The organism is Nocardia arthritidis NBRC 100137, from assembly GCF_001612765.1.
GTDB lineage: Bacteria > Actinomycetota > Actinomycetes > Mycobacteriales > Mycobacteriaceae > Nocardia > Nocardia arthritidis.
Window position 1 is genome coordinate 55,997 of record NZ_BDBB01000021.1, and the last position, 54,379, is coordinate 110,375.

Genomic DNA, 54,379 nt, shown 5'->3' on the forward strand with positions numbered 1-54,379 from the left:
ACGGCGACGGATTCTTCGCCAACAACATCTTCTGGCCGAAAGAGCACTTCCAGCGGCTGATCGCGCTCTACCGGCAGCGCTACGAGCACTACGGCCACGGCTCCGCCGACCAGGCGATCGTCGGCCTGGGCGGACAGGTGTTCATGCGGAAGAACTCCCAGGACGCGGTGCGCGAGTTCCGGCCCTACTTCGACAACGCGCCGGTGTACGGGCACGGCCCGTCGCTGGAGAAGTTCACCGAGCAGACGCCGCTCACGGTGGGCAGCCCGCAGGAGGTCATCGACAAGACGCTCACCTTCCGTGCGGCGTTCGGCGACTACCAGCGCCAGCTGTTCTTGATGGATCACGCGGGCCTTCCGCTGAAAACCGTACTGGAGCAACTGGACCTGCTCGGCGAAGAAGTGGTTCCGGTGCTGCGCAAGGAATTCGAGGCTCTGCGCCCGGCGCACGTGCCGGACGCGCCGACACACGCCGGCCTGGTCGCCGCGCGTGACGCCGCCCTGGAGGCGACCCGATGACCCGCATCGCCGTCGTCGCCGCGGGCCTGTCGCAGCCGTCGTCGACCCGGCTGCTCGCCGATCGGCTCGCCGCCGCCACCGGCGCGGCGCTGACCGCGTCGGGCGCGGACGTGGCGTTCGACGTGGTCGAAGTACGCGAGCACGCCCGCGATCTGGCCGACAACCTGCTGACCGGGTTCGCGCCGGGCGGGCTGCGCGCGACGATCGACACCGTGACCGGCGCCGACGGTTTGATCGCCGTCACGCCGATCTTCAACGCCTCCTACAGCGGCCTGTTCAAGACGTTCTTCGACGTCCTCGAACCGGACGCGCTGGCCGGGATGCCGGTGCTGCTGGGGGCGACCGGCGGCTCGGCGCGCCATTCGCTGACGTTGGAGCACGCACTGCGGCCGATGTTCAGCTACCTGCGCGCGGTGGTCGCGCCCACCGCCGTCTACGCGGCATCCGAGGACTGGGCGTCCGCGGCGGCGGGCGGATTGAGCGCCCGGATCGACCGTGCCGCAGCGGAATTCGCCGCACTGCTGAGCGGCGCACCGCGCGAGCGCGCCGCCGATCCGTACGACGACCCGGTACCGTTCGCGCAGCTACTCGGCGCCCACTGAACCCTTCCCACCGACCGAGCCCGACCCACGCCAACTAATTCAATTCTCAATCACCAAGGAGAACATCATGTCCACCGGAACCACCAACGCTCTGACCGCGGGCACCTGGGCCATCGACCCCGCCCACTCCACGCTCGGCTTCTCGGTGCGCCACTTGATGGTCAGCAAGGTACGCGGACGCTTCACCGACTTCTCGGGCAAGCTGGTCATCGGCGAGGACGGCAGCGCCTCGGCCACGGCCGAGATCCGGGTCGACTCGGTCACCACCGACAACGAACAGCGCGACGCGCACCTGCGCACCGCGGACTTCTTCCAGGCCGAGGAGTTTCCGGTGGCCACGTTCGAGTCCACCGGCTTCCGGGTGAACGGCGACGACTTCATCGTGGACGGCGAATTCACCATCCGCGGCGTCACCAAGCCGGTCACCCTGGACGTGGAGTTCCTCGGCGTCAACCCCGGCATGGGCCACGGACCGGTCGCGGGCTTCGAGGCCAAGACCGTGATCAACCGCCGCGACTTCGGCATCACCATCGACATGCCCCTGCCCGACGGCGGCGCGGTGATCGGCGACAAGATCACGCTCACCCTCGAGATCGAGGTGGGTTTGCAGTCCTGAGTGATCCGGACGGTCCCGCGGGAGTTGCCTGCGGGACCGTTCTTTCGTCAGAAGAGGGTCATCGGCTCGGCAGGCGTTGGCTCGGGCAACGGATCCAGCTGTGGCAGCCGGGCGCGGACCTCGTCGTGGAAGCGGCGGGCCAGCTCCAGCGAGCCCGCGTTGTCCGGGGTGTGCACGAACACCGTCGGCGACCGGCCTTCGCGCAGCCACTCGGCGACCGTGCCGACCCACGGCTGCCAGCCGCCGACGGTGCGCTCGACATCGTCACGGCCGTGGTACCGCACGATCGGGTACTCGGTCAGGGCGCGCATCCTGCGCCGCACCCGCGGCTTCTTCGACGCCGCCTCCTGTTCCGCCGCACTGGTGGGCGGACCGTCGAAGAGCACGGTGGTGTCGAACGGAACCCATTCGGCGCCCACCCTGGACAAGACGTATTCCAGCCTGCGCGCCGCCTGCTCGTCGGCGAAGAACGCGGGATGCCGGACCTCGACGGCGGCCCGGTAGGTGCGCGGCAATTGCCGCAGGAATCCGGCCAGCGCACCGAGATCGGTGGGGCCGAACGAGCCGGGCAACTGCACCCACAGGGCGTGAATGCGTTCACCGAGCGGCTCCATCGCGGCGAGGAACGAGCGCAGGTCCTCCTCGACGCCGGACAGCCTGCGTTCATGGGTGATCGGCTTGGGCAGCTTGAGGACGAATCGGAACGCGGGATCACATTGACCCGCCCACGATTCCACCGTGCGCCGCGACGGCGTCGCGTAGAAGGTCGTGTTGCCTTCGACCGCATTGCACCACGTGGCGTACCAGCGCAGCCGCTCCCCCGGCGCGAGCTGCCTTTCCTGCCAGGCCGCGTGCGTCCACATCGCACATCCCACGTGAAGCCGCATGCCTTCGACGCTAACCCACCCTCCCGACACGCTCGTCCCGGCGGCACGCGACCACGGCCGGGACTCACCGCCGCGCCCGCTTGGCCGACCGGACCCAGCCGAAGGTCAGCTCCACGGCGCGCTTCCAGTTGTCGTACTCCTCCACTCGCAGCTCGGGGTCCATCCGTGGAACCCATTGCGCGGCAAGGCGCCAGTTGTTCCGCAGACCTTCCAGGTCCGGCCAGTAACCGACGGCCAGGCCCGCGGCGTACGCGGCGCCGAGCGAGACCGTCTCGGCGACGAACGGACGCGACACCGGAACGTCGAGGACGTCGGCCACGATCTGCATGAGCAGGTTGTTGGAGGTCATGCCGCCGTCCACGCGCAGTGCCTCGGCCCGCAGGCCCGAGTCGGCGTTCATCGCCTCTACCACGTCGCGGGTCTGCCAGGCGGTGGCCTCCAGTACGGCGCGGGCGATGTGGCCCTTGGTGATGTAGGAGGTCAGTCCGGCGATGAGACCGCGGGCGTCGCTGCGCCAATGCGGTGCGTAGAGCCCGGAGAACGCGGGCACGACGTAGCAGCCGCCGTTGTCTTCGACGGTGCGCGCGAGGGTTTCGATCTCCGGTGCACTCGTGACTAGCCCGATGTTGTCGCGCACCCACTGCACGAGCGAACCGGTGACCGCGATCGGACCCTCCAGCGCGTAGACCGGCTCCGGACCGATCTGGTAGCCGATCGTGGTGAGCAGGCCGTGCCCGGAGCGCACCAGCTCACCTCCGGTGTTCATCATGAGGAAACCGCCCGTTCCGTAGGTGCACTTGGTTTCCCCACGCGCGAAACAGGTCTGGCCGAACAACGCGGCGTGCTGGTCGCCGAGCGCGGCGGCGATCGGGATGTCCGGCACCACCCGGCGCGTGCTGCCGTAGGACGCGGTCGATGGTTGGATGCGCGGCAGCATCCCCGCCGGGATGCCGAAGAACTCCAGCAGTTCGTCGTCCCAGGCGAGGGTGCCGATGTTCATCAGAAGGGTACGGCCGGCGTTGGTGACGTCGGTGCGGTGCAGGCCGCCGTCCGAACCGCCGGTGAGGTTCCAGATCAGCCAGGTCTCCATGGTGCCGAACAGCACCTCGCCCCGCTCGGCGCGCTCGCGCAGACCGGGCGTCGTGTCCAGCATCCAGCGCAGCCGCGGCGCGGCGAAATAGCTCGCGAGCGGCAGACCGCACAGTTCGCGGATCCGGCCTGCGCCCGGTTTGCCCTCCAGTTCCCGGACCAGTTCTTCGGTCCGTACGTCCTGCCAGACGATGGCGCGACCGACCGGCGTGCCGGTGCGGCGGTCCCACACCACGGTGGTCTCGCGCTGGTTGGCGATGCCGAGCGCGACGATCTGATCGGCGGACACTCCGGAATCGCGCAGCGCCTGCGGCACGATCCGCTCGACGTTGCGCCAGATCTCCACGGCGTCCTGTTCGGCCCATCCCGGCCGCGGGTAGTGCTGCCGGTGCGGACGCTGGGCGACACCGACGAGCCGGGCCCGCTGGTCGAACAGGATGCACCGCGTGGAGGTGGTGCCCTGGTCGATCGCAAGCACGTAACGCTGCTTCATGCTGCTCCTGGATGAAATCCGCTGGTCACCGGCGCGACGGTGGTCGGTCGCCCGCACCGAGATCGCGCGACACCGCCCGTGCGGCGTCGAGCACCCGGCCGACCAGCGAGGATCGGTGCCGCGACTTCGCGTCGCAGAGCCGGTCCATCGCGCCGGTGATGCCGATGGCGCCGACCACGAGCCCACCTGGCGCCCGGATCGGCGCCGCGATACCCGCCTCGCCGGGGCGGAACTCCTCGATGTCGCCCGCCCATCCGGCCCGCCGCACACCGGTCAGTTCCCTGGTGAGCGCGGCGCGGTCGACGAGGGTGCGGTGCGTGAGCGCGGCCGGTTCGGCGCGGCGCACCGTCGCGGCCAGGTCTGCGTCGTAGGCGAGCAGCACCTTGCCCAGCGCGGTGGCGTGCGGCGGCAGGAGTTCGCCGAGTTCGAGCGCCTGTTCGGAGTTGTCCGGCCGGAACACGTGGTGGACCACGACCACCGCGCCGTCCAGCGGCGCGCCGATCCGCACCGACTCGCCCGTGCGCGCCGCCAGCGCGTCGGCCCAGTTGATCGCGCGCGAGCGCAACTCGTTCGCGTCGAGGTAGCCGCCGCCCAGGTGCGGCAACGCCGCGCCGAGCTGGTACTTGCCCGTCGTGGGGTCCTGGTCGACGAAGCCGACGCCCTGGAGGGTGCGCAGGATGCCGTGCGCGGTCGGCTTGGGTAAGTCGAGCGCGCCCGCGATGTCGCCGACGCCGAGACGACCGGAGCCGCGGGCCAGCAGTCGCAGCACGGCCGCCGCCCGCTCGATCGACTGGATCGGACCCGGCATGTCCGGAAACCTATCCCCTGTGTCGTGATTCGACAATGCCGAACGATTGGTGTGCGACGCCTGGCGGAACCCCGTATGAGCTGCGCCATACCTTCGCCTCGCCGGTCGCGCAATGGCCATTGCGTTCTTCGCGACCGATCCGTGCGTTCGACATTGTCGAATGACAGCGCTATCCGGGTCCGGCATTCCGCCGTAGTTTCCGTTTCGAGCACGGTCGCGCCCGCGGCCTGCGCGGCGAACGGAGGCTCAGCGATGACTCGGGGCGATAGCCAGTACGTCGGCGCGATCGACCAGGGCACCACGAGCACCCGCTTCATGGTGTTCGACCACGGAGGCAACGAGGTCGCCCGCCACCAGCTCGAGCACGAGCAGATCCTGCCGCGTCCCGGGTGGGTGGAGCACAATCCGACCGAGATCTGGGAACGCACCCGCGCGGTCGTGCAGACCACGCTGACCAAGGCCGATCTCGTCGCGAGCGACCTCGCCGCGGTCGGCGTCACCAACCAGCGTGAGACCACGGTGGTGTGGAACCGCAGGACCGGGCGGCCGTACTGCAACGCGATCGTCTGGCAGGACACCCGTACCGATCGCATCGCCGCCGAATTGGAGCGGGTCGGGCACGGCGACACCATCCGGCGCAAGGCAGGCCTGCCGCCCGCGACCTACTTCTCCGGCGGCAAGCTGCGCTGGATCCTCGACAACGTCCCCGGGGTGGCCCGGGACGCCGAACGCGGCGACGCGCTCTTCGGTACCACCGACAGCTGGCTGCTGTGGCAGCTGACCGGCGGGGTGGACGGCGGCGTGCACGTCACCGACCCGACCAACGCCAGTCGCACCATGCTGATGGACCTGGAAACGTTGGACTGGGACGACGAACTGCTGGCGTTGTTCGGGGTGCCGCGCGCGATGCTGCCCAGGATCGCGCCGTCGGCGAATCCGGACCTGTTCGGCCGCACCCGGCCCGACGGCCCGTTCGGCGGCGCGGTCCCGCTCGCCGGTGTGCTCGGCGACCAGCAGGCCGCCACCGTCGGGCAGGTCTGCTTCCGTCCCGGCGAGGCGAAGAACACCTACGGCACCGGGAACTTCCTGTTGCTCAACACCGGGACCGAGATCGTGCGATCGCAGCACGGACTACTCACCACGGTGGCCTACCGATTCGGCTCGGAGAAGCCGGTGTACGCGCTGGAAGGCTCGATCGCGGTGACGGGCTCGGCGGTGCAGTGGCTGCGCGACCAGTTGGGCATCATCTCCGGTGCGGCGCAGAGCGAATCGCTGGCCCGGCAGGCCGAGGACAACGGCGGGGTGTACTTCGTGCCCGCGTTCTCCGGATTGTTCGCGCCCTACTGGCGGTCGGACGCGCGCGGCGCGATCGTCGGCCTGTCCCGCTACAGCACCAACGCCCATCTCGCGCGGGCGACGCTGGAATCGATCTGCTACCAGACCCGCGACGTGGTCGAGGCGATGCAGGCCGACTCCGGCGTCCGGCTGGACGTGCTGCGGGTGGACGGCGGCGTCACCGCCAACGAACTGTGCATGCAATTGCAGGCCGACTTCCTCGGCGTGCCGGTGTCGCGCCCCGTGGTCGCCGAGACCACCGCCCTCGGCGCCGCCTACGCGGCCGGGCTGGCGGTCGGCTTCTGGAGCGACACCGACGAACTCACACAGAACTGGAACGAAGCGAAGCGCTGGCACCCGTCCTGGTCGCCACCGCAGCGTGAGCGCGGCTACGCGCGCTGGAAGAAAGCGGTCGCCCGCACCCTCGACTGGATCGACGTCGAGGACTGAGCCGATGACCCCGTCGTACCCGAATATCCCCGAAACAAGGAGAGACAGCGCTGTGTCCGCACGATTGGACGCCCGATACCGCGACCGCGCGGTGAACTCGCTCGGTGACACCGAGATCGACGTGCTCGTCATCGGCGGCGGCGTGGTCGGCGCGGGCGCCGCACTCGACGCCGCCTCCCGCGGCCTGACCGTGACGCTGGTGGAGGCCAGGGACTTCGCCGCGGGCACCTCGAGCCGCTCCAGCAAGCTCATCCACGGCGGGCTGCGCTACCTGGAACAGCTGGACTTCTGGCTGGTGCGGGAGGCGCTGAAGGAACGCGGCCTGCTGCTGCACCGGCTGGCCCCGCACCTGGTACGGCCGGTGTCGTTCCTGCTGCCGTTGCGGCATCGGGTGTGGGAGCGCGCCTACATCGGCGCGGGCGTCGCGCTGTACGACACCATCGGCGGCGCCCGCGCCCTGCCGATGCACCGGCACCTGTCCCGCACGCGCGCGCTGGAACTCGCGCCCGCCCTGCGCGCGGACGCGTTGACCGGAGCCATCCGGTACTTCGACGCGCAGGTCGACGACGCCCGGCACACGATGATGATCGCGCGCACGGCGGCCGGGCACGGCGCGACCGTGCTCACCCGCACCAAGGTGACGGCGCTGCTGCGCGACGGCGAGCGTGTCGTCGGCGCGGAGGTCACCGACCTGGAGACCGGGCGGGTGCACGCGGTCCGGGCGCGCCGGGTGATCAGCGCCACCGGAGTGTGGACCGACGAGATGAACCGGATGACCGGCGTCGAGTTCCCCTTCCACGTCCGGATGTCCAAGGGCGTGCACATCCTGGTGCCACGCCATCGCCTGCGGTTGGACACCGGCCTGATCATGCGCACCGAGAAGAGCGTGCTGTTCGTCATCCCGTGGCACGGGCACTGGATCATCGGCACCACCGACACGGACTGGTCGCTGGACAAGGACCACCCGGCCGCCAGCGACGCCGACGTGCGGTACCTGCTCGACCACGTCAACCGGGTGTTGCGGGAGCCGCTCACCCGCGACGACATCGTCGGCACCTACGCGGGTCTGCGCCCGCTGCTGTCCGGCGCGTCGGCCGACACCGCGACGCTCTCCCGGGAGCACGCGGTCGCCGAACCTGCCCCCGGCCTGTTCGTCATCGCGGGTGGCAAGTACACCACCTACCGGGTGATGGCCGCCGACGTCGTGGACGCGGCGGTGGCGGGACTCGGCCGCTCGGCCGCGCCGTCGGTGACCGAGCACCTGCCGATCCTCGGCGCGGTGGGCTACCAGGAACTCGCCGCCGACCTCGACAGCCTGGCGCGGCGCACGGGCCTGCCGCGAGCGATGGTGCGGCGGCTGCTCGGCCGTTACGGCTCGACGATCACCGACCTGTTCGACCTGATCGCCCGCGAGCCCGAGTTGGGTGAGCCGCTCACCGGCGCCCCCGAGTACTCGGGCGCGGAGGTGGTGTACGCGGTGACGCACGAGGGCGCACTACACCTGGACGACGTACTCACCCGCCGCACCCGAGTGTCCATCGAAACGGCCGACCGCGGCCTGTCCGCCGCTCCCGAGGTGGCTCGGCTGATCGGCGCGCACCTGGGCTGGGACGCCGCGGCCACCGAGCGGGAGATCACCCGCTATCGCGATCGGGTGCACGCCGAACTCGCCGCCAACCAGGCGGCCGACGACGAATCCGCCAACGCCGCCCGGCTGATCGCCGTTGCCTGAGCCCCTGGCACAGTTCCCGAACGCAACCGTGCCGGACTCACTGATCCATACCGCTGTGCCCGCTCGGCGTCGACTCGTCGGTCTCGAGTTCGGCGCCGGCCGGGTGCTCGTCGGCGTGCGTCGGCTTGGTGTGCTCGTCGGCGAAATCCGCGTCCTGCTGCATCGACTCCGCCGTGGTCGGATCGACATTCGGTGTGCTCATAACCTGCGCGTACCCAGCCGTGCGGCCCTGACGCACGCACCTCGGCCTCGGCGGGAAAGCGGGCTCGACACCTCGGCGGGAGTGGAGGGTTGACCTCGAGCACGGTTGAGGATGGAGCATGGTGGCATGACTCGTCCAGCTGATTTCTGGAACACCGTCTATGACAACGACACCGCCCCTTGGGTGATCGGCGAGCCGCAACCGGCCATCGTCGCGCTCGAGCGGGAGGGCGGCATCACCGGACGCGTGCTCGACCCGGGCTGCGGCGCCGGTGAGCACACGATCCTGCTGACCAGGCTCGGGTACGACGTGCGTGGAATCGACATGTCGCCGAGCGCGGTGGCGTACGCGCGCGCCAACGCCGCCGAGCAGGGGGTGCCGTCCGCCGCTTTCGAGGTGGCCGACGCCCTCGCGCTCGGCGACCGGCCGGAGTTCGCCGGTGATCCGCCCGGCTCCGCGCCCGCGTTCGACACCGTCGTCGACAGCGCGCTGTTCCACGTCTTCGGGACCGAGGACGAGCCGCGCGCCGCCTATGTCCGCAGCCTGCACGCGATCTGCAAACCGGGCGGCACCGTCCATGTTCTCGCGCTCTCCGATGTCGAGCCGGGGTTCGGCCCGCGGATCAGCGACACCTTGATCCGGGAGTCGTTCCACGACGGCTGGACGGTGGAAGACGTGCGGCCGGCGCGGTACCGGGGGCGGGTGACCGACCCGGTGGCCCAGGACGCGGCGCACCTGGAGGTCTCCGCGTCCGGCCACGTCGACCTCGCCGCGTGGCTGGCCCGGATCCGCCGCCGCTGAGCCGCCCGCGTCACACGCCCTTCGGCGCTCTGCTTCCCATGAAGCCGAACAGGTAGCCCGCCACTCGCCGCATCTGGATCTCCTCGGCGCCTTCGGTGATCCGGTAGCGCCGGTGGTGGCGGTAGATGTGCTCGAACGGCTTGTGCCGGGAGTAGCCGAGGCCGCCGTGCACCTGCATGGCGCGGTCGGCGGCCTCGCAGCACAACCGGTTGGCCCAGTAGTTGCACATCGAGACCTGCTCGGAGACGGCGAACGTGCCGTAGGTGTCCATCGACCACGCGGTCTTGTGAATGAGGGCGCGCAACATCTCGCATTGGGTGTGCAGCTCCACCAAGGGGAACTGGATCGCCTGGTTGGCGGCCAGCGGTTTGCCGAAGGGCTTGCGCTGTTTGGCGTAGGCCACCGACTCGTCGATGCAATACTGCGCCGCACCCAGACTGGACGCGGCCTGGCGGATCCGGTTCTCGTTGAAGAAGTGCTGCACCACCGCCAGGCCGCGCCCCTCGCCGCCGAAGACGGCGCTGTCGGGGACCCGGACGCCGTTCAGGGAGACACGGGCGTGGTCGGTGGGCATGTTGAAAGTCCAGAGGTACTCCTCGACGACGAATCCCGGGGCGTCGGTGGGCACCAGGAAGGCGGTGATGCCCGCCGCGTCGCCGGGGCCGCCCGAGGTGCGCGCGAAGATCAGGTCGGCGTCGGCGATGTGCACGCCGGTGTTCCAGGTCTTCTGCCCGGTGATCACCCAGTCGTCGCCGTCGCGGACCGCCGCGGTCTCCATGTGGGTGGCGTCGGAGCCGTGCTCGGGCTCGGTGATGCCGAAGGCGAAGAACTTCGTCCCCGAGGCCAAACCGTCCACCCACTCCGCCCGCTGCGCGGGTGTGCCGTGTTCGAGCATGAGCAGCAGGCCGACGTTATTGGCGACGATGGCGTGCTCGTTCTGCAGATCGCAGTGCAGGCCGAGGCCGCGCCGAGCCAGGTGCTCGCGGATCACGGCCATGCCCAGGTTGGTGCCGTCCCGGCCGCCGTACTGCGCGGGGAACGCATACCGCAGGTGCCCGGCGGCGTCGGCGCGCCTGCGTACCTCGGCCAGCAGGTCCTCCCATTGCGCGTTCGGCAGGCCGCCGCGCTCCCAATCGGTGCGGGCGTCCTCGCGGCGGTGGTCGAAGAAGCGGATGTTGTCGTCGGCCTGCTCGAGCGGCGTGATCTCCCGCTCGATGAACACGTCGAGTTCGGCCAGGTATTCGACCAGTTCCGCGGGTAGTTCGAAATCCATCGGGCATCTAGCCTTTCGCAGTGGGCCGGATCTGCATCAGCAGGTCCCATTCGATTTCCGACACGCGGCGCCCGCTGGCCGCCATCACGATGTCTCGCACGCTGCCGTCCGAGTGGGCCGCGGCCTGCCCGGCCAGTCCGACGCCCCAGGCGAGCGTGCACATCACCTTCCACCAGCGGAACCGGTCCCCGTCGAAACCGCCGCCCGCGCGCCGGTAGCCGCGCACGAACGCGGCGCGGCCCGCGAGCCCGCCGAATTCCCGGTCGTCCGCGCGGAAGCGCCACATGCGCAGCGCGGGCCAGGCCACGTCACGCATCGGATCGCCATGACGCTGCGCGCCTTCCCAGTCCAGTACGGCTCGCAGGCCGTCGGGCCCGACGACGATGTTGCCGTTGCGCATGTCGGTGTGCAGCAGCGCGGTACGGGGCGGCGCGGGCGGGCAGTGGCGCTCCAGCCAGCGCAGTGCGAGCGCGAACACCGGCCGGTCCGGCAAGAGCGCGCGCACGTGCTCGCCCGCCTCGGTCAGCTGGCGTTCCGGATCGGCCGCCGCTTCGGGCAGGCGAGCGGGCGCGGTCGCCGGGTCGATGGCATGCAGACGGCCCATGGCCTCGCCGAGCTGCTCGGCGACTCGTTCGCCGAGACCCGCCGCCTCCGCCAGCCGTAATACCTTGCGGGGCACGGTTTCCCCGTCCACCCGTTCGGAGACCACGAACGGCCCGCCGACATAGGCGCTGTCGGTACAGATCGCCACCACGGGGGGCACCGGCACACCGTGCGTCCGCGCCAGTTCGCGGACCGCGGCCTCCACGTCGACCGGAACCAGCTCGATCGCGCTCGGCACGATGGTCGCGACCAAGCGTCGCGTCCCGCCCTCCAGGTCGGTTTCGAAGGCGACGTTACGGCGACGGGCGCCCGCGGAGAGGTATTCGACGTTCGACACCGTCACCGCGCGGCCGCTCCCCGACTCGAGGAACCGGGCCAGACCGCGTGCCAGGTCGGAGCTCACTCGCCCGCCCAGGTGTCGTACCCGGGTTTGGCGATCGCCAGATCGGCCCGCACGATCGAAACCAGCGCTTCCCAGAGGTGCTCGTCATCCCCCTCGGCCACCGTGTCGAGCAACTCGCGCTCATGCTCGGCCGCGGCGGGGCCCGATTCGATCTCCCTGCGCACGATCCTGGCGAGATTGGCGCCCACCCGCGCCTTGTGCTGCAACCCCGCGGGCAGGGCGGGCAGCAGCGTCTGCTCGAGCAACTCGGCGATCGATTCCAGCAGCTCCGCTGCCGATGGGCGATTCTGCATGCGTTCCCCTCGGTCGGTTCCGGCCCCCAGCATGGCACGCACCGGTACCGTCCCGATCGGCACTTTCGGCCGTCACCCCTGGCCGACGCAGCCGCAACAATCCCACCGGCGAGTCGCTTCCTGTGTGCCGGCTGGGAATCTGCCACGGGTCCTCCTTCGCATGGGGTTGCCCATGGTGGCGGTCGGTAAAATGCGAGGGGCAGTAGGCGCGGGGTGCGCCATTCGTTGCGCTGGGCTGAAACAGGAGAAATGCATTGGCGACCAGTCGCGTCCGATCCGGAGTCGTCGCGGGGATCGCCCTGGTCATGGCGGTGATCGTGGCGGCGTGCTCGTCGTCGTCCGAGCCGGGCGGTACGCCGGGAGCGGCAGGGCCTGCGCCCTCGCCCCTCACCATCACGCCCGCGTCGGGGGCCCGCAACGTCGATCCGCTCGCACCGATCCAGGTCAGCGCCTCCGAAGGGCAGCTGACCTCGGTCACCATGACCAACGAGCAGGGCAACGCCGTCGAGGGGATCATGACGCCGGACAAGACGGCCTGGAAGCCCACCGAGCCGCTCGGCTACGGCCGCACCTACACGGTGACCGCGGAAGGGCTCACCGTCACCGGAAGGACCGGGCCGACCACCGCGACCTTCTCCACGCTGACCCCGAACAATCAGACGAAGGTGTCGCTGACCACCACGGGCGGCACTCCGCTGTCCGACGGCGGCACGTTCGGGGTGGGCACCGTGGTGGTGGCCCACTTCGACGAGGACGTCCCCGACCGCGCCGTCGCCGAGAAACATTTGTCGGTCACCACCGACCCGCCGGTGGAGGGCTCCTGGTACTGGCTGGACGATCGCAACGTGCATTGGCGGCCACGGGAGTACTACACCCCGGGCACCAAGGTCAGTGTGGCGGCGAACATCTACGGCCAGGAACTCGGCCGCGGGCTCTACGGCCAGGAGGACACCGAGACCACGTTCACCATCGGCGCGTCGCACGTCTCGATCGCCGACGACAACACCAAGCAGATCCAGGTCTTCGAGAACGGCAAGCTGATCCGCACCATGCCGACCTCGATGGGCATGGGCGGCAGCGAGGTCATCGGCGGCAAGACGCTCACGTTCTGGACCCAGCCCGGCATCTACACGGTGATGGACAAGGCCAATCCGGTGATCATGGATTCCTCCACCTACGGCCTGCCGATCAACTCTCGCCTGGGCTACAAGGAGTCCATCGGCTGGGCGACCCGGATCAGCACCGACGGCATCTACCTGCACCAGCTCGACTCCACCGTCTGGGCCCAGGGCAACACCGACGTCTCGCACGGCTGCCTCAATCTCAGCGGCGAGAACGCCCGGTGGTTCTTCAATTTCGCCGTCCCCGGTGACGTCGTGGAGATCCGCAACACCGGAGGCGCCCCGCTGGAGGTCTGGCAGAACGGCGACTGGGGGCTGCCGTGGGATCAGTGGGTGCGGGGCAGCGCCCTTCGATAGGGTCCGTCCCGCCGACACGCTGGCCGCCCTTGCCGATGCCGGGAAGCTGCACTACATTCCTGCACTCGCGAGACCACTCGGTCTCCAATCCCTGCGCGGCGTACCCGCGGCGGCACCGCGCGGGACCCGCGTTGACGATCGGAGCCGGCTCGATGGCGATGCTGCTGTACTACCTACTCCTACCGCTCTATCTCGCCGAGGCATTCGTCAACCAGCTGGACTGAGGACCGCTCAGCCGCAACACACTTCAGGGGCCGCTCCCGCGATCGACGCGCTGCGCTCGGCCTACCCGCTCTCCCACCGCTCGGACCAGGTGGTGCCCACCGCGAGTTCGATGCGACGTCAGCGCCGATGCCCGGGTGCTCGGCCCGAGCGATTTTCTCAACCGGCCTGTTCGGCGCCCGGTGGCTGGTGGAAGCCGGGACCCGCCTTCGGTTCGACCTCGCGCGGGTCGATCGGCTCGCGGCAGTGGTCGCAGACCAGCATGGGTGAGGTCTCCTCCCCGCAGGTGCGATGTTCCAGGACGACCGGCCTGCCCTCCGGCCCGACCAGGTGGTGATCACCCCAGACCATCATCGCTGTGACGATCGGATACAACTCGCGGCCCGCGGCGGTGAGGTGGTAGTCGACGCGCCCGCCGCCGTGGTCGGTGCGAGTGAAGATGCCCGCGTCGATCAGCATGCGCAGGCGGCTGGTGAGCAGGTTGCGGTTGGTGATGCCGATATTGCGGGCGAAATCGCTGAAACGATGCACCCCGAAGAACGCCTCGGCGATGAGCAGGATGGTCCACCGGTCGCCGAGCAGCTCGACGACGCGGGTGACCGAATCGTCGACCGGGCGCCGCAGTGTCATGGCGCTATCTTCGCATCCCGTCATGGTATTGCTTTCCTACTGACGGTATCTGAATAATACCGATAACACCGGTGCCCGTTCCGGGCCGGACAGCTGGGAGCGTCGATGACGACCACGAACCACCCGACCGACGATTACGTGCGCCTGCTCGACCCCGCGGTGCGACCGGACCCGTACCCGCTGTTCGCGCGGCTACGCGACTGCGGCGCGTTCCGGATCGGCACGGCGCCGGTGGTCGTGCTGACCCGCTACGCCGACTGCGCCGCGGTATTGCGCGATCCGCGCGCGAGCGTCGACCGGTCACTGGCCCGGTTACAGCTCGGCTCGATGCCGATCTACGACGGGACCCGCGAAGACGGTGCGGCACAGGCGAAGCCGTCGTTCCTGTTCCTCGACCCGCCCGATCACACTCGCCTGCGCCGCCTGGTGTCCAAGGCGTTCACCCCGCGCGTCGTGCGGCAGCTGGAGCCCCGGATCACCGAGATCGTCGACGACTTGCTCGACCAGCGCGCTCGTACGGGACGATTCGACGCCGTCGACCACTTGGCCTATCCGCTGCCGGTGACCGTCATCTGCGAACTGCTCGGCGTGCCGCTGGCGGACGAGGCGCGGTTGAGCGCCTGGTCGGCGCTGCTGTCCCGCACGCTCGACCCGACGTCCCGCGCGGCCGCTCAATTCCGCGCCGACCCCGCCGAGATCCGGCGCGCCGGGACCGAATTGCACGCCTACTTCGAAGAACTCATCGACCGCCGCAGGCGCACCCCGGGCCCGGATCTGCTGTCCGAACTCATCGCCGCCGAAGACGCAGGGGACGTGCTCACCCACGCGGAACTGATCTCGACCTGCGCGCTGTTGCTGGTCGCCGGGCACGAGACCACCGTCAACCTGATCGCCAACGCGATCCTCGCCCTGCTGCGCAGGCCGGAGGAACTCGCCGCCCTCCGGGCGGATCCGGACCGCGCGGCGGGCGTCGTCGAGGAGACGCTGCGCTTCGACCCGCCGGTCCAGCTGATCCCGCGCGTCGCCGCCGACGGGCTCAGCATCGGCGGCATGGACATCGAGCGCGGCGATCTGGTGGTACTGCTGATCGCCGCCGCGCACCGCGACCCGTCGGTGTTCGGCGACCCCGACCGATTCGATCCGGCGCGCGATAACCGCCACCTGGCCTTCGGCCTCGGGGCGCACTTCTGCCTCGGCGCTCCCCTGGCTCGCTTGGAGGCGCGAGTGGCGTTGACCCGGTTCGCGCAACGAGTCGAAGACCCCTCGCTGCCGGGGGACCCGCCGCCGTACCGGGAACACGTGAATCTACGCGGGCCCGCGCACCTGCCCATCGAGTTCGCGGAGATCCGGCCCAGGTAGTCAGCCGTCGTAGGAGACGTGCGGCGTCCACCCCTCGACGGGGCGGGTGGCCGCCGCGTGCAGCGCCGCGGCGACCCGGTCCCGCGTGAACGCTCCCTCGCCCAGCACTCCGTTGACCTGCACCGCGACGGCCCGTACGCCGACGGGGGCGAGGGTGGCGTCCAAGCTGGTGACCAGGTTGCGCACCGCCGCCTTCTGGACGCCGAGCGAGGCGGCCCGGTGCCACGGCTTGTCCGCGGCCGCACTGCCGGTGACCAGCACGCGGGCGCCCTCGGCCAGGAACGGACGCGCTGTCTGGACCGCGGGCAGCAAAGCCGCGGCGCCCACGGTGAAGTCTTCGATCAATGCGGCGACCGAGAGCTGCAACGGATCGGCCTCACGGAAGATGCTGGGATTGAAGTGCAACACGTCGATGCGGCCGTAGCGCTCGCCCACCTCAGTGACGACCCGGCCCACGTCGGCGGGATCGCGCAGATCCACCCCGGCGCCCTCCGCGTGGAACCCCTGCTCACGCAACTGCGCCGCCAGCGGTTCGGCCTCCTCGGGTAACCGGCAGGCCAGCACGGTGGTGAAGCCGTCGGCGGCGAACAGGCCGGCGACCGACAGCCCGACACCGGGACCTGCGCCGAGCACGAGCAGCACGGGAGCAGCCGAGGTCTCCGGTGCCGGGCGGCTGTCGGACGGGATCATTCGACGACGGCCTTGATCCGGTTCAGCGTCTCGCGCATGCCCTCGACGTTGGTCTTGCCGCGCGTCCACCCGGCGAGCAACCAGTACAGCCGCAGCACAGGGTTGCTGTGCAGCTGGAACGACTCGGTGACATCGGTGCCGCCGTCGACCGGTTCGAAGACGTAGCGCCACGTGTTGATCGGCATGCCTTTCGGTCCGAGCACGGTGAACGCGAACTCGCGACCGGGCTCGCAGGCGACGATGCGGCACACGGTCGCGTACTTCAGCCCCCAGCCGTTGCGGTTGACGTGACCGCGGAACTTCACGCCCACCGCGGGTCCGGTGGCGCCGCCGAGCCACTCCGCGGCGAACGTCTCCGGACTGAACCGCCCGGTGTTCTCGATGTCACTGACCAGTTCCCAGATCTTGTCGGCGGGGGCGGCCATCCGGACGGTCACGCTGTCATGCATGCGCCGAACGCTAGCAGGCGGTCCCGCCGTCGCTTCCGGGTCGAACCGCGCTGCCGTCAGGCGGGACGCCCAGCCGTCCACGTCCGACAGCCACTGTCCGGGTTGCAGCACCCAGCAAGCGGCGAGCAGATCGTGGCCGAAGTGCGCGAGGGCCGCGTGCTCCGGCCAGTACTCGCGGGTCCACTCGGGGTCGTCGGTCGCCGAGTCGATGCCGCTGCGGACCACGCCGACCAGTTCGAATTGCAGATGCTGGACCAGCACCCACGCTTCGGCGTCCATCGGCTTGCGGCGCAGGTGGTCGAGCAGGGCGCGGGCGGCGGAGCGCACGCGGTGTTCCATCCAGTGGAAGGTGCGCCGGTGCCCGTGGGGCGCGACGCCGTACAGCGCCAGCACGGCGACGGCGACGCCGATCATGGTCTCCCACAGCCGATCGCGGATCACCGGCCCGATCGGGCCGCCCGTGGTGGCGACCCCGCCCGCGATCAGCGCGACCGGCGTGATGAAGACGACGGCCAGCGCGTAATTCCGCGGCACGAACAGCTCGATGCCGAATTGCAGCGCGGCCACCAGTGCGATCAGCGCGTACCCGGTCGGCCCGAGCTGGAAGATGAGCGCGAACAGCCCGAGGCCCGCGATCGTTCCGACGAACCGGTGAATGGCCCGCACTTGCCCGCGCACGCGATCGGGCCCGGCTTGCAGGACGATGAGGGCGCTGAGCACCGCCCAGTGCGGCCGGTCCAGACCGAGCAGCGCGCTCAGCGCACCCGCGCCCACACAGCCCGCGGCGACGCGCATCGCGCTGATCGCCGCGTGCGAGGAGAACGACAGGGAGCCGCAGCCGGAAGCCGACGCCCGGCCGGGCGAACGAGACCAAAGGATCGACCAGCAGATCGTCGGTGTCGTCGTCGGGAACGTGCCCGGCGAGGCCGCGCCGCGCGCCCTGCAGGGTGGCCAGCAGTTCGGCTTCCCCAGGGTCCGAGGGCAGGCCCGCGTCGTAGACCGCCGCCCACGCGTCCGCCATCGCCGCGCCCGCCCGGTGGCGCAGGTCGATGGCGGGCGCCCCCGCCTCCCGGGCCTCGATGTAGGCGTCGACCGCGCGGACCGCCGCGTCGACCGCGATCCGTTCGGGCTTGCGGCGATCACGCAGCACCCCGGCCATCGAGACGACGATCGACGCGACCACACCGCAGGCCGTGCAGAGCAACAGCGTCTCCACAGCCGCCCCGGCCTCGGCGGCTTTCATCGCTCCGGCGCAGACCAGCGCGAAGAACAGCGCCCCCGGCGGACCGAGCCGCAGGGCGTCGATGACGAACACGGCCACGACCGCTATCGCCGACACCACGAGCACCATGAGCAGCGACGAACCGAGCCCCGCGTCCAGCACTCCGCCGATCAGCGCGCCTGTGCCACAGGCGGCGAGCAGCGCCGATCCGGCCGTCAGCACGACCCGGCCGCGCACCCGAAACGGCCGCCCTTCGCCGTAGAGCACCGCGAAGGCCCCGAACATGACGAACAGGGCCGCGTCCGGATGCCCGAGACCGGTGACGATCGCGGCGGGGACGGCGAACGCCAGCGCGGCACGCACCGCCACACTCCACCGCCTGCCCGCGGGCGGCAGGGCGAACAACAGCGAGCCGACCCGGCCCTGCGGCGGCACCGGATCCGGATATGTCGCCGCCACCTGCTGTCCTTTCTGCTCTGGAGAGCTGCCTGTAGCACACATTAGATTCGGGGGATGACCGCCGACGCTCATATTCCACTACCCACGCGCGTCCACGCCTTCGGTGACGACGCGCTCGGTGACTACGACGCCGTCGCCCTGTCCGCGCTGGTGCGCGACGGCGAGCTCTCGCCAGGTGAACTCGCCGCCGCCGCGGCGGCGCGCGCCGGGCAGGTCGAAGACTTGGCGGCCGTGGCCTACCCGAGCTATGCCGAACCGCTGCTGCCCGCCGAGCGGACCGGCGCCTTGTATGGCGTGCCCAGTTTCGTGAAGGACAACACCGACGTGGCCGGGATGCCGACGAATCAGGGCACCGCCGCGTTCCGCGCGCGCCCCGCCGGTGCGCACAGCGGCTACACCCGCCAGTTCCTCAGCACCGGCCTGACCGTTCTCGGCAAGAGCGCCATGCCCGAATTCGGCTTCAACGCCAGCAGTGAAACGCCGCACCTCGCGCCCACCCGCAACCCGTGGCACACCGGCTATTCGGTGGGCGGCTCGTCGGGCGGGGCCGCCGCGCTGGTGGCGGCGGGTGTCGTCCCGATCGCGCACGGCAACGACGGCGGCGGATCGATCCGGATTCCCGCGGCGTGCGCCGGACTGGTCGGCTTGAAGCCGACGCGGGGACGGCATGTGGTGTCCGGGCTGGCGCGCACGTTGCCGGTCGACATCGTCAGTGAAGGGGTGCTGACCAGGACGGTGCGCGATACGGCGGTGTACACCGCGGCGGCCGAACGATACTGGCGCAATCCGGCGCTGCCACCGATCGGCCACGTCGACGGCCCTGCGACCCGGCGCATGCGGATAGCGGTAGTGCTCGACAACCTCGCCGGGCCGCTGGCCGCCGGTCCGACCCGGGAGGCGGTCGAAAGTGTGGCGCGTGTCCTCGAGGCGGGCGGCCATTCGGTCGAGCCGGTTCCGCTGCCGTTCGACGCCACGATCGAACGCGCCTTCCTCCACTACTGGGGCCTGCTCGCGGCCGCCATCACCATGACGGGACGGTTCCTCGACCGCCGATTCGACGCACGCCGCGTGGACGACCTCACCGTCGGCCTCCGTGCCCTCTTCCTCCGCCGGGCCTTGCACGCTCCGCTCACGCTCCACCGACTACGCGCGGCGGCGGCCACCTACGAACAGGCACTCGGACCCTACGACGCGGTGCTGCTTCCCACGCTCGGCCACACCACGCCGGAGCTCGGCTACCTCAGCCCGACCGTGCCGTTCGACGAACTCATCGACCGGTTGCGCGCCTACGTCTGCTTCACTCCGATCAACAACATCACCGGGACGCCGGCCATCACCGTTCCCGCGGGCCTGACCGACGCGGGGTTGCCCGTCGGGGTGCAGTTCGCCGCCACCCGCGGCAACGAACGCACACTGCTGGAGCTGGCCTATCTGGTGGAGGCCGAGCGGCCGTTCCCCCGCCTGGATCACTGACCATTCCGGCCTTTATCAGGCTAGGCTGAGTTCGCTCATTCGGGGCGGACGGCCGCGGGCCAGAGGGGGACGAAATCATGGGCACGAGTGTCGAATTGACCGGAGTCCCGGAGACCATGCTGTGGACGCTGTACAACCGGGCGGCGGAAGCGAAACGGGCGGACGGCATCCTGCGCGACCCGGACTGCGTCCAGATATTCGACGCGCTCGATTATGACTACGAGCGGGCATTCGGTGCGCCCGACGGCACGCACGCGGTGCGGTCGCTGCGTTTCGATCAGGTGCTGCGGCCCTGGCTCGCGGCGCACCCCGGCGGCACCGTCGTCGAACTCGCCGCGGGGTTGGAGACTCAATTCCAACGATGCGACGACGGACAGGTGCATTGGCTGTGCGTGGACGTGCCCGAGGGCATCGCATTGCGCGAACGATTCCTGCCGCCGAGCGAGCGCTGCCGTCATCTGCCGATCAGCGCGCTCGACACGGCCTGGTTGGACGAGGTCGACGCCGAACGCGGTGTCTTCGTCACGGCGCAGGGCCTTTTCATGTACTTCGAAGCCGACGAGGTGCGCCGGCTGTGCACCACGATCTTCGACCGGCTGCCTGCCGTGGAGCTGATGTTCGACACCATTCCGCCCTGGTTCTCGCGCAAGACCATGAACGGCTACGCCAAAACACCGCACTACACGACGCCGCCGATGCCGTGGGGCGTCAAACGTAGCGACGCGGCGCGACTGCTGCGCGAATGGAGCCCGCGGGTGGCGGAGGTGACGACGACGTCGTTCAGCCCTTCCCGCGGTCCGCTCGCGGTGAGTCTTCCGCTGTTCGACCGCCTTCCGGTGCTGCGGGACATCCCGCCCGCCATCGTCCATGCGCGTGGTGCCCGATAGGTCAGGGCGCGACGTTCGTCGCGGACGACGGGCGGTCGCGGTGCACCGGGCCGTGGGCGTCGTCGCAGTGGTCCTCCAGCACCGGCAGCAGGCGCTGCGCCTGGGCGTCCGCCGAGGAGGCGACGGCGTGGGTGTGATCGACCTGCAACGTGGTGTGGGTGATGCCGTAGTCGTGGTCGAGCAGATGCTCGATCCGCTGACGCAGTCCGTGGCAGTCCGCGCCCGCGCGGACCAGCACATGCGCCGACAGGGCGATGTCGCCGGAGGTGATCTGCCAGACGTGCAGGTCGTGCACCTCGTCGACGCCCTCGATGTCCACCAGCCCGCGCCCGAGCGCGTCCGGATCGACGCCCGCGGGCGCCGCCTCCAGGAAGATCCGGCCGGATTCACGCACCAGCCCGAGCCCCGCCTTGACCATCAGCGCGACGACGATCAGCGTGGCGATCGCGTCCGCCCTGGCGAAGCCGGTGGTCAGCACGACCAGGCCGGCCACGGCGGTGGCGATGAATCCGTAGAGGTCGTTGAGCACATGCTGGAAGGCGCCCTCCACGTTGAGACTGGAGCGGTTGGCCTTGCTGATCGCCCAGGCGGCCGCGATGTTGACCACCACACCGGCCAGCGCGGTCGCCAACACGAGGCCGCCGGTCACCTCGGGCGGCTCCAGCAGACGGCGCACCGCCTCGTAGGTGAGCCAGCCCGCCAGCACGAGCAACGTGACTCCGTTGGCCTGCGCCGAGAGGATCTCGGCGCGCTTGTATCCGTAGGTGTACTTGCCGTTCGCCGGGCGGGCGGCGAGCCGGATAGCAATGAGCGCGAGGACAATGGAGGCGGCGTCGGTGAGCATGTGCGCCGCGTCCGACAGCAGGGCCAGCGAGTTGGCCAGCACGCCGATCACGACCTCGACCGACATGAAACCGACGATGAGAGCCAGCGCGATGGTCAGCCACCTGCGATCGGCCGCACCCGACAGCCCGTGCCCGTGCGCGTGACCATGTTCGTGTCCCATCGACCCAGACCCCTTCCAGCACCGAATGTATGCGCATATCTGCATCTGTCTCGTCAGCTTAGCCGACCCCTACCGGCGTGCGACAGCGCAGCGGAGTGAGCTGGATCACGTCGCATACGCGCTCGTCGGCGCGGATCAGCCGAACAGGGCGTGTACTGCCGCATAGGTCGACACCGTAGCGATCAGACCTGCGGAGACGCTGACCACCACGTTCATCGCCGCGAAGAAATAGGCGCCGCGCTCCGCCAGCCGCACGGTTTCGTAAGCGAAGGTGCTGTAGGTGGTCAGCGCTCCGCAGAATCCGGTGCCGAGCAGGACGAACAGCGGCGAGGCCAGCGCCGTCCCGGCCCCACTGAGCGCGCCGAGCACGAGACAGCCGATCAGATTGACCGAGAACGTGCCCCAGGGGAACAGGCTGTCGCGGCGATCCTGCACCGCGCGGTCGATGAGATATCGCAACGGCGCGCCGATCGCGCCCCCCACGAGAACCAGCAGCACGGTCATGGCACTCTCCTGCACCCGTGCCGCAGCCGCTCGTATCCGGCCCTGGTGAGCCACATGGCGGTGAGGGTGGCCAGCAGGGCGCAGAGCAGGGTGCCCGCCAGATATCCGGCCGCGACGACGATCGTGCCCGGCCGCAGCAGACCACGAACCTCGTTGGCGTAGGTCGAGAAGGTCGTGAACCCGCCCAGCACGCCTACCCCGAGGAAGGGACGCAGCAACCGGTGGACAGTCCAGATCTCGGTCACCGCGACCATCAGCACGCCGATCACGAAGCAGCCAGCGACATTGGTGACGAAGGTGGCCAGCGGGAAGTGCCCGGGGCGGCCGGGCAACCCCTGGGCGAGACCGTAGCGCGCGAGCGCCCCGAGCGCCCCGCCGAGGGCGACGACCACCGAAGCCGAGCCGTGGGTACGCCAGAAATCCCGCCGTCGAGCGGGACCCCGCGCGCGCTCGGCGATGCCTGCCGGTTCCTCGGTCAGTTCATCGGTCACGCAGAACTCTTACCCGAAGCCTCCGCGGCGGCGCCACCGCGGGCAACGACGCCGCACTCACCGGTGCCCGGCCTTCTCGACGCCGTCGTGTGCGACGAGAACCGAACACCCGACGTGCCGTGCGGCCTTCTCCGCGGTGCTGCCCATGAAACGCCCCCAGATGCCCGAGTGCCCGCTGCGTCCCAGCACCAGCAGGTCGGCATCGTGATCGGCGGCGGCCGTGGCCAGTTCCCGCGCCGCCTGACCCGCGCGGAGTTCGGCCCGCACCGCGATGCCGCGCTGTTCGGCCGTCTCGGCGGCGGTGGCGAGCCATCGGCGGCAGGTCTGTTCCCCGATGGAGCGTTCGTCCTCGATCTCACCGACCACCGGACCGTAGTGCGGCAGATACTCTTCGACCGCGACGACCGTGAGCGCGGCGTGGTGCACCGTCGCCAAGTCGAGCGCCATGGTCAAGGCGGCCCTGGCGCCGGGCGAGTCGTCGTAACCCACCACGATCCGCTGGAACACCTCTCCATTGTGATCCCTCTCCCAGGCCGGAGCCAGCCTTCCGGCAACCTTGCGGCAATCATGCTGTCGCCACGGCACGATCGGCCGCGAGCACTTCGGCTGCCGCGCGCTCGCCCGAGCGGATCGCCCCCTCGATGTAGCCCGACCACTCCGTGGCGGTTTCGCTTCCGGCCCAGTGGATCGCACCGACCGGGTGGCGCAACGCCGAGCCGAGGGTGGTCAGGACGCCCGGCGGGAAGAAGGAGTTGTAGCCGCCGCGGGCGTATGGATCGTCGGCCCAGACCTTTTCGTGCCACTCGATCGGCTCGCGAGCGACGTGCCCGAAGGCGCGCACGAGCGAACCGATGATCATGGCGCGTCGCTCGCTCGGGGGAAGGGCGGCCAGCCGTTGCGCGGCCCGGCCCGGCACCAGCGCGCCGAGCACGCCCGGACCGCCGGGGCGTGTCGCGTCGAAGGTGACCGGCACCGGATCGTGGAGGTTCAGCGACTGGCCGGTGAACGAGTCGTCGCGCCAGAACGGCCGCTCGTAGACCGCGAACGATTTCAGGACCGAGCCCATCGGCATGCGCTGGGTCAGTTGGTCCCGCGCGGCGGGCAGCGGTGGGTCGTAGGCGATGCGTCCGGCCAGGGTGGGCGGCACCGCCACGATCACGTGCCCGGCGGCCACGTCACCGGAGTCGGCGCTCACCCGCACACCGTCCACGCCCTGACGGATACTCGTGACCGCCGCGCCGAGACGCACCGCGTCGCCCAGTTCGGCGGCGATGGCCAGCGCGGGCCCGTCGGCGCCGTCGATGAACAAGCGGGTCACCGTCTCGGCGGTGATCCCTGCCTCGACGCCGCCCGCCGAGCGAATCGTGGTGAGCAGACCGAGCATCGAGATGCTGCCCACGTCGACGCACAGCTCCTCGCCGATCATGACCTCCGCCAGGTTCCGCGCGCGCCGCTCCGGCACGTTCCGGCGCAACCAGGTCGCCGCGGTCATCGCGTCCAGCCGGTCCGCGCCAGGTGTGGTCCACGGGCGGGCGAGGTCGATCCGGGCAGCCATCCGTTCCATCCGCCACATGGCCTGGGCGAGCACGAGCAGGACGAACGTCGGAAGCGGCGGGCGGGCGCCTGCGAACGGCCGCCGGACCACTCCCTCGACCAGCAGGTCGACCCCTTCGGGCGGCGCGTAGGTCACGGCGCCGTATTCCTCGGCCAGCGCGGCGAATCGCGTCTGCGCGCCCGAGATCCACTGTCCGCCCAGATCGACGGCCCATCCGTCCCCGACCCGCGCGGTCAGCGTGCGACCGCCGGCACGATCACTCGCCTCCAGGACGACGACATCCCGACCGGCAGCTCGCAACGTCCGCGCCGCGCACAGCCCGGCGTATCCCGCTCCGACGACTACCACGTCCGCACGGTCCATGGTGGCCTCCCGTCGCCGCACCGAAACTCGACAACCACTGTCGATCACCCGTGGCCGATCCGCAACCGGCACGGAGATCCGCGGGCGAGAGCCGACGACCCTCGGTGTCGTGCGACCCGGGCCGCATGGCGGTGAACAGCAGTCGACGGTGCGCCGACCGGGTCGTGCACCGGCGGGAAGTCACCGCGCCACGCTCGGCGCGGACCCGCGTCCGGTCGGCTGCGCTACTCGGCTGTTCGTTCACGTCCCAGTCTCGTGGTGAGCAGCGATCGGCCGCGGTCGTCGAGTGGCTAACGCCTCAGCGTGGCGAGAGCGGCGACGGCGGCATCCTGGAAGGTCGCGATCAGCGAGCGCGGCGGCGACGAGACGCGTCCGCGCACCCACTGCCTGCAATACTCCTGCGCCGGTCCGACGCAGATCGCGTGGGCCACCGGATAGCCGTCTCCGCCCACGTCCGCGGTGACGAGCAGCTCTCGGTACCTGCGCCGCAGCGCGCCGAAGAAGGCCCGATTGTGCTGTGCCAGTTCGGGCTCGGCGGCGCGCGCCACCTCGTCCGGAAGGGTGGCGAACAGGAAGCGGGCGAGGTCGCGATGATCCTGCACCCAGCCGAGATGGGCCGCGAGCATCGCGCGGATCGCCTGCTCGGGACCGACATCCGGCGCGTCGAGGTGGTCCAGCACGGTCCGCTGATAGTCGAGCATCCCGGTGACGTAGACCGCGGCGGCCAATTCGGCTTTCGACCCGAACGCGTGGAACATGCTGCCGCTGGACAAGCCGAGCCGATCGCGCACGCCGGCCATCGTGAACGACGGATACCCCTTGGCCAGCAGCTGTTCGGTCGCCTCGGCCAGGATCCGCTCCCGAGTGCGCATTACCCGCTACGCGCCGAACTCGGCGTCGATGCCGGAACGGATCGCGGCGAGCGCCTGCGCACGCACCCGGATTTTCGTCCCGGCGTGCGCCGCGAAGTCGATTCCGGTCAATCGGTGCGCTTCGGCCGTCGCGCGCGTACGCAGATCGTCCGCGTCGGCGGCGAGCACGTCGAGAAAGCCCAATTCCCTGGCTTCCTCGGGCCCGACCAGGATTCCGGTGTTCGCGGCCCGGTCGAATCCGGGCGCGGTGAGCCGGTGCCGCGCCGCTTCCACGCCGTAGTGCGGGATGGTCAGCCCGATGGCGACCTCGTTGAGGCCGAGTTTGAAATCCCCCGTGACACCGAACCGCACGTCCGCGGCCAGCAGCGTGAACGCTCCCTGGGCGATCGCGTGCCCCGGACATGCCGCAACGACGGGGTACGGGAACCCGAGCAGCCGATGGACCAGGTCGCCGCCGGCTCGCAGGGTGCGGCGGATGTCGTCGGCGGAACGGGAGAACGTCGCCAGGTCGTAGCCGGCCGAGAACATCCGGGGACGCCCGGTCAACAGGACGACCGCCCGGTCGGCCTCGGCCCGGTCCAGGGCGGCGGCGATGGCGGCGATCATGTTCTCGGACATGACATTCGCTTTGCCGTCGTCGAGCGTGATCGTGGCGACCCCGCCGTCGAGCCGGTAGGTGACGAGTTCGGTCATGGCGTCCTCCTCTAGAGCAAGACTCTAGAGTATCACTCTAGAAGCTGTCGTGGCTAACCCTGGGCTCCGGGCCGGAGGGTGGGTCTCGGACCAAGTGTCGTTACGGCAACGAGACGAAACAACGGCCGTGGATCCGCCGATACAGCGAACAGATGATGCTGCCGAAAAAGCCTGGCGCGTCCGGGCTTCGGACTAGCCTCGGGACAGGCTCAGGTGAAGGAAGCGACATGACCGCAGCAACCGTCATCCGCCCGCTGGCGCCGAGCGAGGCGATCTTCGCCAACAGCGAAGTGCTCGTCGGCTATTCGCTTCGGGTCGCGGGGCGGTTGGATCTCGCCGCGCTGTCGTCGGCGTTCGAAGCCGTGGTTCGCTCCCGCCCGATCCTCGGCGCCCACCTGGAGCCGGACGGGCGCGGCGGGCACCTTCTGCTCGAATCACCGGCAGCCGCACCGGAGCTGACGGTCGCCGAGGGCGATCCCGAGCGGTTGCTCACCGGCGCCCGGCTGGACCAGCGCACTGCGGTTGCCGCGCTGGGCGTCGTCCGCGACAGCGCCGGCGCGGGGGTCACCTTGGTGACCCACCACAGCGTCGCGGATGCCTATCATTCGCTGGCCGTGTTCGCCGAGCTGTGGTCCTGCTACACCGACCTCGTGCGGCGCGGGCAGGCCGACCTGCCGCAGCACGGCTTCCCACGATCGGTGGAAGACCTGCTGCACGAGCGCGGCATGCGGAAGATCGACGCCGCGCCCATGTCGCACCGCCCCATGGAGATCGCCCGGAGTCGCACGGGCCCGGAGGATCCCGGATACCTCGTCCCCCGCACCGCACGCTGCAGGCTGACCCGGAAGCAGACCGCGGCGCTGGTCGAGCTCGGGCACCGAGAGCACACCACGATCAACGGCCTCGCCTCCGCCGCGATCCTGCTCACCGAGGCCGAGTTGCGCGGGCTGCCGCTGACCGACCTGTCCTACACCTACTCGGTCGACCTGCGCAGCCGGGTGAGGCCACCGATCGGGATGACCGAAGGCACCAACGTGCTCGGCTTCGCGAACTTCGTCCCGGCGCGGCGGACCGGCGCGACGCTCGTCGATCTGGCCCGCGACATCAGCGACACGCTGCGCGCCGGACTCGACTCGGGCACGGTGCAGCGGACCCCGCTTCACATCCCCGAGATCACCGCGGGCCCTCCGCCGCGCGCGCCGGGAATCGTGCTGGCCACCAACTGGGGACGCGTGGGCAGACCTCGGGTGCCGGACGAGCTGCGGATCACCGACTTCCGCTCGATCATGCTCGGCAAGCCGGACAAGACCGGGCACCGGCTCCAGCAGCCGAGCGGCACCATCATCATCAGCACATTCGACGACCGCCTGAGCATCGAGATCCACCACCCGGAGGAGACCACCGAGGAACAGCGGGTGCGCGTACGTCTGCTCGCCGGCCACCTGTCGGAGTTCGGCGCGGCAGGCGCCGCGTGAATCCGGCCGGATTCGTCAGGCGCGCGCGGCGGACGGTCGGGCCGGCGTCTGCAGCGGATCGGTGAGCACGTCGGTGAAGGCCAGTTCCGCGGCGCCGATCAGGGTCGCGTCGCCGCCGAGCGCGCTGGTGCGCAACCGGACCCGTTCGCGGACGGCTTGCAGGCCGTTGACCGCCAACCGGCTGCGTACCTGCGCCGCCGAGGCCAGGTAGATCTCCCGCAGCACGCCGCCGAATACCACCACGGACGGATTGAAGACGTTCACCAGATTGGCGACTCCGTATCCGAGCCATTCGCCGACCTGGCGCAGCGCGTCCCGCGCCGTCGTGTCGCCGCGGGCGGCGGCCTCGACGATCGCGTCCACCGCCGCTTGCCCGGGAGGATCGCTGCGTCCCGCCGCCGCGATCAACCCGAGTTCGCCCGCTTCGGCCTCCAGACAGCCCCGGGAGCCGCAGGCGCAGGGCCGCCCACCCGGATTCACGATCATGTGGCCGACTTCCCCGCCGTAACCGCCGTCCCCGCCGAGCAATTCACCGTTGACGATGATGCCGCCGCCGATGCCGACGTCGCCGTGCAGGTAGATCGAGTTCGCCAGGCCGACGCCGACACCGCGTTCGCGTTCGGCCAGCGCGCCGAGGTTGGCGTTGTTGCCGACCGCGACGCGCAGGCCGAGATCGAGTTCCCTGGTCAGCTCGGCGCCTAAGGCGACGTCCACCCAGCCGAGATTCGGCCCGTACCGCACCACGCCGTCCTCCTCGCGGACCATGCCGCAGAACGCGACCCCGACGCCCACGCACCGAGCGTCCGGCGCGGCCGTGGCGATCATCGCCCTGGCCATCGCCGCCAGCGCGGCGATCACGTCGTCCGGGTCGAACGCGCCGCCAGGACGGGCGGTCTCGGTGCGCTCGAGCACCGAACCGCCCAGCCCGACCCGCGCGGCGGCGAGCCGGTCGGCGCCCACGTCGAGCGCGACGACGTAGACCCGGTCGGCTCGCGGCCGCACCACCAGCGACGGCCTGCCCGCCCGTCCGGTCTGCCCGGGCAATTCCTCGCTCACCAGACCCGCCGCCGCCAGATCGGTGGTGAGCGCGAGAATCGTGCTGCGGTTCAACCCCATCCGCTCGGCGAGCGCGGCGCGCGACACCGCGCCGTCACGGTGCACATGCCGCAGCAACGCGGCGAGATTGCGCGTGCGGATCTCCTCGGGCGAAGGTGCTGCTCGCATTCACCGGGCTTTCGTCACGGGGCTGGGGGGTTCATCGCTGTAGGAGCGCGCGCCTTCGGGACAGGGCGTCCACTCCGGCCGCCAAGAGCAGCACGAATCCTGTCACAACGAATTTCGTGCCCGCGCTGTAGCCCATCAGCCCCATCCCGTTGTTGATCACCGCGACCACCGCGGCGCCGAGCACGGCGTCCAGCATCCGTCCGCGGCCGCCGAACAGGCTGGTGCCGCCGATCACTGCCGCGCCGACCGCCGTGAGCAGCACGTCGCTGCCGCCGGTGTTCGGATCGACGGAGTTCGCGCGCGACGCCGCGATGAGTCCGCCGACCGCCGCCATGGTCGAACACAGCACGAACGCGGTGATCTTCACGCGATCCACCGCGATGCCCGCGCGCCGGGCTGCCTCGGCATTGCCGCCGACGGCGTAGATGTGCCTGCCGAACGCGGTGCGGTCCAGCACGAACGTCCACAGCAGCAACAGCGCCACGATCAGCGGCACGACGATGGGCATCCCCGCCAGCGAGTGCAACGCGGGGTTGCGGCTGCGCTCGCCGTTGAGCACCAGCACTGCCGCGCCCGCCACGATCGCCAGTAGCACGACGCGCACCACGACCGCCCGCGCCGTCGTGCCGGTGAGCCCGAGTTTCGTGCGCGCCCGCAACTTCCGGTACTGCACGAGTGCGAATCCGGCGACCAGCACCGCGTACAACGCCCAGCCGATCGCCGGCGGCACGTTCTTGTTCGCGATCGCGACGATCGTCTCGTCGCGGATGGAGATATTGCGGCCGTTGTCCATGATCTTCAGCGCCACGCCCTGCAACGCGAGGAACGCGGCCAGCGTCACCACGAACGACGGGATCCCGATCTTCACCACGACCGTGCCGATCACGAGCCCGATCACCACGCCGGTGAGCAGCGAGACCAGCACCGCCGAATACCACGGCCACCCTTTGTCGGTGAGCAGCACGGCGAGCACGGCGGCGCAGACCCCGCTGGTGAACCCGGCCGACAGGTCGATCTCGCCGAGCAGCAGCACGAAGATCAGCCCCATCGCGATCACCGCGATCGCCGCGCCCTGGGTGAACAGATTGGCGAAGTTGGCCTCGGACATGAAGACCGGGCGCGCCGCCCAGAAGACGGCCGAGAGCACGACGAGCGCGATCACCGAGGGCAACGCCCCCATGTCGCCGCCGCGCACCCGGCCGACGTAGCCGCTCATCAGGTCGGTCACCGGCGCCGCCGCCGGTCGCCGCTCGGTGGTCACCGCGGTCATCGGGTCGCTCCGCTCGCCTCGAGGCCGAGCGCTCCGCTGCGTCCTGCCGTGATCAATTCGACGACCTGCGCGTGCGTCACGTCGGAGGTCCGTACCTGGGCGGCCATCCGGCCGAGGTAGAGCGCGGCGATCCGGTCGGACACCGCGAAGACGTCGTTCATGTTGTGTGAGATCAGCACCACCGCCAGACCCTGGTCGGCGAGCCTGCGCACCAGCTCGAGCACCTGCTGGGTCTGCGCGACGCCCAGCGCGGCCGTCGGCTCGTCGAGGATCACCACCTTGCTGTTCCACAGCACGGCTTTCGCGATCGCCACCGTCTGGCGCTGTCCGCCGGACAGGCTGGCGACCTGCTGCCGGACCGATTTGACGGTGCGCACCGACAGGCTCGCCAGCGTCTTCCCGGCGAGTTCCTCCATCGCGTATTCGTCGAGCACGAGACCGCGGCTGCGTTCCCGGCCGAGAAACATGTTCTGGACGATGTCCAGGTTGTCGCAGAGCGCGAGATCCTGGTAGACGATCTCGATGCCGAGCGCGGCAGCGTCGCGCGGGCTGTGCACCTGCACCGGCGCGCCCTCGAAGAGGAATTCGCCCGCGTCGATCGGGTGGGTGCCGCCGATGCATTTGACCAGCGTGGACTTGCCCGCGCCGTTGTCGCCGACGAGAGCGGTCACCTCACCGGGATAGGCGCTGAAGGCGACTTCGTGCAGGACGTGGACGGGACCGAAGCTTTTCTCTACTCCGCGTAATTCGATGACCGGCAGTTCGGGCATGGGTGGCTCCTCCGAAGGATGGAGCCCCTTCCGCGATCCCCTCATCGAACCGCGGAAGGGGCGTTGCGATATCAGATCCCGTTGTCCGCGCAGAGTTTCGCGAACTCGCCGGTGCACAGCTCGGCTTTGGTGACGTAGCCGTCGGCCACCACGTCCTTGACGTTGTGCGGATAGATCGGCTTCGGCTCCAGCAGCACCGACGGCACGTCGGCGTTCGACTCCGGGTCGCGCACCGCGCCGTTGGTGCTGCCCTGCTCGCCCTTCACCAGGGCCACCGCGAGTTTCGCGGTCGCCTCGGCCTCCTTCTGGATCGCCTTGTAGACGGTCATGCACTGGTCGCCCGCCAGAACGTTCTGCAGGCCCTGGACCGTGGCGTCCTGCCCGCTGACCGGCACCTGCCCGTTCAGCTTCTGTTTCTTCAGCACCGCGATCGCGGCGTTGGCCAAACCGTCGTTCGCCGCGACGACGCCCCCGATGTCCGGCCGGCCGGTGAGCATCTGTTCGAAGATGGTGCCCGCCTTCGTGTTGTCCCACTCCGGGACGGCCTGATCGGGCCCCTTGACGTACTGGCCCGCGTCGAACCGGGCCCTCAGCACTCCGTCGTAGCCGGTCTTCAGCAGCGTGGCGTTGTTGTCGGTCGGTCCGCCGTCGAGATACGCGACCACCGGGCGCACCGCGTTGCGATCGGTCAGGCATTGGGCGACGCCCTCGCCGAGCAGGCTGCCGACCTTCACGTTGTCGAAGGAGACGTAGTACTGGGCGCCGCCGCCGAGAGTGAGCCGGTCGTAGTCGATCACGGTGACGCCCTGCGACTTGGCCTTCTGGATCACCGCTTTGCCGGTGCCGCTGTCCAGGTTGGTCATCACCAGGACGGTGGCGCCGTTGGTGATCATCTGGTCGGCGATGGTCTGGAAGGCGTTCTTGTCGCCCTGGGCATTCTGGATATCGGCCTGAACCCCCGCGGCCTCGAACGCCTGCTGTAAGTACTTGCGGTCCGCCGTCTCCCAACGGGCGGAGGTCTTGCTGTCCGGGAGGATCACGCCGATCTGCGTTTTGCCGCCGGAGTCCGCGGAATCGTCGCCGCACGCGGTGAGCGTGACGGCCAGGAGCGCGAACGACAACGCGGCAGCGCTGAACATGCCCTTGCGCATGAGTGGGCCTTTCATCACCGGCCGGGACGAGGTCCCGGCCGGTCGGAGTGGAACGAATGTTGTTCACAGCAACATATTGGACTGTGACGGAGCGCACAACAGCTAATTTGTTGTTCCGAATAACAATCTCGACACGCGCGCGTTTGCCCGGGTGTACGCCGATGCGGCCGGTGGGACGAGGGGGCGTGAACAGGGGCGTCGGCCGACGCGCGGGACCATGCCCGCGGACGTGACGGGATCGCGCTCGCGCCGCGCCGCGCGCCGGACACGCGGAAGGGTGGCATCTATGCGAAACGACCACCGAGGATCGGGCGCATGACAGCGCTCCGGCACAGTACCCTTGGCGGTGAATCATGGCGCGGTAGCGACAGACTGGGATCCGGGAGGGGAACAGTGGACACGCTCAAGCTCGACCCGGCGGCGATGGCCGCCTACACCGCGATTGCGGACGCGGTGTCGAAACAATTGGCGTCGGCGGCCACGGTCGCCTCCGGCGCGGTGGATCCCGACCGGCTGGCCGCCGATCTCGGCCTCGTGGGCGCGGAATTCGCGGCGCGCTTCTCGGCGGCCGTATCCGAACACGCGGAAGCGTTGTCGACCGCCGGGCAACTGGTCGGCGCCTACGGCCGGGTCCTGCGCGGTTACAGCGAGAACGCGCAGGATGTCGACGCCGAGACGGCGGGCGCGATCACCCGTTCGGGGGAGGCACTGGCATGAGAAGCCTGATGGGACTGCGGAAACGGACGCACACCACCCAGCCCGCCGCCGAGACCGCCCGGCCGTCGAGCACCGAACCGGGGGCCGACCCGCCGATCGTGGCGGCGCTGGTCCGCCCGCTGCTGACGCTGCGCTCCTCACTCGGCACCGGTGTCGGCGTGCCGAGCGCGGCCGCGACCGGGGCGCTCTCGGCCGCCTCCACCCAGGTGGCGGACACCGAGGGCCCGCACCGCGAAGGCCTGCACGCGCTGGAGTCCACCTGGACCTCCCGCGCCGCCGACAGCGCGGTGCCCGCGATGCGCACGACGCAGACCCAGATCGGGGACATTTCCGATCGGGGGCCCGCCTACCTGTCGGTCCTCGCCGACGCGCACGCCACCTCGGGGCGGGCGGCGCGGCAGGTCGACCAGATCATCGCCGACTTCCGGCGCGACGCACGGGAGATCCTGGACAACGCGACCTCCGCGCCGGAGACCGACGCGGTCATCGCGCGCGCCACCCAGGCGCTGCGCGACGCGCTCACCACCGTGACGGCCGCGCGCACCGAGATGAACGACCACACCAGGAGACTCGACGAAATGGGACCGCTCACGGTCACCGCACCGTCCGGCGTCTCCCACGGACAGGGACAGGCCGTCTCCCCCGGCAATTCCGGGCAGGTCGTACCCGGCACCACAACCACGGGCACCACGACACCCGCCACCACCACGCCCATGGATCCGGCCATGGCCGCGCAGCTCCAATTGCAGCAGCAGCTGATCTCCGCAGGGGTGGACCTCGGCACCACGGCCATCAACGCGGGCGTCGACATCGGCACGCACATCATCGACAAGATCGCCGAAGTCGGCATACACGGCATCGACACCGTCGCGGCCGCCGCGGACAAGGCGATCCCGGAACTGATCAACCCGGGCTCGACCACCAACTCCGGTAACTCCGGCACGAATGGCGACGACTCGAAGAATTCCTCGAAGCTGTTCGACTTCGGCGGGTCGCAGGAGCACAAGCCGTCGTCCACCGGTCCCGGTTCGGTGATCCCGCCCGGCAACGCCGGGCCCGCCGCACGGGCGGACGTGCCGAAGCCGGAAAGCAAGCCGTCGCCCGCGGTCGCACCGCCCGGCGACGCCACGCCGCCGACGCCTGCGGGCAGCCCGGACCGCCCCGTTCATCCCGGCCCGACCGGCGGCATGGTGCTGCCGCCTGCTCCGCCGCCGGGCGGCGAGGATCACGAGCACAAGCCGCGCGACGGGCAGCTCGGCGTGACCATCCCGTCCGCTGTGACAGCGGTCGTACCGGTGCTGGGCGAATTCGACGATGACACCCCCTGACCGGGAACATCCCAGTCAGGACGCGGGCCAGGCCAATCCGTTCGACACGGGTCTGCCGATGCTGCGCATTCCTCCGAGCAAGCCGTCGAAGCGACGGCGGTCACCCGGCCGCCGCAAGCAGATTCGTCGCCGGGAGCCGGAGTACGAGGCCGCGGAACCGCCGCGCCCGCCGGAGCGGCAGAGTGTCCGTCCGCGCCTCGGCGAGTGGGAGCAATGGCTCGAGCCCGCGCCACCGGCCGCGCGAGTGCCGCAACCGGTGGCCGCGCAGCAGCGCACCGCGCCCGCGGAGCCGGAGCCGGTCGAGTCCGAGGACGGCCCCGTCACGACGCCCGCAATCGTCAATCGCTCCGGTATCCATCCCGGCACCCCGGTGCGCCATCCTCGGCGCACCGATCAACAGCGCGGCAACCGCTCACTGACGGTCTTGATCGTGCTCGGTATCGTGGTCGCCACCGTCTCCATCGGCCTGGCCATGATCTATGGGTCCGACGCGAATTCGCGCAAAGCGGCGGCGACGTCGCCCCCGCGCGCGGCCGGGCCCGCGCCGACCACCTCGGTATCCACCTCGCGCGTCAAGCCCCCGTGGGCGATCGCCACGCCGGGATGTGAGCAGAAGCGCACCGCCGACGTCGTTTCCGGCACCGATCCGGGCGGCACCGGCAACGGCCCCGACGCGATCTTCGCCTTCGAGTACGCCTACTACGCCGAACGGTCCGGGTACCGGGCCCGCGCGGTGGTGGCCCCCGACGCGGCGGTCTCGCCCGCCGATCAGATCCAGCGCGGCATCAACCAGGTGCCCGCGGGCACCCGCTACTGTGTCGAGATCTCCCGGGCCGGGGACGGCCCGGACGGCCAGGCGCGGTGGCAAGTCCGGTTGACGCAGCAGTTCCCGGAGGAAGAGCCGAACACCTTCACCCAGTTCATCACCACCCGTACCGGAACCGATCAAACGCTGATCACCGGGATCACGGCAGGCTGATCTCTCCGCGCGGCGTGAGCCGGCGAGCCGCAGCGCTCCGCTGGATTCGCGGCACCCTGCGCCGAAATTTTTACGAACAACACTATTCGTAGAGGCGCGAGTGCTCTAGATTCGGTTGCGGTAGTGAACGTTTCGATGCCCCCGCAGAACCCACGCAGAGCGAAAGGTTCGACCGTTGAGTCGTCTGATTCGGATAGCGCTCGCCCTCGCCACCGTCGTCGCGGGCCTCACCGTGCCATTCCTGTCCGCGCCTCCGGCGTACGCGGCGCCGACGGTGCGCTGGGAGAACCGGGTCAGCGACCGGATTCTCGACATCGGCGTCTCCTCACCCAGCCTGGAGGGTCCGGACTGGTCGGTGAAAGTGGTTCGCCTGCTGCTGCCGCCGGGCTGGTCCAAGGACGCCACCCGGACCTGGCCGACCGTGTGGGTGCTGCACGGCGGGTTCGACGACCACAAGTCCTGGACCGACAAAGGCGATCTCGAAGCGCTCACCGCGGGCAGCCAAGCGATCTTCGTATTGCCCGAAACCAGCTGGTGCAGCGCGTATTCCAATTGGTACAACGACAATCACGGCGGCCCGCCCGCATGGGAGAGCTACCTGCTGGACGACGTGCGCACCTTGCTGGAGACCGGCTACCGCGCCGGTACGACCCGCGCCATCGCGGGCAACTCGATGGGCGGCCTCGGCGCCATGAAATTCGCCGCCGCGCATCGGGGTTGGTTCGCCTCGGCCGCATCCTTCAGTGGCAACGTCGATCCGCTGCACGACTCCGGGGCCCCCGGCGAACCGGACAGGCCCGGCGGTGGCTGCGGCGCCGACTGGGAACGGGTCTGGGGCGACTACACCGTCAACCGCGATATCTGGCTGGCCAACAACCCCTACAGCCGGGCCGCCGACCTCACCGGCATCCCCCTGTTCGTCTCCTACGGCAAGGCCGATCCCGTGGAATCCGCCGCCTACGAACAGAACTATCGCTTCGTGGACCGTCTGCAACAACTCGGGGCGCAGGTGGACTAACGCTACGTCCCCACCCAAGGCCACAACTGGGACGCCTGGAAGATCCAGATGCGCGACGCACTGCCCATGCTGCTGTCCTCGGTGGGTGCGGGGTGAATACGCTTCCGGCTGCTGCGGTGCTGTCGCAACGCCGCTTCGAACCCGCACGTTCGCAGGCGGCTCGGGCCGCTGCCGCTACGGCTCGCCGCGATTGAGCGAACCGTGCCCGCGATGCCGACCGTCCGCTGCCGACCAGTCGGCCGTGCGGCAGCCGGCACCCCATCATCCGTATACGCGCATCACCTCGGACGACGTCGATGTCACCGACACCTGTTCGGCAGCCGCTGCGGGAGGACCCGCGCGCTGAGCCGAGCCGACGGGTTCGACCGCGCACCGGCTCCGCTCAGCGCGGCGTCAGCCTGACGACCGGAATCACCCGATCGGTCTTCTCCTGGTACTCGGCGAAGCCGGGCATCACCTCGACCATCGCGGCGTAGAGGCGATCGCGCTCCGGCCCTTCGGTGATCGGAGTCGCCGTCGCCTCGAGGGTTTCGGTGCCGATCTCGAGGGTGACCGTCGGATTGACGCGCACATTGTGAAACCAGTCCGGATTGGTCGCAGCGCCCGCTTTGGAGGCGATGACCACGATGTCGTCGCCGTCGCGGATGAACGCGAGCGGATTGGTGCGCGGAAGACCGGATTTGGCGCCGATGCTGGTGAGCAGCAGCAGCTCGCGGCCCTCGAAGGGGCCGCCGACCTTGCCCTGGTTGGCGCGGAATTCTTCGATGATCTGGGTGTTCCAGTCGCCTGCCATGACTTGTCTCTCCTGCGGAGTCGGGTGCGCCGGGTCGTCGCGAGCCTACCCAGGCCGGCGGTCCCAAGCCGAACTAACGCCCAACCAACAGCGGCAGGGGGCACGATGACGGGGTGCGGGTGCTTGTTGTCGAGGACGAGACATTGCTGGCCGACGCGATCGCCGACGGGCTGCGCCGACATGCCATGGCGGTCGACGTGGTGTACGACGGCGCGGCGGCGCTGGAGCGTACCGGCGTCAACGACTACGACGTTGTGGTACTCGATCGGGATCTACCCGGCGTCTCCGGTGACGCGGTGTGCGGCACGCTCGTCGAGTCCGGCGGCTCGGCCCGGATCCTGATGCTCACAGCCGCGAGCGCCGTGGCCGAACGAGTGGCGGGTCTGGGACTGGGCGCGGACGACTACCTGACGAAGCCGTTCGCGTTCGCCGAGCTGGTCGCCCGTATCCAGGCGCTCGGGCGCCGGGCGCGCAGCGCCGCTCCCCCGGTACTGGAACGCTCCGGCATCCGGCTCGACCCGCACCGGTTCTCCGTCAGCAGGAACGGCGAACCGGTCACGCTGTCGCGCAAGGAGTTCGCGGTGCTGGCCGAGCTGCTGCGCGCGGACGGCGGCGTGGTCTCGGCCGAGCAGCTGCTGGAAAAGGCGTGGGACGAACACATCGATCCGTTCACCGGCGTCGTGCGGTACACGATCATGAACGTGCGGCGGAAGCTGGGCGAGCCGCGGGTGATCGAGACCGAACCCGGCGTGGGATACCGGATCCGATGAGAGGGCACACGATCCGGCTGCGGCTCACGCTGCTGTACGCGACGGCGTTCTTCCTGGCCGGTGCGGTACTCATCGCGTTGATGTACTTCTACCTGAACCAGTCGCTGGAGCGAAGGCCCGGGGGCGGCGCGCAGCAAGTGGTGCGGGAGTATCTGCTCGAACGGGCCCAGCGGAACCGGGCGCCGGTTTCCGCGGAGTTGTTCGAAGCGCTGACCGAGCAGGCCCAGCGGAATCGGCGGGACACGTTGCGCGCCATGCTGGTCTGGTCGCTGGTATCGCTCGGCGCGGTGGGGATCGCCGCGGGCGGATTCGGCTGGTTGCTGGCCGGACGCGCCCTGCATCCTTTGCAGCGGATCACCGCGACCGCGCGGCGAGTCGCCGACACCAGCCTGCACGAACGCATCGCCCTCGACGGTCCGCAGGATGAGATCAAGGATCTGGCCGATACCTTCGACGCGATGCTCGAGCGCCTGGACCGGGCGTTCGACGGACAGCGCCGGTTCGTGGCGAACGCCTCCCACGAGCTACGCACACCGCTGACGATCAACCGGACGCTGATCGAGGTGGCGTTGGAGGACCCCGGCGTTCCCGAGTCCACCCGCCGACTCGGCGCCACGCTCCTGGAGGTCAACCGCAGGCACGAGCGGCTCATCGACGGCCTTCTGGTGCTGGCCTCCAGCGAACAGCGACTGACCGAACACCGCCGCATCGACGTCGCCGGCATCGCCGCCGACGCGGTCGGAACATGCGCCGCGCGGCCGGGGGCCGAGATCACCGCCGATCTCGAATCCGCGACTGTGCTCGGAGATCCGCTGCTGCTGGAACGCCTCGTGCTCAATCTGTTGGACAACGCACTGCGCTACAACCTCCCCGAGCGCGGCTGGGTGGCGATCCAATCCCGAGCGATCGGTGACCGCGCCGTGCTCACCGTGGAGAACAGCGGCACACCGGTCCCGGCTTTCGAGGTCGACGGCCTCTTCGAACCGTTCCGCCGGCTCTCCACCACCGAACGCTTGGCCGATTCCGGCGCCCGCGGCGCCGGGCTCGGCTTGTCGATCGTGCGCTCCGTCGCGCAGGCCCATGGGGGCACGGTCCGCGCGACGGCGCGTCCGGACGGCGGTCTCGCGGTCACCGTCGAATTCCCGCGCGCCCAGAAATAACGCAACCGGCCGACGCCGGCGCGACCCTAGCGCGGCTACCCGAGGGGTACGGGCGAGTCCGACACCTCGCCCGTCCCGGGCTCAGTAGTTGTGGCAGGTGTCGGCGAGAACGCGCATCTTGTCGCGGTGCTCCTGCGCCTGCGGCGAGTCGCGGCGCTCCTCGAGCTTGCCCTTGGCCTCCGGGTGCTTGTCCAGGTACTCCTCGGCACGCTGCTTGCGCTGCTCGACCGGAAGACTCAGGAACTCTTGCAACTTCGCCTTGCGGTCGGGGTGCGCGTCGAGCCGGGCGGCGAGATCGGGGAACTGGGCATGGACGGCGGCGTCGAGCTGGGCGAAGCTGCATGTCGTCTCGAGCAGTCCGCCCGGCCGCGGCTGCGCGGAGGCGGTCGCCGGAACCAGCAGCGCGCCCGCGGCGAGCAGACCGCCGAGAGCGAGGGTGGCTCGAACGATTCTCGTCATGTCGGATATCCCTTTCGGTTGGATGTTCGGGTCGCTACGACGCGACCCGGCGTTCAGTCCATCAGGAAGGGTGTTTGGACGGCGCTAGGCGATGACGCCCCTGCCCGCCCGCCGCCGGGCTACCGTGGGTGTCGCTGTTGTGTCCCGATCGGCTGATCACCGCTGCTGGAGGCGTCTTGCGCACCATCGTTCGTGTACTGCTCGTTCTCGCGGCCCTCGTCTGCGCCGCGGTGTCGACGCCGCCCGCGCTCGGCGCCCCGGACGCCGTGCAGCTCGATGATTTCACCGCGCGCAAGCTCGATGAAGTGCTGACGTTGCGCGCTCAGGCGCCCGCCGCGGCGAGCAAGGCGGAGTTGATCGAGCTGCTGTCACGTCCGTTCCTCGGCACGCCCTACGGCGCGAACATGCTGGTCGGCTCGACGACCCAGCCCGAACAGCTGGTCATCGATTTCCGCCGGGTGGACTGCTTCACCTACCTCGATTACGTCGAGGCGCTCAGCAGGTCCGCCGACCGCGATCAGTTCATCAGGAACCTGATCGAGACGCGTTACGCCGATGGCCGCGTCGATTTCCGGCAGCGCAAACACTTCTTCACCGATTGGGCGCACACCACAGCAGTGGCGGCCACCGACGTCACAGCGGCGGTGAGCCCCGCGGCGGTGACCGTCACCAAGCACCTCAACGCGAAGGCCGACGGCGGCAACTATCTCCCGGGGCTGCCCGTGGTCGACCGCGCCATCACCTACATTCCCAGCGCGGCCGTTGACCGAGACGTCGTGAACGGGCTGCGCACCGGCGACTACATCGGCGCCTACGCCGACCGACCGGGCCTGGACGTCACTCACGTCGGCATCTTCGTCATGACCGACGCGGGGCCGGTCTTCCGCAACGCGTCCTCGCTCGCGGGCAACGACAAAGTGGTGGACTCGCCCTTCACGGAGTACGTGCGGTCCACCCCCGGCATCGTCGTGCTCCGCGCGCGGTAGGCCGCCTCGCGGAGCTAGGAAACGGGCACCGGCGGCCGGACGGACGATTTCGGCGTGCCGGTGAGCGTCTTGTCCAGGTCCGTGCGCAGGGTGGTGGCCGAGTCGAGCAGGTAGTTCTGCCGCACCTTCCACGGATGACGGTCACCTTGGCGGGGGAAGTCGCCAATGGATCGCTGGATGTAGCCGGAGGCCAGATCCAGCAGCGGGTGTTCGCCGAGTTCGCCTCGCGGCTCGGGCACCACGGCGGCGTAGCCCTTGCGGTCCATGTGATTGAGCACTTTGCAGATCAACCGGGAGGTGAGATCGGCGCGCAGGGTCCACGACGCGTTGGTGTATCCGATGCACACGGCGAAGTTGGGGACGCCGGTGAGCATGGTCCCCTGCCAGACGAACTGGTCGGACAACTCGACCCGCGCGCCGTCGACGCTGGGCGTGATGCCGCCGAAGGCGAGCAGTTGCAGCCCGGTAGCGGTGATCACGACGTCCGCCTCGAGCACCCGGCCGGACTTCAGCCGGATGCCTTCTGGCACGAACGTGTCGATGTGGTCGGTGACGACCTCGGCCTTGCCCTTCTTCATCGCCTTGAAGAAGTCCGCGTCCGGGACGGCGCACAGCCGCTGGTCCCAGGGGTTATAGCTGGGTGTGAAGTGCTCGGCGACGGCCTGGTCGTCCTTCAGGATGCGCGTGGTGAGACCGGTGAGCAGCTTGCGCGCCGCTTCCGGACGGCGCCGGCAGTACTGGTAGAAGCCGATGCCGAACAGGATGTTCTTGGTTCGGATCAGGCGGTGCGCAGGCCGCGGCGGCAGCAGTTCGCGGATCTTGTCGGCCACTTTGTCCCGGCCCGGAACGGCGCTGATCCAGGTCGGCGATCGTTGCAGCATCGTCACCAGTTGCGCTTGCTGCGCCATGGCCGGGACCAGCGTGACCGCGGTGGCGCCGCTGCCGATCACCACGACGCGCTTGCCGCGATAGTCGAAGTCCTCGGGCCAGAACTGCGGGTGCACCACTTCGCCCGCGAACGACGAGATGCCGGGGAACTCCGGCGCGTAGGGCCGGTCGTAGTCGTAGTACCCGGCGCAGGCGTAGAGGAAGCCACAGGTGAGCGTGCGCGTCTCGGTGGCGCCCGACTCGTCGCGCTGCTCGAGGGTCAGGGACCAGCGCGCGGCGCCACTGTCCCAGTCGGCGGCGATCACCTTGGTGCGGTAGCGGATGTGCCGGTCGATGCCGTGCTCGGTCGCGGTCTCGGTGATGTAGCGCAATATCGACGGACCGTCGGCGATCGATTTGGCGTCACGCCACGGCTTGAACGGGTAGCCGAGGGTGAACATGTCCGAGTCCGATCGGATGCCCGGGTATTTGAACAGGTCCCAGGTTCCGCCCAGCGTGTCGCGAGCCTCCAGGATGGCGTAGCTCTTGCCGCGGCACTCGGTCTGCAACCGGTAGGCCGCGCCGATACCGGATAGTCCGGCGCCCACGATCACGACATCGAGGTGGTCCGGTGCTGCGGCGGCTTCGATCATGTATCCAGTGTGCGAGCCGAGTGCGGCGGCTTTCTTGACTTTACGCGACAAGTATTTGATCCTCGACGACATGTCGGTAATTCGTTCCGCGGGGTTGCGCGGCTTTCGCGCGACTGTCGCCGAGCTGGGTGGTGACGCCGAGGCGCTGGCCACGGCATGTGGCCTGCCGGTGGCCGCCCTGGACGCCGACGACCTGCTCGTGCCCGACGAGTCCGTCGCGGCGGTGCTGGAACTGGCCGCGCACCAGCTGCGCTGTCCCGACCTCGGCTTGCGGATCTCCCATCGGCAGGACCTGGACATGCTCGGCCCGCTGGCGCTGGCCATCCGCAATTCGGCGTCGCTGGCCGACGTGCTCGAGTGTTCGGCGCGATACCTGTTCCTGCACGCGCGGTCGCTCAGCTTGACGCTGGAGCCGGACCCCTACGGCGATCGCGGCGTGATCGCGCTGCGCTACGGCGTGCGGCCCGGACTTCCCACACCCGTCCAGGGCACCGACCTCGGGCTGGCGTTCGTGCATCGCACCATTCAGCGCTTGGTGGACGACCGCTACGGGCTGCGCTCGGTCGAGCTGCCCTATCGGCCGGAAGCGGCGGTCGCCGGTTACGAGGAGTTCTTCGGCGCGCCGGTGCGAGTCGAGCGACCGTTCGCGGCGTTGCGGGTGCCGAGCAGCCTGGCGAGCAGGCCGCTCACCGGCGGTGACGAGAACCTGCACCGGCTGGCCATGGCGTTCCTCGCCGCGCAGTCCGGCGACGCGGCGGCGGCGATCGCCCCGCAGGTACGCGCCGCGGTGCAGCGATTGCTCGGCACGGCCGCACCCGAGATCGGCGCGGTGGCACGGCTCCTCACGGTGCACCCGCGCACGCTGCAACGACGTCTCGCCGCCGAGCACACCTCGTTCGCCGCGATCCTCGACGAGGTCCGCCGGGACGCGGCGCGACGGTATCTGACCACGACGGACATGCCGATGAGTCAGGTGGCCTCGCTGATCGGGCTGTCCGAGCAGGCGACGTTCACCCGATGCGCCCGAAGATGGTGGGGCACAACGCCCAGCGCTCTGCGCCGCACCTGCTCGCAAGCAAGGACGTAGCGGCACGACCGTTCGGAGATCGAGCGGCCCTCGTAGCCGCCCTCGGGGTGCGGCAGCGGCGCGCATGGCGTCGCGGTGCGGCAGGCGTTCGACGGCGGGAGCGGGCGGATCACGGCGGTGCGCGTCTACCTCTTCCGGCCCGCTTGAATCGCCACTGGGAAGGCGCGATTCGGCCGCTAGACTCTCCGATCGACTGGGAAGGGGGCCGCATGGACGCGGTTATCAAGGAGGTCGCCGAGGAGGGCAAGCGGCTGATCGACCGGGCCTGGCTCGGCGAACTCAGCCGCGACCAGGCGGTGCACATGTTCGTCCAGGTCGGCGACGGTATGGTGCGCTACGAGACGGCACTGACCATCATCGACGACGGTGTGCAGCGGTTGAGCGCCAACGCCAGGCGGCTGCGGATCCTGCGCTGGTGCGCGGTGCTGGAGTTCCCCGTATTCGGCGCGTTCGCCGCACTCGCGGTGCTGGTGGGCGATTTCACCACCGCGGGTCTTTCGGTGCTGTTCCTGCTGATCCTGCAGATCATCCACCGCACGATGCTTCCGCATCCGCTCGCGGTCCCCCGCCCGTCCCGCACTTAGCCGCGCCCGGGTCGTGGTTCCCGCGCGCGCGTCGCGGGGTGATTAGGGTGCGTCTTCATGGACCCCACGACCGGCGCCTCCGGCGCACATCCGCACGAACCGCATGACGACGGCTTCGCATCCAAGCTCAACTGGCTGCGCGCGGGGGTGCTCGGCGCGAACGACGGCATCGTGTCCACGGCGGGGCTGGTCGTCGGCGTCGCGGCAGCGACCACCGACACGCAGGCCCTGTTCACCGCGGGCATCGCGGGTCTTTCGGCGGGGGCGATCTCGATGGCGGTGGGTGAATACGTCTCGGTCAGCACCCAGCGCGATTCGGAGCGGGCTCTGCTGGCGAAAGAACGCAGGGAACTGCGCGACGAACCGGACTTCGAGCTGGCCGAACTCACCGGGATCTACCGGGCCAAGGGCCTGACGCCGGAAACGGCGCGCAAGGTCGCCGAAGAACTCACTGCGCACGACGCGTTCACCGCGCACGCGGAGGCCGAATTGGGGCTGAATCCCGCCGAGCTGACCAATCCGTGGCAGGCGGCGTTCTCCTCGGCGGTGGCCTTCACGCTCGGCGCGCTGCTGCCGTTTCTGGCCATCTTGCTGCCGCCGGTCACCGCACGAATCCCGGTGACATTCGGGGCCGTACTCGCCGCGCTCGCGCTCACCGGGTCGGTCAGCGCCCGGCTGGGCGGAAGCCCCCCTGGCCGGGCGGTGATACGGGTGGTGCTCGGCGGCGCGCTGGCCATGGCCGTCACCTACGGCATCGGCCAGCTCGCCGACGTCACCGGAATCTGACTCGAACGCGGGGCACTGCCCGGAACACGCCGATGCCGGGCGAAGGCCGATGGCCTTCGCCCGGCACGGGCGGTCGGTGCGCGGTCAGCGCCTGAAAGCGTCCCGCAGTTTGTCCGCGGCGCGCTTGACGTTGCCGCGGCCCTGCTCACGCCGTCCCTCGGCCTCCAACCGGGGGTTGCCGGTCGCTCGGCCGACGAATTTCTTCACGCTGCCCCTGGTCGCTTGCACTCGGTGCGCGAGGCGATCTTCGAACTTCATGAGAAATCCCCTAGTAATACCAGCGGCGGCCACCCACCGGACGGCCCACCGAGCCGGCCACCAGCAGCACGAGCCCGATGATCAGCACGATGATGCCCGCGGTGGTGAGCAGCGAAATTCCGAGCAGCCAGCCCAGGACCAAGAGGATGAGGCCGAGAATGATCATTGTCGTATTCCTTTTCTTCTCAATTACTTCGCGGTCACAGGTTTCGAAGTCGAGACCGTCGCGCCGCGATCGGTCCGGGCAGTACCCGAACGGGGGGTGTGCAGCCACCGCCGCCAGGCCGGCTCCTGCTGAGGAGCCCGCGCCGCCGGTGCGGAGGTGTCCGCTGTCAGATCACGCCGCACCGCCGCCATCTCGCGGCGAGACTTCGCGAGTTCACGACGCGCGACCACGCCGCGACGGGTCACCCGCCAGGCGCCGGACAGCACGAGGGCCAGTCCGAACATCCCGATCGCACCGAGGGTCACTCCGTAACCGAACAGTGCTCCGGTGGAACCGTGGAAGTGATAGTCGAATACCGCGAAATCACTCGTCAGTTGCTGAGCGGGGCCGGTGTTGCCCACTACGGCGGCAACTCCGATGATCACGGCCGCGATCAAGGCGACGAGTCCGATGATGATGATCATGGCAATCCCTGTTGCGTCGAGTCGTTTGACACCTCCGCTATTCCCGGGCCCCAGGCAGTCAAACGCGACAAAAAGGAAAGTTTGAGCGGACGGAATCGGTCAATGCGATTTGCATGACGTACACAGTTACCCTGCACAACGTTACGCGCGAGTCCGCGTCTGCGATCGAATCGGCGCTGCGCGGCGTCAACGGCATCGACTCCGTCGACATCGACGTGTCGTCGGAGCGAGCACTCGTGAACTCGACGACGATGACCTACGGCGAGGTTCTCGACGCGATCCGGCAGACCGGGGCCTCCGCATCCTGATCGACGTTCGCCCGCCGCGCGGCTGCCCGGGACCTCCGATCCGCGCGAACACCTGGTAGACACCCCGCGGGCGCGAAGCCGCGGGCCAAACATCCCGCGGCTGCCTCACCGGCACCCAACGGGTGGCGGAGGTGGCCGAACGTCGAGTTCCCACGACTCCATGGCCGATGCCCCAGCGCATGCGCTCCGGGGGCCGCGCTCCGCACGGCCACAAGTCTGTCGACACCGAGCGAGCCTCGACGAACCGGCAGCGGAAAGTCTTCGCAGCCAGGCGATTCGACAGTGCCGCCAGCGGTGTGGCGATCACGCCCGCGTGACCGCGTAAGGCCGAGGAGATGGGGCGAGCGACGATGATCGCCCCACCTGCTACCGCTCTCGGACGCCGGGCCTCCCGCGGTCACGCCCCCTTCGGGGCGACCACAACGGCATGCGCAGGCAGAGCACGCACGAGTATGATCTACGCCACATGCCCTGTCAACCACAGGAGACAACGCTGCCATGGGGGAGGACTTACACCCGTTCACGCGGGCGCTCAACACGCTCATCGACGGAATGCACCCGCCCACTGGGAAAGACGGGCGGCCGCACCATATCACCCACCGCGCGCTGGCCGCGGACATCCACCGCGCCACCGGGGCGCGCCTGTCCGCCAATTACCTCTGGAAGCTGCGCACCGGGCAGGCGGTGAACCCGTCCTACGAGACGCTGGAGGTGTTCCGCGGTTACTTCGGCCTCGCCAGCCTGGACCCGTTCACCGATCCCCCGCTGGCGGCGACGCGTGGCAGCGAACTGGCATTGATCAACGCGCTCAAGGGAAACGCCGCACAGGAGGCACTGGAACCGGTGCTGCGCGACGGGCTGCGACAGGGTACGGTCCGCGCCGAGTCCGTGCTGGCGATGCTGGATGTCCTGCGGCGCATCGAGAACGAGCGACGCGGCTGAGCAATCCGGATGGCAACGAGGCCCGAAGGCGGCCGGCCGCCGAGTTCAGTACGGACGGCTCGGTATCCGCACCCGCCGGATCGGCGCCACCGTCCACCAGGTGACACAGCGCCACGCCCATTCCAGCGGACCATATGCGAACAACCGCAACCACACCGCGCTGAACACCGCCTCTACCAGGATGATCGCGACCGCCAATCCCAGCACCGGCGCGTAGTCGCCGGAGCCGTACAGTCCCAGACGCGGTGCGGCGAGCAGGATCAGCGCGGTGGCCCCGACGTAATTGGTCAACGCCATGCGGCCCAGCGGCCGCAACACTTCCGCCAAGACCTGACCGGGCTCGATGCGCAGCAACAGCAGCAAACCGGTGACGTAGGCCAGCGCCCCCAGCAAGCCCGCCACAGCCGTGGCCGGCGTGGACCACAGCTCCAGATACGGTGTGCGGTACTCCCACACACCCGCCACTATCGCGGCGGGCAGGGCGAGAGCGAACACCGCGCCGATCTGCCAGACCCGCTCATCCAGGGTGTCCACGATTCCGGCGCGCGCGGTGGCCAGGCCCAGGAGGAACAACCCGGGCGCCAAGGCCAGCCCGCCACCCAGGGCCAGCGCCACGCCCAATGTGCCCGCGAGTCCAGCCACCAGCACCACCCAGTTCGGCAGCGCCGAGGCGGGCAGCAGGATCACCAGCCCGGCCAGCGCGTACGGAAGCAGCGCCTCACCCGGCTGGAACAGCTGATGGACCGCGCCGATCACCCCGAGCGCCAGCAAGCGGCGCAACAGGACCAGCCGTGGGCGCTCGCCGCGCTCCGCGGCACTGTCCAGCAGTAAGGCGAAGCCGATCCCGAACAGGAACGAGAAGATCGGGAAGAACCGTCCCTCGAACGCCACCGACAGCACGTGCCGGATCGGTATCAGTACGCCCGATTCATCCGTGGCCGCCATATCGGCGATCCGCCAGATATCCACCACCAGGATGCCGCACAGCGCGAAGCCACGAACCGCGTCCAGTTCCTGGACGCGGATCGGCCCCGCCTCGTAGTGCATGGATCTCACGGTATCCAGCGGCGGCCTCGGAACCGGGATCTCGCGCCGAGATGTCGCACACATCGATTAACGCACTAACTATTAATGCGCTAACTTGGAGCCCGGACGAGGAGGACCGATGGAGCCCGAGATCGACGATCCGCTGCGCTTGGACCGCCAGGTGTGCTTCGCGCTGGCGGTGGCCAATCGTGCCGTGCTGGCCGTCTACCGGCCGCTACTGGAGCCGCTCGGCCTGACCCACCCGCAGTATCTGGTGATGCTCGCGCTGTGGGGTGAGGCGCCGATGTCGGTCAAAGCGATCGCCGAGGCCGTCCAGCTCGACTCTCCCACGCTGTCCCCGCTGCTCAAACGCCTGGAAGCGGCCGGGCTGATCAGTCGCGAACGGGACAGCCGGGACGAGCGGAACCTGGTGGTGAACCTGACCCCGGACGGAGCCGCGCTGCGCGCGAGGGCCGAGCAGATCCCGCCCGCCGTCGTGCAGCGCCTCGGCGTGACCCTGGCAGACCTGGAGCAGTTGCGCGACGCCCTCACCCGAATGAACGAGGCGGCCCGCCGGTCGGTGCTCGCGGAATCCGACGCCCCGTCCCCCTACCGAGGAGACCGGTCATGACACGAGAACGACGACGGCCCCATCCCCTCCAGTGGATCGGCTACGCCTTCGGACGCCGCCTGCCCGATTCGATGCGCGAGTGGGTGCGCGACGATCTGACCGGGAGGTTCGCCGCCACCCGGCACGTCCTGCGCGGGCTGGTGCCGTTCACCCCGCTGTTCGCGGCGTTCCTGCTGTTCCCCGGCGAACTGTGGCTGCGCGGCGCGATGGTCCTGCTGGCCCTGCTGCTGGCCCTGTTCTACACCGTCGCCTTCATGCCGATGAACCGCGCGCACCGGCTCGCGAAGCACGGCTTACCCGCCGATCTGAAGAACCCCCGACAAGTACAGCGGCAAGCGCGGGAACGCGCCAGATACGCCGCACAGCACCCCCACTGACCGCTGCGTCCCAAAGACACGGGCCGAGAGACACAGCGCTAGGGACTGGCGGCCAGGCCGACGAAAGCCGCGAACACTGCCAGGTGGACGCCGCCTTGGAGGAGTGTCGCGCGTCCGGGGACGATCGTCAGGCCGCCCACGACGACGGTCAGGGCCAGCAGCACCATCTGGGTCGCGCCGAGGCCGAGCACCAAGGGGCCGTCCAGCCAGATGCTCGCCACAGCGATCGCCGGGATGGTCAGGCCGATGCTCGCCATGGCCGAACCCAGCGCCAGATTGAGACCGATCTGCACCTGGTCGCGGCGCGCGGCGCGGATCGCGGCGAGCGTCTCGGGCAGCAGCACCAGCAACGCGATCACCACACCGACCGCCGACTGCGGCAGCCCCGCCGACTCGACCGCCGACTCGACGGCGGGCGAGACGACCTTCGCCAGTCCCACCACGCAGATAAGGGCGACCAGCAGCAGAGCCGAGGCGACGAGCGCGCTGCGCACGCTGGGCGACTCGATGTGCTCGTCACCGTCGGCGACGGCACCGCTCACCTCGACCGGCAGGAAGTCGTCCGGATGACGCACCGTCTGCACGAGCACGAACAGGCCGTACAACGCGAGCGAGGCCACCGCGGCGAAAGCCAGCTGCGCGGGCGAGAACTCCGGACCGGGCTTGCTCGTGGTGAAGGTCGGCAGTACGAGACTGAGCGTGGCCAGCGTCGCCACGGTTGCCAGCGCCGCACCGGTGCCTTCCGCGTTGAACACCGCCACGCGCCGCCGTAACGCGCCCACCAGCAGGCAGAGACCGAAGATCCCGTTGCAGGTGATCATCGCCGCGGCGAAGACCGTGTCGCGGGCCAGGGTCGCGGTCTTGTCGCCGCCCTGGGTCATCAGAGTGAGGATGAGCGCGACTTCGATCACGGTCACCGCGATGGCCAGCACCAACGAGCCGAACGGTTCACCGACGCGGCGCGCGACCACCTCCGCGTGATGCACCGCCGCGAGCACCGCCCCGATCAACGCCACCACCACGATCGTCACCGCCACACCGGGCAGACCGCGGCCCCAGGTGGCCGCCAGGGCGAGGACGGCCAGCAGCGGCACGAGTACGCTCCAGCGAGCGAGTAACACACCGATCATGCCCACCATCGTCCCAGCAAACCAGTCGCATCCCAGTCGGGTGATCGGTATCCCCGCCCCGAGCGCGGGCTCAGTCGTCCAGATCGATGCGCACGGTGAGCAGATCGGTGCCGACGAGCCGGACGGCCGCGCTGTTGGCGCGCGGCAGGGCCGCCAAGCGGGCACGCGGGTCATCCTCGGGCAGCAGATGCGCGGTACCGGTGTGCCAGCGACCGTGCAACCGCAACCGGACCCGATTGTCGACCTTGATGTTCCGCACATACTGCGAACGCTCGCCGAACTCGGAGACCAGCCAGAATTCCCGTCCGACCTGCCGTCCGCCGATCGGGGTGATCCGCGGTTGCCCGCTGACCCGGCCGGTGGTCTCCAGGAGGGTCTGCCCGGGAAGCGTGCTGAGCAGCGGATTGCCCACGCGGCGCTGAAACGCCGTCACCACCCGATGCTGGATGTCGCGCAAGTTCGGCATGCCGCGACGGTAACACCGGTCGGCAGGCTCCGCCGCGTGCGCGATTCAGGGGCTGAGCAGGCACGAGCCGTCGCGCGGCGCGCCGGGCGCCTACAGGCACCGGTACGCAAACACCCGCTCGTCGCGTCGCGCAGTGCCGACCGTTCCATGCCGCCGCACCGGACAGCATGGGCACGCGGTGAGCAATCGGGCGAGTTTCCCTGCACGGAACAAGTTCTTGTGAAATGCAACGCAGATCCTCTGTCCTGCAATATCTCTCCGATGGGGGCCGGCCGGGCGGCCGTGGCGATGCCGTTACCGAAGAACATCCGGCAAGGAATCGACCCCGCGCCCATCCATGGGTGAGAATTTGGCGGTGCGCACCCAGTTCACTGCCGAGCTCATCGCGTTGACGAATGATCTGACGCTGATGTGCACGCTCGCCCACGATGCCGTCGAGCGTGTCACCGACGCGCTCGTCGACGCCGATCTCACCGCGACCTACGAAGTCTTCGCGCTCGATGAGCAGTTGCAGAAAATGTATGGCGCGTGCGAGGCGCGCACCGTGGTGCTGCTGGCATTACAGGCGCCGGTGGCCCGCGACCTGCGGCACGTGGTGACGGCGATCCAGATCGCCGGTGAACTGTCCCGCATCGGCTGGCTCGCCAGCCGGGTCGCCGACAAGGTGTATCAGAGTCATCCCGGACCCGCGGCGGAGCAACCGATCCTGGATGTCCTCGCCGCGATGGGCAAACTGGCGGCCGAGCGCACGGCGCTGGCCGGGCAAGCGGTCGCGGGCCGCCACCCGCTGCCGGAGGAGGAGGCGCCCGCCGGGCGCCCGATGGAAACGCTGCACCAGCAACTGCATTCCGTGCTGCGCGACCCCGCGACCCAGCCGCCCACCGAGGTAGCGATCGATATCGCCCTGCTGGGGCATCACCTGGAACGCTGTGTCGACCACACGGCACGCATCGAGCGGCTCATCCGCTTCCTCGACACCGGCGTGCCGCCGACCGCCCAGCCCAGCGACGACGAGTAAGCCGCGTCCTACAGTGGAACCGTGCTGTTCGACCCCGCGGCGGGGGTATTGATCTCGGACGGTGGATTGGCCACCGAGCTGGAGACGCGCGGCCACGACCTGTCCGATGCGTTGTGGTCGGCACGCCTGCTCGTGGACGAGCCCGCCGCGATCGAGGCCGTGCACGCCGCCTACTTCCATGCGGGCGCCGACATCGCGACCACCGCGACCTATCAGGCTTCCTTCGAGGGTTTCGCCGCGCGCGGGCTGACCAGGACGGAATCGGTGCGGCTGTGGCAGCGCGGCGTGGCGCTGGCCAGTGCGGCGCGCGATGCCTGCGCCGGCGATGGACGGCGCCGCTGGGTCGCCGCCTCGGTCGGCCCGTACGGCGCCGCGCGCGCCGACGGATCGGAATATCGTGGCCGCTACGGTCGCACCGTGGCCGAACTGCGAGCATGGCATCGGCCGCGCATGGAGGTGCTCGCCGAGGCGGGCGCCGACCTGCTGGCCGTGGAGACCGTCCCCGATATCGATGAGGCCGAGGCACTGGTGGACTTGGTGAACGAACTCCGGGTGCCCGCATGGCTCAGCTACACCATCGACGGCGCCCGCACGCGTGCCGGTCAACCGCTCGCCGACGCCTTCGCGATGGCCGCGGACTCGGCCTCGATCGTCGCGATCGGCGTGAACTGTTGCTCCCCCGCCGATGTCGCGGCCGCGGTGGACCTCGCCGCTCGCACCGGCAAACCCGTGGTCGCCTATCCCAACAGCGGTGAAGGCTGGGATGCGGCGCGCCATCGCTGGACCGGTCCCACACAGTTCACGCCGGGGCAAGCCCGCGAGTGGTATGCGCGGGGCGCGCGGATCATCGGCGGATGCTGCCGTGTCGGCCCCGCCCACATCGCCCATCTCGCAAGAGAACTACGAGGAACGTCTCCCTTCACCACCCGGACTGCCACCCACTCATCCGGCCCCGGAGCGCCCGGCTGAGCGCTTTCGGCTGCGACGCGAGCCACGTTCGGGTCATGTCTGCTCGAGCATGGGAAAACGACCGGAACCGAGCAGCCCCGCGATCGCGTCCATCTTCGCTTGCGGGACGGCGTAGTCCGGATGAGCACGCAGCACCGACGCCGCGTCGTGCAACCGGATCATCTGCCGTTCGGCCTCGGCCGCGGTACGTCCGCCCGCGCTGACCGGATGGCGCGCGTACACCGGGCGGCGCGGGTCGACCCGGCCCAGGGCGAGCGCTCGGTCCACTCGGCGCGAGCAGCGGCAGAACGCCGCGGGATCGACCAGGCCGCAGGTCGCGTTCAGGAAGTTCCCGAGTCGTTTCTTGGCTCGCTCCAAGCGCTTTCGATAGGCGGCCGGGGTGACCTCGAGGATCCAGGCGGCCTCGGCGGAACTCAGTTCGAACACCTCACCGAGCACGAAGGCGATCCGTTCGTCGCGGGCCAGGCATTGCAACATGCCCTGGCTACAGGTCAGCCGCACCTCGGCGGTCAGCAGCACCGCTTCCGGCCCACGGTGATCCGCCTCGGACAATCCATCGGCCAGCCCGTCCCGGAAAGAGTCCAAGCTCAGTTGCGCGGCCTCCTGCGGGGATTGCCGCCGCAGATTCAGCAGGTGATTGACGCCGATGCGATAGGCCCAGGTGAGCAGTTTCGCCTCGGCGCGCCAGCTGTGCAGATGGTCGAGGACGCGCACCATGATCTCCTGCGTCGCGTCCTCGGCCTCCACGGGCCGCCAGACCATGCGCAGGGCCAGCCGATAGATCGGGTCCTGCAGCAGGCGCACCACCTGGGCGATGGCGTCCCGGTCGCCCGCGACCGCGCGGGCGACCATGGCCTTCTCCTCCGCCGCGACCCGGTCGTGCTCCGTGCTCATCCGGCCATCATTCGGCTTGCGTCGTGGTCGGCGCAAGCACGGCCCGGTCACACCGGGCACGAGGTCACGGGCGAGCGGCCGCACCGACCAGGCCGTGCCGGTCGAGCCACTGCGCGACCGCCCGGCCGATCTCGTCCGGCCGGTCCTCCGGCGCGTGGTGGCCTGCCGGGCCGATCGGCGCGACTTCGGCGCTCGCGAAGGTGCTCGCGGCCCAGTCGATCGCCTCCGCCGCACCCAATCCGACGCCGTTCTCCAGCGCCATCAGCAATTTCGGCACCTCGGGTGTCGCGGCCGCCCACTCGCCGTAGTTCCGCACCAGCGCGACCACATCGGCGGGCTCCCCGTCCAGCGGGAACTCCCGCGGCCACACCAGCAGCGGCTTGCGCGTGGCCGGCGTGGGGTACGGCGCCCGGTACACGTCGTGGTCTTCGGCGGCGAGATCGGCGGTGCCCTTCGGCAGGTTGAACTCGATGAAAGTGTTCTCCTCCAGAATCATCCGCTCGCCGTCCGGGGAGCGGAACTTGCCGAACAGCTCGGCGCCCAGCGGAGGCAGTTCGTCCCAGCGCATCGGCCGCAAGAAGGTCTCGATCAGCGCGATGCCGAGCACCCGGCCCGGATGCCGCGCGGCCCAATCCATGCCCAGCGCGCCGCCCCAGTCGTGCCCGACCAGCACCACCCGGTCCAGGCCGAGCGCGTCGAACCAGGCGTCCAGGTAGGCGGCGTGGTCGGTGAAGCGGTAGCCGCTGTCCGGCTTGCCGGATTCCCCCATCCCGATCAGGTCCGGCGCCAGCGCTCTGGTTCGATCGGCGACGTACGGGATCACGTTGCGCCACAGGTAGGACGAGGTCGGATTGCCGTGCAGGAATACCACCGGGGTATCCCCCACTCCGGTGTCGCGGTAGTTGATGAAGGAGTCGAGAACGTCGACGGTCGGCATGATGCGGTCCTTTCAGGTCGGGCTTGCTTGCCCACACCCGTTTCGACACACGATTTGCTTGTCTGTGACCGGACGCGAAGTGATCATCGTCACACGACCGGTCAGACGGACGGCGGCGCAGCGCCCTGTCATCTCATGCACACATCCGTACCCATGCAGTAGATATGTGGCCGAGACTGAAGATCGGCTGAGAAATTTTTCGATCCTCCGGAAGGAACTTGCCAATCGCCACTCAGCCTATCTACTGTCTTGATACGT

The 54,379-nt window shown here is 69.7% G+C and carries 60 protein-coding genes and 1 pseudogene (1 of these 61 only partly in view); 28 read left to right on the forward strand and 33 right to left on the reverse strand.

The genetic code is table 11. The features are described 5' to 3' along the window. From NA8_RS17150 to NA8_RS17160, 3 genes are all read left to right on the forward strand, one after another. On the forward strand, positions 1–518 hold the final stretch of the coding sequence (locus tag NA8_RS17150; RefSeq protein WP_063051399.1) for an LLM class flavin-dependent oxidoreductase. It extends 577 nt beyond the left edge of the window; the window shows 518 of its 1,095 coding nt (coding positions 578–1,095); its start codon lies off the left edge, out of view; it ends in the stop codon at positions 516–518. After that, positions 515–1,120 carry an FMN reductase gene (locus NA8_RS17155; RefSeq protein WP_063051400.1) on the forward strand — a complete coding sequence of 202 codons (606 nt, stop codon included), beginning with the start codon at positions 515–517 and terminating at the stop codon, positions 1,118–1,120. The genes NA8_RS17150 and NA8_RS17155 overlap by 4 nt, the downstream gene beginning before the upstream one ends. Positions 1,121–1,187: 67 nt before the next feature. Beyond that, complete coding sequence (locus NA8_RS17160; RefSeq protein ID WP_040865251.1) at positions 1,188–1,736, forward strand: YceI family protein; 549 nt, start codon at positions 1,188–1,190, stop codon at positions 1,734–1,736. 47 nt (positions 1,737–1,783) lie between these two features. On the opposite strand, the gene NA8_RS17165 is transcribed toward NA8_RS17160, so the two are convergent. The 3 genes from NA8_RS17165 to NA8_RS17175 all read right to left on the reverse strand — a co-directional run bounded on the left by NA8_RS17165 (position 1,784) and on the right by NA8_RS17175 (position 5,013). Further along, positions 1,784–2,623, reverse strand: coding sequence for a DUF72 domain-containing protein (locus NA8_RS17165; protein ID WP_245663880.1), 840 nt, complete (start codon positions 2,621–2,623; stop codon positions 1,784–1,786). A gap of 64 nt (positions 2,624–2,687) precedes the next feature. Beyond that, complete coding sequence (gene glpK, locus NA8_RS17170; RefSeq protein ID WP_063051482.1) at positions 2,688–4,205, reverse strand: glycerol kinase GlpK; 1,518 nt, start codon at positions 4,203–4,205, stop codon at positions 2,688–2,690. Between the two features lie 25 nt (positions 4,206–4,230). Further along, on the reverse strand, positions 4,231–5,013 hold the full coding sequence (locus NA8_RS17175) for an IclR family transcriptional regulator (protein WP_063051402.1): 783 nt from the start codon (positions 5,011–5,013) through the stop codon (positions 4,231–4,233). Positions 5,014–5,265: 252 nt separating this feature from the next. On the opposite strand from NA8_RS17175, the gene glpK (NA8_RS17180) reads away from it, so the two are divergent. Both glpK (NA8_RS17180) and glpD read left to right on the forward strand, forming a co-directional pair. Then, positions 5,266–6,798, forward strand: coding sequence for a glycerol kinase GlpK (gene glpK / locus NA8_RS17180; RefSeq protein WP_063051403.1), 1,533 nt, complete (start codon positions 5,266–5,268; stop codon positions 6,796–6,798). Between the two features lie 4 nt (positions 6,799–6,802). After that, entirely contained in the window at positions 6,803–8,530 is a 1,728-nt protein-coding gene (gene glpD, locus NA8_RS17185) for a glycerol-3-phosphate dehydrogenase (RefSeq protein ID WP_084466881.1), read from the forward strand. 37 nt (positions 8,531–8,567) lie between these two features. On the opposite strand, the gene NA8_RS34390 is transcribed toward glpD, so the two are convergent. Next, on the reverse strand, positions 8,568–8,732 hold the full coding sequence (locus tag NA8_RS34390; RefSeq protein ID WP_168434229.1) for a hypothetical protein: 165 nt from the start codon (positions 8,730–8,732) through the stop codon (positions 8,568–8,570). Between the two features lie 126 nt (positions 8,733–8,858). Between NA8_RS34390 and NA8_RS17190 the strand changes: the two genes are divergently transcribed. Continuing rightward, positions 8,859–9,533, forward strand: a complete 675-nt coding sequence (locus tag NA8_RS17190) for a class I SAM-dependent methyltransferase (protein ID WP_063051405.1) — start codon at positions 8,859–8,861, stop codon at positions 9,531–9,533. Positions 9,534–9,543: 10 nt separating this feature from the next. Here NA8_RS17190 and NA8_RS17195 read toward each other — a convergent pair whose 3' ends face one another. Genes NA8_RS17195 through NA8_RS17205 form a run of 3 tightly spaced genes read right to left on the reverse strand, consistent with a single transcriptional unit; the run spans position 9,544 to position 12,105 of the window. After that, positions 9,544–10,806: an acyl-CoA dehydrogenase family protein gene (locus tag NA8_RS17195; RefSeq protein ID WP_063051406.1), complete on the reverse strand. Its 1,263-nt coding sequence runs from the start codon at positions 10,804–10,806 to the stop codon at positions 9,544–9,546. A gap of 7 nt (positions 10,807–10,813) precedes the next feature. After that, complete coding sequence (locus NA8_RS17200; protein ID WP_063051407.1) at positions 10,814–11,812, reverse strand: phosphotransferase family protein; 999 nt, start codon at positions 11,810–11,812, stop codon at positions 10,814–10,816. After that, the gene (locus NA8_RS17205; RefSeq protein ID WP_084466887.1) at positions 11,809–12,105 is read right to left on the reverse strand and encodes a DUF6285 domain-containing protein; all 297 of its coding nucleotides are present in this window, start codon (positions 12,103–12,105) and stop codon (positions 11,809–11,811) included. The genes NA8_RS17200 and NA8_RS17205 overlap by 4 nt, the downstream gene beginning before the upstream one ends. Before the next feature lie 305 nt (positions 12,106–12,410). Here NA8_RS17205 and NA8_RS17210 point away from each other — a divergent pair, with 305 nt between their 5' ends. After that, positions 12,411–13,583: a L,D-transpeptidase gene (locus tag NA8_RS17210; RefSeq protein WP_063051483.1), complete on the forward strand. Its 1,173-nt coding sequence runs from the start codon at positions 12,411–12,413 to the stop codon at positions 13,581–13,583. 381 nt (positions 13,584–13,964) lie between these two features. Here the strand turns inward: NA8_RS17210 and NA8_RS17220 are convergent, their stop codons facing one another. Next, positions 13,965–14,435, reverse strand: coding sequence for a winged helix-turn-helix transcriptional regulator (locus NA8_RS17220; RefSeq protein ID WP_062971618.1), 471 nt, complete (start codon positions 14,433–14,435; stop codon positions 13,965–13,967). Positions 14,436–14,540: 105 nt separating this feature from the next. On the opposite strand from NA8_RS17220, the gene NA8_RS17225 reads away from it, so the two are divergent. Beyond that, positions 14,541–15,794 carry a cytochrome P450 gene (locus tag NA8_RS17225; protein ID WP_063051410.1) on the forward strand — a complete coding sequence of 418 codons (1,254 nt, stop codon included), beginning with the start codon at positions 14,541–14,543 and terminating at the stop codon, positions 15,792–15,794. Here the strand turns inward: NA8_RS17225 and NA8_RS17230 are convergent, their stop codons facing one another. The 3 genes and pseudogenes from NA8_RS17230 to NA8_RS35165 all read right to left on the reverse strand — a co-directional run. After that, entirely contained in the window at positions 15,795–16,484 is a 690-nt protein-coding gene (locus NA8_RS17230) for an SDR family NAD(P)-dependent oxidoreductase (protein ID WP_063051411.1), read from the reverse strand. Further along, positions 16,481–16,933, reverse strand: a complete 453-nt coding sequence (locus NA8_RS17235; RefSeq protein WP_063051484.1) for an SRPBCC family protein — start codon at positions 16,931–16,933, stop codon at positions 16,481–16,483. Before NA8_RS17235 ends, NA8_RS17230 begins: the two co-directional genes overlap by 4 nt. A 447-nt stretch (positions 16,934–17,380) precedes the next feature. Beyond that, positions 17,381–17,728, reverse strand: a pseudogene (locus NA8_RS35165) (FUSC family protein); the annotation flags it as partial. Between the two features lie 118 nt (positions 17,729–17,846). On the opposite strand from NA8_RS35165, the gene NA8_RS35170 reads away from it, so the two are divergent. The 3 genes from NA8_RS35170 (at position 17,847) to NA8_RS17250 (ending at position 20,974) form a co-directional block, all read left to right on the forward strand. Next, a complete protein-coding gene (locus NA8_RS35170) occupies positions 17,847–18,659 on the forward strand; it encodes a hypothetical protein (RefSeq protein WP_245663881.1) in 813 nt (270 codons plus the stop codon). A gap of 9 nt (positions 18,660–18,668) precedes the next feature. Further along, positions 18,669–20,087 carry an amidase gene (locus tag NA8_RS17245; protein ID WP_063051412.1) on the forward strand — a complete coding sequence of 473 codons (1,419 nt, stop codon included), beginning with the start codon at positions 18,669–18,671 and terminating at the stop codon, positions 20,085–20,087. Between the two features lie 77 nt (positions 20,088–20,164). Continuing rightward, entirely contained in the window at positions 20,165–20,974 is an 810-nt protein-coding gene (locus NA8_RS17250; RefSeq protein WP_063051413.1) for a class I SAM-dependent methyltransferase, read from the forward strand. 1 nt (position 20,975) lies between these two features. On the opposite strand, the gene NA8_RS17255 is transcribed toward NA8_RS17250, so the two are convergent. The 7 genes from NA8_RS17255 to NA8_RS17285 all read right to left on the reverse strand — a co-directional run bounded on the left by NA8_RS17255 (position 20,976) and on the right by NA8_RS17285 (position 26,458). Then, a complete protein-coding gene (locus NA8_RS17255) occupies positions 20,976–21,980 on the reverse strand; it encodes a cation diffusion facilitator family transporter (protein WP_063051414.1) in 1,005 nt (334 codons plus the stop codon). A 135-nt stretch (positions 21,981–22,115) separates the two neighbouring features. After that, positions 22,116–22,484 carry a fluoride efflux transporter CrcB gene (gene crcB, locus NA8_RS17260; protein WP_063051415.1) on the reverse strand — a complete coding sequence of 123 codons (369 nt, stop codon included), beginning with the start codon at positions 22,482–22,484 and terminating at the stop codon, positions 22,116–22,118. Continuing rightward, positions 22,481–22,975 (reverse strand): fluoride efflux transporter FluC, encoded by a 495-nt coding sequence (locus tag NA8_RS17265; protein WP_369690260.1) that lies wholly within the window; start codon positions 22,973–22,975, stop codon positions 22,481–22,483. The genes crcB and NA8_RS17265 overlap by 4 nt, the downstream gene beginning before the upstream one ends. Positions 22,976–23,032: 57 nt before the next feature. Beyond that, positions 23,033–23,482, reverse strand: coding sequence for a universal stress protein (locus NA8_RS17270; RefSeq protein WP_063051416.1), 450 nt, complete (start codon positions 23,480–23,482; stop codon positions 23,033–23,035). A gap of 58 nt (positions 23,483–23,540) precedes the next feature. Continuing rightward, positions 23,541–24,893 carry a flavin monoamine oxidase family protein gene (locus NA8_RS17275; RefSeq protein ID WP_063051417.1) on the reverse strand — a complete coding sequence of 451 codons (1,353 nt, stop codon included), beginning with the start codon at positions 24,891–24,893 and terminating at the stop codon, positions 23,541–23,543. Between the two features lie 290 nt (positions 24,894–25,183). Continuing rightward, positions 25,184–25,765 carry a TetR/AcrR family transcriptional regulator gene (locus tag NA8_RS17280; protein WP_063051418.1) on the reverse strand — a complete coding sequence of 194 codons (582 nt, stop codon included), beginning with the start codon at positions 25,763–25,765 and terminating at the stop codon, positions 25,184–25,186. Between the two features lie 6 nt (positions 25,766–25,771). Beyond that, positions 25,772–26,458, reverse strand: a complete 687-nt coding sequence (locus NA8_RS17285; protein ID WP_063051419.1) for a crotonase/enoyl-CoA hydratase family protein — start codon at positions 26,456–26,458, stop codon at positions 25,772–25,774. A 227-nt stretch (positions 26,459–26,685) separates the two neighbouring features. On the opposite strand from NA8_RS17285, the gene NA8_RS17290 reads away from it, so the two are divergent. Continuing rightward, positions 26,686–27,933: a phthiocerol/phthiodiolone dimycocerosyl transferase family protein gene (locus NA8_RS17290; RefSeq protein WP_063051420.1), complete on the forward strand. Its 1,248-nt coding sequence runs from the start codon at positions 26,686–26,688 to the stop codon at positions 27,931–27,933. Between the two features lie 15 nt (positions 27,934–27,948). Here NA8_RS17290 and NA8_RS17295 read toward each other — a convergent pair whose 3' ends face one another. The 4 genes from NA8_RS17295 to NA8_RS17310 all read right to left on the reverse strand — a co-directional run bounded on the left by NA8_RS17295 (position 27,949) and on the right by NA8_RS17310 (position 32,363). Continuing rightward, positions 27,949–29,157, reverse strand: coding sequence for an ROK family transcriptional regulator (locus tag NA8_RS17295; RefSeq protein WP_063051421.1), 1,209 nt, complete (start codon positions 29,155–29,157; stop codon positions 27,949–27,951). 31 nt (positions 29,158–29,188) lie between these two features. Then, positions 29,189–30,427 carry a sugar ABC transporter permease gene (locus tag NA8_RS17300; protein WP_063051422.1) on the reverse strand — a complete coding sequence of 413 codons (1,239 nt, stop codon included), beginning with the start codon at positions 30,425–30,427 and terminating at the stop codon, positions 29,189–29,191. Further along, positions 30,424–31,197: an ATP-binding cassette domain-containing protein gene (locus NA8_RS17305; RefSeq protein WP_063051423.1), complete on the reverse strand. Its 774-nt coding sequence runs from the start codon at positions 31,195–31,197 to the stop codon at positions 30,424–30,426. Before NA8_RS17305 ends, NA8_RS17300 begins: the two co-directional genes overlap by 4 nt. Before the next feature lie 71 nt (positions 31,198–31,268). Beyond that, entirely contained in the window at positions 31,269–32,363 is a 1,095-nt protein-coding gene (locus NA8_RS17310) for a sugar ABC transporter substrate-binding protein (RefSeq protein WP_245663882.1), read from the reverse strand. A gap of 378 nt (positions 32,364–32,741) precedes the next feature. On the opposite strand from NA8_RS17310, the gene NA8_RS17315 reads away from it, so the two are divergent. From NA8_RS17315 to NA8_RS17330, 4 genes are all read left to right on the forward strand, one after another. Further along, on the forward strand, positions 32,742–33,065 hold the full coding sequence (locus NA8_RS17315) for a hypothetical protein (RefSeq protein WP_063051424.1): 324 nt from the start codon (positions 32,742–32,744) through the stop codon (positions 33,063–33,065). Beyond that, positions 33,062–34,393 (forward strand): hypothetical protein, encoded by a 1,332-nt coding sequence (locus NA8_RS17320; protein WP_063051425.1) that lies wholly within the window; start codon positions 33,062–33,064, stop codon positions 34,391–34,393. The genes NA8_RS17315 and NA8_RS17320 overlap by 4 nt, the downstream gene beginning before the upstream one ends. Then, entirely contained in the window at positions 34,380–35,372 is a 993-nt protein-coding gene (locus NA8_RS17325; RefSeq protein ID WP_063051426.1) for a DUF8176 domain-containing protein, read from the forward strand. The genes NA8_RS17320 and NA8_RS17325 overlap by 14 nt, the downstream gene beginning before the upstream one ends. A gap of 175 nt (positions 35,373–35,547) precedes the next feature. Continuing rightward, complete coding sequence (locus NA8_RS17330) at positions 35,548–36,390, forward strand: alpha/beta hydrolase (RefSeq protein ID WP_245663883.1); 843 nt, start codon at positions 35,548–35,550, stop codon at positions 36,388–36,390. Between the two features lie 382 nt (positions 36,391–36,772). Here the strand turns inward: NA8_RS17330 and NA8_RS17335 are convergent, their stop codons facing one another. Continuing rightward, a complete protein-coding gene (locus NA8_RS17335) occupies positions 36,773–37,183 on the reverse strand; it encodes a nitroreductase family deazaflavin-dependent oxidoreductase (protein WP_063051427.1) in 411 nt (136 codons plus the stop codon). Positions 37,184–37,296: 113 nt separating this feature from the next. Between NA8_RS17335 and NA8_RS17340 the strand changes: the two genes are divergently transcribed. Both NA8_RS17340 and NA8_RS17345 read left to right on the forward strand, forming a co-directional pair. Continuing rightward, the gene (locus tag NA8_RS17340) at positions 37,297–37,953 is read left to right on the forward strand and encodes a response regulator transcription factor (protein ID WP_174550094.1); all 657 of its coding nucleotides are present in this window, start codon (positions 37,297–37,299) and stop codon (positions 37,951–37,953) included. Beyond that, the gene (locus NA8_RS17345; protein WP_063051428.1) at positions 37,950–39,113 is read left to right on the forward strand and encodes a sensor histidine kinase; all 1,164 of its coding nucleotides are present in this window, start codon (positions 37,950–37,952) and stop codon (positions 39,111–39,113) included. Before NA8_RS17340 ends, NA8_RS17345 begins: the two co-directional genes overlap by 4 nt. 81 nt (positions 39,114–39,194) lie before the next feature. Here the strand turns inward: NA8_RS17345 and NA8_RS17350 are convergent, their stop codons facing one another. After that, on the reverse strand, positions 39,195–39,572 hold the full coding sequence (locus NA8_RS17350; protein WP_063051429.1) for a hemophore-related protein: 378 nt from the start codon (positions 39,570–39,572) through the stop codon (positions 39,195–39,197). 176 nt (positions 39,573–39,748) lie between these two features. On the opposite strand from NA8_RS17350, the gene NA8_RS17355 reads away from it, so the two are divergent. After that, on the forward strand, positions 39,749–40,558 hold the full coding sequence (locus tag NA8_RS17355; RefSeq protein WP_063051430.1) for a DUF1460 domain-containing protein: 810 nt from the start codon (positions 39,749–39,751) through the stop codon (positions 40,556–40,558). A gap of 14 nt (positions 40,559–40,572) precedes the next feature. Here NA8_RS17355 and NA8_RS17360 read toward each other — a convergent pair whose 3' ends face one another. Continuing rightward, entirely contained in the window at positions 40,573–42,078 is a 1,506-nt protein-coding gene (locus NA8_RS17360; RefSeq protein WP_063051431.1) for a flavin-containing monooxygenase, read from the reverse strand. 70 nt (positions 42,079–42,148) lie between these two features. Between NA8_RS17360 and NA8_RS17365 the strand changes: the two genes are divergently transcribed. The 3 genes from NA8_RS17365 (at position 42,149) to NA8_RS17375 (ending at position 44,535) form a co-directional block, all read left to right on the forward strand. Continuing rightward, positions 42,149–43,165, forward strand: a complete 1,017-nt coding sequence (locus NA8_RS17365) for an AraC family transcriptional regulator (RefSeq protein ID WP_063051488.1) — start codon at positions 42,149–42,151, stop codon at positions 43,163–43,165. Positions 43,166–43,374: 209 nt separating this feature from the next. Beyond that, complete coding sequence (locus NA8_RS17370; RefSeq protein WP_063051432.1) at positions 43,375–43,749, forward strand: hypothetical protein; 375 nt, start codon at positions 43,375–43,377, stop codon at positions 43,747–43,749. Positions 43,750–43,806: 57 nt separating this feature from the next. After that, the gene (locus NA8_RS17375) at positions 43,807–44,535 is read left to right on the forward strand and encodes a VIT1/CCC1 transporter family protein (RefSeq protein ID WP_063051433.1); all 729 of its coding nucleotides are present in this window, start codon (positions 43,807–43,809) and stop codon (positions 44,533–44,535) included. Between the two features lie 84 nt (positions 44,536–44,619). Here the strand turns inward: NA8_RS17375 and NA8_RS32925 are convergent, their stop codons facing one another. From NA8_RS32925 to NA8_RS17380, 3 genes are read right to left on the reverse strand one after another with little or no spacing between them, the layout of a single operon-like run. Continuing rightward, a complete protein-coding gene (locus NA8_RS32925) occupies positions 44,620–44,793 on the reverse strand; it encodes a CsbD family protein (protein ID WP_084466883.1) in 174 nt (57 codons plus the stop codon). A 10-nt stretch (positions 44,794–44,803) separates the two neighbouring features. Then, on the reverse strand, positions 44,804–44,959 hold the full coding sequence (locus tag NA8_RS34395; RefSeq protein WP_085994835.1) for a DUF6131 family protein: 156 nt from the start codon (positions 44,957–44,959) through the stop codon (positions 44,804–44,806). A gap of 23 nt (positions 44,960–44,982) precedes the next feature. Further along, positions 44,983–45,423, reverse strand: coding sequence for a hypothetical protein (locus tag NA8_RS17380; protein WP_063051434.1), 441 nt, complete (start codon positions 45,421–45,423; stop codon positions 44,983–44,985). A gap of 113 nt (positions 45,424–45,536) precedes the next feature. Between NA8_RS17380 and NA8_RS17385 the strand changes: the two genes are divergently transcribed. Then, complete coding sequence (locus NA8_RS17385) at positions 45,537–45,731, forward strand: heavy-metal-associated domain-containing protein (RefSeq protein ID WP_062971665.1); 195 nt, start codon at positions 45,537–45,539, stop codon at positions 45,729–45,731. Positions 45,732–46,229: 498 nt separating this feature from the next. Next, on the forward strand, positions 46,230–46,673 hold the full coding sequence (locus tag NA8_RS17390) for a hypothetical protein (protein WP_063051435.1): 444 nt from the start codon (positions 46,230–46,232) through the stop codon (positions 46,671–46,673). Between the two features lie 45 nt (positions 46,674–46,718). On the opposite strand, the gene NA8_RS17395 is transcribed toward NA8_RS17390, so the two are convergent. Then, positions 46,719–47,720 (reverse strand): DUF418 domain-containing protein, encoded by a 1,002-nt coding sequence (locus NA8_RS17395; protein ID WP_063051436.1) that lies wholly within the window; start codon positions 47,718–47,720, stop codon positions 46,719–46,721. A 118-nt stretch (positions 47,721–47,838) separates the two neighbouring features. Here NA8_RS17395 and NA8_RS17400 point away from each other — a divergent pair, with 118 nt between their 5' ends. Both NA8_RS17400 and NA8_RS17405 read left to right on the forward strand, forming a co-directional pair. Continuing rightward, positions 47,839–48,330: a MarR family winged helix-turn-helix transcriptional regulator gene (locus NA8_RS17400; RefSeq protein WP_063051437.1), complete on the forward strand. Its 492-nt coding sequence runs from the start codon at positions 47,839–47,841 to the stop codon at positions 48,328–48,330. Continuing rightward, the gene (locus tag NA8_RS17405; protein WP_063051438.1) at positions 48,327–48,707 is read left to right on the forward strand and encodes a DUF5313 family protein; all 381 of its coding nucleotides are present in this window, start codon (positions 48,327–48,329) and stop codon (positions 48,705–48,707) included. The genes NA8_RS17400 and NA8_RS17405 overlap by 4 nt, the downstream gene beginning before the upstream one ends. Positions 48,708–48,745: 38 nt before the next feature. Here the strand turns inward: NA8_RS17405 and NA8_RS17410 are convergent, their stop codons facing one another. Beyond that, positions 48,746–49,837 (reverse strand): calcium:cation antiporter, encoded by a 1,092-nt coding sequence (locus tag NA8_RS17410; RefSeq protein ID WP_245663884.1) that lies wholly within the window; start codon positions 49,835–49,837, stop codon positions 48,746–48,748. 70 nt (positions 49,838–49,907) lie between these two features. Next, positions 49,908–50,303, reverse strand: coding sequence for a nitroreductase/quinone reductase family protein (locus tag NA8_RS17415; RefSeq protein ID WP_063051440.1), 396 nt, complete (start codon positions 50,301–50,303; stop codon positions 49,908–49,910). A 355-nt stretch (positions 50,304–50,658) separates the two neighbouring features. Between NA8_RS17415 and NA8_RS17420 the strand changes: the two genes are divergently transcribed. After that, positions 50,659–51,321: a phosphate signaling complex PhoU family protein gene (locus NA8_RS17420; RefSeq protein WP_245663885.1), complete on the forward strand. Its 663-nt coding sequence runs from the start codon at positions 50,659–50,661 to the stop codon at positions 51,319–51,321. 48 nt (positions 51,322–51,369) lie between these two features. Then, on the forward strand, positions 51,370–52,290 hold the full coding sequence (mmuM, locus tag NA8_RS17425) for a homocysteine S-methyltransferase (RefSeq protein WP_063051489.1): 921 nt from the start codon (positions 51,370–51,372) through the stop codon (positions 52,288–52,290). 33 nt (positions 52,291–52,323) lie between these two features. On the opposite strand, the gene NA8_RS17430 is transcribed toward mmuM, so the two are convergent. Both NA8_RS17430 and NA8_RS17435 read right to left on the reverse strand, forming a co-directional pair. Further along, on the reverse strand, positions 52,324–53,184 hold the full coding sequence (locus NA8_RS17430) for an RNA polymerase sigma factor (RefSeq protein WP_063051442.1): 861 nt from the start codon (positions 53,182–53,184) through the stop codon (positions 52,324–52,326). 64 nt (positions 53,185–53,248) lie between these two features. Continuing rightward, positions 53,249–54,121 carry a haloalkane dehalogenase gene (locus NA8_RS17435; RefSeq protein ID WP_063051443.1) on the reverse strand — a complete coding sequence of 291 codons (873 nt, stop codon included), beginning with the start codon at positions 54,119–54,121 and terminating at the stop codon, positions 53,249–53,251. Positions 54,122–54,379: the final 258 nt, after the last annotated feature.

Bases quoted from the DNA above. Each gene is read 5' to 3' on its own strand.
- NA8_RS17155 (WP_063051400.1), top strand. From the start codon at position 515: ATGACCCGCATCGCCGTCGTCGCCGCGGGCCTGTCGCAGCCGTCGTCG.
- NA8_RS17160 (WP_040865251.1), top strand. From the start codon at position 1,188: ATGTCCACCGGAACCACCAACGCTCTGACCGCGGGCACCTGGGCCATC.
- NA8_RS17165 (WP_245663880.1), bottom strand. From the start codon at position 2,623: ATGCGGCTTCACGTGGGATGTGCGATGTGGACGCACGCGGCCTGGCAG.
- glpK (WP_063051482.1), bottom strand. From the start codon at position 4,205: ATGAAGCAGCGTTACGTGCTTGCGATCGACCAGGGCACCACCTCCACG.
- NA8_RS17175 (WP_063051402.1), bottom strand. From the start codon at position 5,013: ATGCCGGGTCCGATCCAGTCGATCGAGCGGGCGGCGGCCGTGCTGCGA.
- glpK (WP_063051403.1), top strand. From the start codon at position 5,266: ATGACTCGGGGCGATAGCCAGTACGTCGGCGCGATCGACCAGGGCACC.
- glpD (WP_084466881.1), top strand. From the start codon at position 6,803: ATGACCCCGTCGTACCCGAATATCCCCGAAACAAGGAGAGACAGCGCT.
- NA8_RS34390 (WP_168434229.1), bottom strand. From the start codon at position 8,732: ATGAGCACACCGAATGTCGATCCGACCACGGCGGAGTCGATGCAGCAG.
- NA8_RS17190 (WP_063051405.1), top strand. From the start codon at position 8,859: ATGACTCGTCCAGCTGATTTCTGGAACACCGTCTATGACAACGACACC.
- NA8_RS17195 (WP_063051406.1), bottom strand. From the start codon at position 10,806: ATGGATTTCGAACTACCCGCGGAACTGGTCGAATACCTGGCCGAACTC.
- NA8_RS17205 (WP_084466887.1), bottom strand. From the start codon at position 12,105: ATGCAGAATCGCCCATCGGCAGCGGAGCTGCTGGAATCGATCGCCGAG.
- NA8_RS17210 (WP_063051483.1), top strand. From the start codon at position 12,411: ATGGCGGTGATCGTGGCGGCGTGCTCGTCGTCGTCCGAGCCGGGCGGT.
- NA8_RS17220 (WP_062971618.1), bottom strand. From the start codon at position 14,435: ATGACACTGCGGCGCCCGGTCGACGATTCGGTCACCCGCGTCGTCGAG.
- NA8_RS17225 (WP_063051410.1), top strand. From the start codon at position 14,541: ATGACGACCACGAACCACCCGACCGACGATTACGTGCGCCTGCTCGAC.
- NA8_RS17230 (WP_063051411.1), bottom strand. From the start codon at position 16,484: ATGATCCCGTCCGACAGCCGCCCGGCACCGGAGACCTCGGCTGCTCCC.
- NA8_RS17235 (WP_063051484.1), bottom strand. From the start codon at position 16,933: ATGCATGACAGCGTGACCGTCCGGATGGCCGCCCCCGCCGACAAGATC.
- NA8_RS17245 (WP_063051412.1), top strand. From the start codon at position 18,669: ATGACCGCCGACGCTCATATTCCACTACCCACGCGCGTCCACGCCTTC.
- NA8_RS17250 (WP_063051413.1), top strand. From the start codon at position 20,165: ATGGGCACGAGTGTCGAATTGACCGGAGTCCCGGAGACCATGCTGTGG.
- NA8_RS17255 (WP_063051414.1), bottom strand. From the start codon at position 21,980: ATGGGACACGAACATGGTCACGCGCACGGGCACGGGCTGTCGGGTGCG.
- crcB (WP_063051415.1), bottom strand. From the start codon at position 22,484: ATGACCGTGCTGCTGGTTCTCGTGGGGGGCGCGATCGGCGCGCCGTTG.
- NA8_RS17275 (WP_063051417.1), bottom strand. From the start codon at position 24,893: ATGGACCGTGCGGACGTGGTAGTCGTCGGAGCGGGATACGCCGGGCTG.
- NA8_RS17280 (WP_063051418.1), bottom strand. From the start codon at position 25,765: ATGCGCACTCGGGAGCGGATCCTGGCCGAGGCGACCGAACAGCTGCTG.
- NA8_RS17285 (WP_063051419.1), bottom strand. From the start codon at position 26,458: ATGACCGAACTCGTCACCTACCGGCTCGACGGCGGGGTCGCCACGATC.
- NA8_RS17290 (WP_063051420.1), top strand. From the start codon at position 26,686: ATGACCGCAGCAACCGTCATCCGCCCGCTGGCGCCGAGCGAGGCGATC.
- NA8_RS17295 (WP_063051421.1), bottom strand. From the start codon at position 29,157: ATGCGAGCAGCACCTTCGCCCGAGGAGATCCGCACGCGCAATCTCGCC.
- NA8_RS17300 (WP_063051422.1), bottom strand. From the start codon at position 30,427: ATGACCGCGGTGACCACCGAGCGGCGACCGGCGGCGGCGCCGGTGACC.
- NA8_RS17305 (WP_063051423.1), bottom strand. From the start codon at position 31,197: ATGCCCGAACTGCCGGTCATCGAATTACGCGGAGTAGAGAAAAGCTTC.
- NA8_RS17310 (WP_245663882.1), bottom strand. From the start codon at position 32,363: ATGAAAGGCCCACTCATGCGCAAGGGCATGTTCAGCGCTGCCGCGTTG.
- NA8_RS17320 (WP_063051425.1), top strand. From the start codon at position 33,062: ATGAGAAGCCTGATGGGACTGCGGAAACGGACGCACACCACCCAGCCC.
- NA8_RS17325 (WP_063051426.1), top strand. From the start codon at position 34,380: ATGACACCCCCTGACCGGGAACATCCCAGTCAGGACGCGGGCCAGGCC.
- NA8_RS17335 (WP_063051427.1), bottom strand. From the start codon at position 37,183: ATGGCAGGCGACTGGAACACCCAGATCATCGAAGAATTCCGCGCCAAC.
- NA8_RS17345 (WP_063051428.1), top strand. From the start codon at position 37,950: ATGAGAGGGCACACGATCCGGCTGCGGCTCACGCTGCTGTACGCGACG.
- NA8_RS17350 (WP_063051429.1), bottom strand. From the start codon at position 39,572: ATGACGAGAATCGTTCGAGCCACCCTCGCTCTCGGCGGTCTGCTCGCC.
- NA8_RS17360 (WP_063051431.1), bottom strand. From the start codon at position 42,078: ATGATCGAAGCCGCCGCAGCACCGGACCACCTCGATGTCGTGATCGTG.
- NA8_RS17365 (WP_063051488.1), top strand. From the start codon at position 42,149: ATGTCGGTAATTCGTTCCGCGGGGTTGCGCGGCTTTCGCGCGACTGTC.
- NA8_RS17370 (WP_063051432.1), top strand. From the start codon at position 43,375: ATGGACGCGGTTATCAAGGAGGTCGCCGAGGAGGGCAAGCGGCTGATC.
- NA8_RS17375 (WP_063051433.1), top strand. From the start codon at position 43,807: ATGGACCCCACGACCGGCGCCTCCGGCGCACATCCGCACGAACCGCAT.
- NA8_RS32925 (WP_084466883.1), bottom strand. From the start codon at position 44,793: ATGAAGTTCGAAGATCGCCTCGCGCACCGAGTGCAAGCGACCAGGGGC.
- NA8_RS34395 (WP_085994835.1), bottom strand. From the start codon at position 44,959: ATGATCATTCTCGGCCTCATCCTCTTGGTCCTGGGCTGGCTGCTCGGA.
- NA8_RS17380 (WP_063051434.1), bottom strand. From the start codon at position 45,423: ATGATCATCATCATCGGACTCGTCGCCTTGATCGCGGCCGTGATCATC.
- NA8_RS17385 (WP_062971665.1), top strand. From the start codon at position 45,537: ATGACGTACACAGTTACCCTGCACAACGTTACGCGCGAGTCCGCGTCT.
- NA8_RS17390 (WP_063051435.1), top strand. From the start codon at position 46,230: ATGGGGGAGGACTTACACCCGTTCACGCGGGCGCTCAACACGCTCATC.
- NA8_RS17395 (WP_063051436.1), bottom strand. From the start codon at position 47,720: ATGCACTACGAGGCGGGGCCGATCCGCGTCCAGGAACTGGACGCGGTT.
- NA8_RS17400 (WP_063051437.1), top strand. From the start codon at position 47,839: ATGGAGCCCGAGATCGACGATCCGCTGCGCTTGGACCGCCAGGTGTGC.
- NA8_RS17405 (WP_063051438.1), top strand. From the start codon at position 48,327: ATGACACGAGAACGACGACGGCCCCATCCCCTCCAGTGGATCGGCTAC.
- NA8_RS17410 (WP_245663884.1), bottom strand. From the start codon at position 49,837: ATGATCGGTGTGTTACTCGCTCGCTGGAGCGTACTCGTGCCGCTGCTG.
- NA8_RS17415 (WP_063051440.1), bottom strand. From the start codon at position 50,303: ATGCCGAACTTGCGCGACATCCAGCATCGGGTGGTGACGGCGTTTCAG.
- NA8_RS17430 (WP_063051442.1), bottom strand. From the start codon at position 53,184: ATGAGCACGGAGCACGACCGGGTCGCGGCGGAGGAGAAGGCCATGGTC.
- NA8_RS17435 (WP_063051443.1), bottom strand. From the start codon at position 54,121: ATGCCGACCGTCGACGTTCTCGACTCCTTCATCAACTACCGCGACACC.